The sequence below is a fragment of the Mesorhizobium sp. Mes31 genome (assembly GCF_024519675.1).
In the GTDB taxonomy this organism is placed as follows: Bacteria; Pseudomonadota; Alphaproteobacteria; order Rhizobiales; family Rhizobiaceae; genus Mesorhizobium.
The window spans coordinates 1-55,087 of sequence record NZ_JALJRL010000007.1 but is presented as its reverse complement, the minus strand read 5'-3'; the positions used below and the strand labels follow the sequence as shown (position 1 = coordinate 55,087).

At 63.2% G+C, this 55,087-nt stretch carries 57 protein-coding genes; 27 read left to right on the top strand and 30 right to left on the bottom strand.

Annotation, left to right across the window (positions count from 1 at the left end):
* The first annotated feature begins 162 nt into the window (after positions 1-162).
* Positions 163-2,655: an EAL domain-containing protein gene (locus NR193_RS13815; RefSeq protein ID WP_256751367.1), complete on the top strand. Its 2,493-nt coding sequence runs from the start codon at positions 163-165 to the stop codon at positions 2,653-2,655.
* On the opposite strand, the gene NR193_RS13810 is transcribed toward NR193_RS13815, so the two are convergent.
* Complete coding sequence (locus NR193_RS13810) at positions 2,652-3,224, bottom strand: GNAT family N-acetyltransferase (protein WP_256751366.1); 573 nt, start codon at positions 3,222-3,224, stop codon at positions 2,652-2,654. The two genes, NR193_RS13815 and NR193_RS13810, sit on opposite strands and share 4 nt — an antisense overlap.
* A gap of 98 nt (positions 3,225-3,322) precedes the next feature.
* Positions 3,323-3,523 (bottom strand): YdeI/OmpD-associated family protein, encoded by a 201-nt coding sequence (locus NR193_RS13805; protein ID WP_256751365.1) that lies wholly within the window; start codon positions 3,521-3,523, stop codon positions 3,323-3,325.
* A gap of 226 nt (positions 3,524-3,749) precedes the next feature.
* Between NR193_RS13805 and NR193_RS13800 the strand changes: the two genes are divergently transcribed.
* Positions 3,750-4,205, top strand: coding sequence for a DUF2214 family protein (locus NR193_RS13800; RefSeq protein WP_256751364.1), 456 nt, complete (start codon positions 3,750-3,752; stop codon positions 4,203-4,205).
* On the opposite strand, the gene nth is transcribed toward NR193_RS13800, so the two are convergent.
* Positions 4,193-5,005, bottom strand: a complete 813-nt coding sequence (gene nth, locus NR193_RS13795) for an endonuclease III (protein WP_256751363.1) — start codon at positions 5,003-5,005, stop codon at positions 4,193-4,195. The two genes, NR193_RS13800 and nth, sit on opposite strands and share 13 nt — an antisense overlap.
* Positions 5,006-5,027: 22 nt before the next feature.
* Here nth and NR193_RS13790 point away from each other — a divergent pair, with 22 nt between their 5' ends.
* The gene (locus NR193_RS13790) at positions 5,028-5,522 is read left to right on the top strand and encodes a DUF2244 domain-containing protein (protein WP_256751362.1); all 495 of its coding nucleotides are present in this window, start codon (positions 5,028-5,030) and stop codon (positions 5,520-5,522) included.
* Positions 5,523-5,561: 39 nt separating this feature from the next.
* Here NR193_RS13790 and NR193_RS13785 read toward each other — a convergent pair whose 3' ends face one another.
* The 3 genes from NR193_RS13785 to NR193_RS13775 form a co-directional block, all read right to left on the bottom strand.
* Positions 5,562-6,041 (bottom strand): hypothetical protein, encoded by a 480-nt coding sequence (locus NR193_RS13785; RefSeq protein ID WP_256751361.1) that lies wholly within the window; start codon positions 6,039-6,041, stop codon positions 5,562-5,564.
* Complete coding sequence (locus NR193_RS13780; RefSeq protein WP_256751360.1) at positions 6,042-7,109, bottom strand: hypothetical protein; 1,068 nt, start codon at positions 7,107-7,109, stop codon at positions 6,042-6,044.
* Between the two features lie 169 nt (positions 7,110-7,278).
* Positions 7,279-8,094, bottom strand: a complete 816-nt coding sequence (locus tag NR193_RS13775; protein ID WP_256751359.1) for a class I SAM-dependent methyltransferase — start codon at positions 8,092-8,094, stop codon at positions 7,279-7,281.
* A gap of 116 nt (positions 8,095-8,210) precedes the next feature.
* Between NR193_RS13775 and NR193_RS13770 the strand changes: the two genes are divergently transcribed.
* From NR193_RS13770 to NR193_RS13750, 5 genes are all read left to right on the top strand, one after another.
* Positions 8,211-9,089, top strand: a complete 879-nt coding sequence (locus NR193_RS13770) for a bifunctional helix-turn-helix domain-containing protein/methylated-DNA--[protein]-cysteine S-methyltransferase (protein WP_256751358.1) — start codon at positions 8,211-8,213, stop codon at positions 9,087-9,089.
* Positions 9,090-9,272: 183 nt separating this feature from the next.
* Complete coding sequence (locus NR193_RS13765; protein ID WP_256751357.1) at positions 9,273-10,178, top strand: ribokinase; 906 nt, start codon at positions 9,273-9,275, stop codon at positions 10,176-10,178.
* A 1-nt stretch (position 10,179) separates the two neighbouring features.
* On the top strand, positions 10,180-11,631 hold the full coding sequence (locus tag NR193_RS13760) for an amidase (protein ID WP_256751356.1): 1,452 nt from the start codon (positions 10,180-10,182) through the stop codon (positions 11,629-11,631).
* 112 nt (positions 11,632-11,743) lie between these two features.
* Positions 11,744-12,358, top strand: a complete 615-nt coding sequence (locus NR193_RS13755) for a LysE family translocator (RefSeq protein WP_256751355.1) — start codon at positions 11,744-11,746, stop codon at positions 12,356-12,358.
* Positions 12,359-12,462: 104 nt separating this feature from the next.
* On the top strand, positions 12,463-12,786 hold the full coding sequence (locus NR193_RS13750) for a hypothetical protein (RefSeq protein WP_256751354.1): 324 nt from the start codon (positions 12,463-12,465) through the stop codon (positions 12,784-12,786).
* Between the two features lie 432 nt (positions 12,787-13,218).
* Here NR193_RS13750 and NR193_RS13745 read toward each other — a convergent pair whose 3' ends face one another.
* On the bottom strand, positions 13,219-14,160 hold the full coding sequence (locus NR193_RS13745; RefSeq protein WP_256751353.1) for a nucleoside hydrolase: 942 nt from the start codon (positions 14,158-14,160) through the stop codon (positions 13,219-13,221).
* Positions 14,161-14,475: 315 nt separating this feature from the next.
* Here NR193_RS13745 and NR193_RS13740 point away from each other — a divergent pair, with 315 nt between their 5' ends.
* A complete protein-coding gene (locus tag NR193_RS13740) occupies positions 14,476-14,901 on the top strand; it encodes an Hsp20 family protein (RefSeq protein ID WP_023760739.1) in 426 nt (141 codons plus the stop codon).
* Positions 14,902-14,964: 63 nt separating this feature from the next.
* Positions 14,965-15,219, top strand: a complete 255-nt coding sequence (locus NR193_RS13735) for a DUF1150 family protein (RefSeq protein WP_013529590.1) — start codon at positions 14,965-14,967, stop codon at positions 15,217-15,219.
* Between the two features lie 65 nt (positions 15,220-15,284).
* Here NR193_RS13735 and ptsN read toward each other — a convergent pair whose 3' ends face one another.
* The 6 genes from ptsN to lptC all read right to left on the bottom strand — a co-directional run bounded on the left by ptsN (position 15,285) and on the right by lptC (position 20,586).
* A complete protein-coding gene (ptsN, locus tag NR193_RS13730) occupies positions 15,285-15,749 on the bottom strand; it encodes a PTS IIA-like nitrogen regulatory protein PtsN (RefSeq protein ID WP_091583220.1) in 465 nt (154 codons plus the stop codon).
* A 60-nt stretch (positions 15,750-15,809) separates the two neighbouring features.
* Positions 15,810-16,394, bottom strand: a complete 585-nt coding sequence (hpf, locus tag NR193_RS13725) for a ribosome hibernation-promoting factor, HPF/YfiA family (RefSeq protein ID WP_256751352.1) — start codon at positions 16,392-16,394, stop codon at positions 15,810-15,812.
* Positions 16,395-16,662: 268 nt separating this feature from the next.
* Complete coding sequence (gene rpoN, locus NR193_RS13720; RefSeq protein WP_256751351.1) at positions 16,663-18,186, bottom strand: RNA polymerase factor sigma-54; 1,524 nt, start codon at positions 18,184-18,186, stop codon at positions 16,663-16,665.
* 300 nt (positions 18,187-18,486) lie between these two features.
* Positions 18,487-19,305 (bottom strand): LPS export ABC transporter ATP-binding protein, encoded by an 819-nt coding sequence (lptB, locus tag NR193_RS13715; protein WP_091583228.1) that lies wholly within the window; start codon positions 19,303-19,305, stop codon positions 18,487-18,489.
* Positions 19,305-19,886 carry an LptA/OstA family protein gene (locus tag NR193_RS13710; protein WP_091583230.1) on the bottom strand — a complete coding sequence of 194 codons (582 nt, stop codon included), beginning with the start codon at positions 19,884-19,886 and terminating at the stop codon, positions 19,305-19,307. Before NR193_RS13710 ends, lptB begins: the two co-directional genes overlap by 1 nt.
* A complete protein-coding gene (gene lptC, locus NR193_RS13705) occupies positions 19,873-20,586 on the bottom strand; it encodes an LPS export ABC transporter periplasmic protein LptC (RefSeq protein WP_256751350.1) in 714 nt (237 codons plus the stop codon). The genes NR193_RS13710 and lptC overlap by 14 nt, the downstream gene beginning before the upstream one ends.
* 401 nt (positions 20,587-20,987) lie before the next feature.
* Between lptC and sppA the strand changes: the two genes are divergently transcribed.
* The 4 genes from sppA (at position 20,988) to NR193_RS13685 (ending at position 23,735) form a co-directional block, all read left to right on the top strand.
* Positions 20,988-21,944: a signal peptide peptidase SppA gene (gene sppA, locus NR193_RS13700; RefSeq protein ID WP_256751349.1), complete on the top strand. Its 957-nt coding sequence runs from the start codon at positions 20,988-20,990 to the stop codon at positions 21,942-21,944.
* Between the two features lie 82 nt (positions 21,945-22,026).
* Positions 22,027-22,311, top strand: coding sequence for an integration host factor subunit beta (locus tag NR193_RS13695; RefSeq protein ID WP_006200394.1), 285 nt, complete (start codon positions 22,027-22,029; stop codon positions 22,309-22,311).
* 58 nt (positions 22,312-22,369) lie between these two features.
* Positions 22,370-22,732: a LapA family protein gene (locus NR193_RS13690; protein ID WP_256751348.1), complete on the top strand. Its 363-nt coding sequence runs from the start codon at positions 22,370-22,372 to the stop codon at positions 22,730-22,732.
* Positions 22,733-22,769: 37 nt separating this feature from the next.
* Positions 22,770-23,735 carry an ornithine cyclodeaminase family protein gene (locus NR193_RS13685; RefSeq protein ID WP_256751347.1) on the top strand — a complete coding sequence of 322 codons (966 nt, stop codon included), beginning with the start codon at positions 22,770-22,772 and terminating at the stop codon, positions 23,733-23,735.
* Here the strand turns inward: NR193_RS13685 and NR193_RS13680 are convergent.
* The 3 genes from NR193_RS13680 to NR193_RS13670 all read right to left on the bottom strand — a co-directional run bounded on the left by NR193_RS13680 (position 23,732) and on the right by NR193_RS13670 (position 25,326).
* Positions 23,732-24,169, bottom strand: coding sequence for an EVE domain-containing protein (locus NR193_RS13680; protein ID WP_256751346.1), 438 nt, complete (start codon positions 24,167-24,169; stop codon positions 23,732-23,734). The genes NR193_RS13685 and NR193_RS13680 overlap by 4 nt on opposite strands.
* Positions 24,166-24,561 (bottom strand): VOC family protein, encoded by a 396-nt coding sequence (locus NR193_RS13675; protein ID WP_256751345.1) that lies wholly within the window; start codon positions 24,559-24,561, stop codon positions 24,166-24,168. The genes NR193_RS13680 and NR193_RS13675 overlap by 4 nt, the downstream gene beginning before the upstream one ends.
* 75 nt (positions 24,562-24,636) lie before the next feature.
* Positions 24,637-25,326, bottom strand: a complete 690-nt coding sequence (locus NR193_RS13670) for a YafY family protein (RefSeq protein WP_256751344.1) — start codon at positions 25,324-25,326, stop codon at positions 24,637-24,639.
* Between the two features lie 136 nt (positions 25,327-25,462).
* Between NR193_RS13670 and NR193_RS13665 the strand changes: the two genes are divergently transcribed.
* The 6 genes from NR193_RS13665 to NR193_RS13640 all read left to right on the top strand — a co-directional run bounded on the left by NR193_RS13665 (position 25,463) and on the right by NR193_RS13640 (position 32,438).
* Positions 25,463-26,545: a class I SAM-dependent rRNA methyltransferase gene (locus tag NR193_RS13665; RefSeq protein WP_256751343.1), complete on the top strand. Its 1,083-nt coding sequence runs from the start codon at positions 25,463-25,465 to the stop codon at positions 26,543-26,545.
* Positions 26,546-27,403: an RNA methyltransferase gene (locus NR193_RS13660; protein ID WP_091583252.1), complete on the top strand. Its 858-nt coding sequence runs from the start codon at positions 26,546-26,548 to the stop codon at positions 27,401-27,403.
* Between the two features lie 13 nt (positions 27,404-27,416).
* On the top strand, positions 27,417-27,899 hold the full coding sequence (gene lspA, locus NR193_RS13655; RefSeq protein ID WP_256751342.1) for a signal peptidase II: 483 nt from the start codon (positions 27,417-27,419) through the stop codon (positions 27,897-27,899).
* A gap of 56 nt (positions 27,900-27,955) precedes the next feature.
* A complete protein-coding gene (locus tag NR193_RS13650) occupies positions 27,956-28,945 on the top strand; it encodes an MDR family oxidoreductase (protein ID WP_309145398.1) in 990 nt (329 codons plus the stop codon).
* 143 nt (positions 28,946-29,088) lie between these two features.
* A complete protein-coding gene (locus tag NR193_RS13645) occupies positions 29,089-31,377 on the top strand; it encodes a PAS domain-containing hybrid sensor histidine kinase/response regulator (RefSeq protein ID WP_256751340.1) in 2,289 nt (762 codons plus the stop codon).
* Positions 31,378-31,562: 185 nt separating this feature from the next.
* Positions 31,563-32,438 carry a GNAT family N-acetyltransferase gene (locus NR193_RS13640; protein ID WP_256751606.1) on the top strand — a complete coding sequence of 292 codons (876 nt, stop codon included), beginning with the start codon at positions 31,563-31,565 and terminating at the stop codon, positions 32,436-32,438.
* A 78-nt stretch (positions 32,439-32,516) separates the two neighbouring features.
* Here the strand turns inward: NR193_RS13640 and NR193_RS13635 are convergent, their stop codons facing one another.
* Together NR193_RS13635 and grpE are read right to left on the bottom strand one after the other, a co-directional pair.
* Positions 32,517-33,149, bottom strand: a complete 633-nt coding sequence (locus tag NR193_RS13635; protein WP_256751339.1) for a trimeric intracellular cation channel family protein — start codon at positions 33,147-33,149, stop codon at positions 32,517-32,519.
* Positions 33,150-33,267: 118 nt separating this feature from the next.
* A complete protein-coding gene (gene grpE / locus NR193_RS13630; RefSeq protein WP_256751338.1) occupies positions 33,268-33,903 on the bottom strand; it encodes a nucleotide exchange factor GrpE in 636 nt (211 codons plus the stop codon).
* Positions 33,904-34,132: 229 nt separating this feature from the next.
* On the opposite strand from grpE, the gene NR193_RS13625 reads away from it, so the two are divergent.
* The 3 genes from NR193_RS13625 (at position 34,133) to NR193_RS13615 (ending at position 36,511) form a co-directional block, all read left to right on the top strand.
* Positions 34,133-34,330, top strand: a complete 198-nt coding sequence (locus tag NR193_RS13625) for a hypothetical protein (protein ID WP_256751337.1) — start codon at positions 34,133-34,135, stop codon at positions 34,328-34,330.
* A gap of 132 nt (positions 34,331-34,462) precedes the next feature.
* Positions 34,463-35,485 carry a fatty acid desaturase gene (locus NR193_RS13620; protein WP_256751336.1) on the top strand — a complete coding sequence of 341 codons (1,023 nt, stop codon included), beginning with the start codon at positions 34,463-34,465 and terminating at the stop codon, positions 35,483-35,485.
* A 75-nt stretch (positions 35,486-35,560) separates the two neighbouring features.
* Positions 35,561-36,511, top strand: coding sequence for a phosphoribosylaminoimidazolesuccinocarboxamide synthase (locus NR193_RS13615; protein ID WP_256751335.1), 951 nt, complete (start codon positions 35,561-35,563; stop codon positions 36,509-36,511).
* 104 nt (positions 36,512-36,615) lie between these two features.
* Here the strand turns inward: NR193_RS13615 and NR193_RS13610 are convergent, their stop codons facing one another.
* The 7 genes from NR193_RS13610 to cysG all read right to left on the bottom strand — a co-directional run bounded on the left by NR193_RS13610 (position 36,616) and on the right by cysG (position 44,056).
* A complete protein-coding gene (locus NR193_RS13610) occupies positions 36,616-37,236 on the bottom strand; it encodes a DJ-1/PfpI family protein (RefSeq protein ID WP_091583276.1) in 621 nt (206 codons plus the stop codon).
* Positions 37,237-37,430: 194 nt separating this feature from the next.
* Entirely contained in the window at positions 37,431-39,038 is a 1,608-nt protein-coding gene (locus NR193_RS13605) for a GMC family oxidoreductase (RefSeq protein WP_256751334.1), read from the bottom strand.
* A 117-nt stretch (positions 39,039-39,155) separates the two neighbouring features.
* On the bottom strand, positions 39,156-39,689 hold the full coding sequence (locus tag NR193_RS13600) for a DUF934 domain-containing protein (RefSeq protein ID WP_256751333.1): 534 nt from the start codon (positions 39,687-39,689) through the stop codon (positions 39,156-39,158).
* A 173-nt stretch (positions 39,690-39,862) separates the two neighbouring features.
* Complete coding sequence (locus NR193_RS13595) at positions 39,863-40,627, bottom strand: phosphoadenylyl-sulfate reductase (protein ID WP_256751332.1); 765 nt, start codon at positions 40,625-40,627, stop codon at positions 39,863-39,865.
* Complete coding sequence (locus tag NR193_RS13590; protein WP_256751331.1) at positions 40,602-42,272, bottom strand: nitrite/sulfite reductase; 1,671 nt, start codon at positions 42,270-42,272, stop codon at positions 40,602-40,604. The genes NR193_RS13595 and NR193_RS13590 overlap by 26 nt, the downstream gene beginning before the upstream one ends.
* A gap of 51 nt (positions 42,273-42,323) precedes the next feature.
* On the bottom strand, positions 42,324-42,608 hold the full coding sequence (locus NR193_RS13585; RefSeq protein ID WP_256751330.1) for a DUF2849 domain-containing protein: 285 nt from the start codon (positions 42,606-42,608) through the stop codon (positions 42,324-42,326).
* A complete protein-coding gene (cysG, locus tag NR193_RS13580; protein WP_256751329.1) occupies positions 42,605-44,056 on the bottom strand; it encodes a siroheme synthase CysG in 1,452 nt (483 codons plus the stop codon). The genes NR193_RS13585 and cysG overlap by 4 nt, the downstream gene beginning before the upstream one ends.
* A gap of 428 nt (positions 44,057-44,484) precedes the next feature.
* On the opposite strand from cysG, the gene NR193_RS13575 reads away from it, so the two are divergent.
* Together NR193_RS13575 and NR193_RS13570 are read left to right on the top strand one after the other, a co-directional pair.
* Positions 44,485-44,934 (top strand): host attachment protein, encoded by a 450-nt coding sequence (locus NR193_RS13575; protein ID WP_256751328.1) that lies wholly within the window; start codon positions 44,485-44,487, stop codon positions 44,932-44,934.
* 191 nt (positions 44,935-45,125) lie between these two features.
* A complete protein-coding gene (locus NR193_RS13570; RefSeq protein ID WP_256751327.1) occupies positions 45,126-46,901 on the top strand; it encodes a cation:proton antiporter in 1,776 nt (591 codons plus the stop codon).
* A gap of 77 nt (positions 46,902-46,978) precedes the next feature.
* On the opposite strand, the gene NR193_RS13565 is transcribed toward NR193_RS13570, so the two are convergent.
* Complete coding sequence (locus NR193_RS13565; RefSeq protein ID WP_256751326.1) at positions 46,979-47,788, bottom strand: helix-turn-helix domain-containing protein; 810 nt, start codon at positions 47,786-47,788, stop codon at positions 46,979-46,981.
* Positions 47,789-47,888: 100 nt separating this feature from the next.
* Between NR193_RS13565 and NR193_RS13560 the strand changes: the two genes are divergently transcribed.
* Positions 47,889-48,809 carry a zinc-binding dehydrogenase gene (locus tag NR193_RS13560; RefSeq protein ID WP_256751325.1) on the top strand — a complete coding sequence of 307 codons (921 nt, stop codon included), beginning with the start codon at positions 47,889-47,891 and terminating at the stop codon, positions 48,807-48,809.
* An 88-nt stretch (positions 48,810-48,897) separates the two neighbouring features.
* Positions 48,898-50,082, top strand: a complete 1,185-nt coding sequence (locus tag NR193_RS13555) for an MFS transporter (protein WP_256751324.1) — start codon at positions 48,898-48,900, stop codon at positions 50,080-50,082.
* 3 nt (positions 50,083-50,085) lie between these two features.
* On the opposite strand, the gene NR193_RS13550 is transcribed toward NR193_RS13555, so the two are convergent.
* The 4 genes from NR193_RS13550 to NR193_RS13535 all read right to left on the bottom strand — a co-directional run bounded on the left by NR193_RS13550 (position 50,086) and on the right by NR193_RS13535 (position 55,031).
* A complete protein-coding gene (locus NR193_RS13550; RefSeq protein ID WP_091583310.1) occupies positions 50,086-50,838 on the bottom strand; it encodes an SDR family NAD(P)-dependent oxidoreductase in 753 nt (250 codons plus the stop codon).
* A 57-nt stretch (positions 50,839-50,895) separates the two neighbouring features.
* The gene (locus NR193_RS13545) at positions 50,896-53,163 is read right to left on the bottom strand and encodes a transglycosylase domain-containing protein (protein WP_256751323.1); all 2,268 of its coding nucleotides are present in this window, start codon (positions 53,161-53,163) and stop codon (positions 50,896-50,898) included.
* Between the two features lie 357 nt (positions 53,164-53,520).
* Positions 53,521-53,901 carry a hypothetical protein gene (locus tag NR193_RS13540; protein WP_256751322.1) on the bottom strand — a complete coding sequence of 127 codons (381 nt, stop codon included), beginning with the start codon at positions 53,899-53,901 and terminating at the stop codon, positions 53,521-53,523.
* A gap of 110 nt (positions 53,902-54,011) precedes the next feature.
* Positions 54,012-55,031: a lactonase family protein gene (locus NR193_RS13535; RefSeq protein WP_256751321.1), complete on the bottom strand. Its 1,020-nt coding sequence runs from the start codon at positions 55,029-55,031 to the stop codon at positions 54,012-54,014.
* Positions 55,032-55,087: the final 56 nt, after the last annotated feature.

Here is a 55,087-nt window from a genome sequence, read left to right as displayed (position 1 = left end):
CGCGCAAATAGTTGAACAATTTATTTGCTGTTAAGCCCGCTTGTGATAACCGGACAGTTGTCGCCAACTGAGCGACATGAGGGAAGAACAGCGTCTTGAACCGACGGATGAAACGGTCGGACAGACGCACTGACAGGATCGTGGCAAGTCCATGGAAATTCGATGAAGTTGTCATCGATGGACGCGAGCCCCCGCCTTCTCGGGCTCGTATGGCCTTTCGTCGCGGTCGTCCTCGTCCAGGCGCTGGTGGCCAGCCTCAGCCTCCACACATTGTCGGCGGTTCGCGCCTATGTCGGCGGCGAAAGCCAGTGGTCCAAGGGGCAAAAACACGCCATCTATTTCCTCAGCCTCTATGCCGACACCGGTAACGAGGAATTCTTCAGCGAGTACCGCGAAGCAATCGCCGTTCCGCTGGCCGATCGTTCAGCTCGCCTTGCGCTTGAGCAGTCCGAGCCCGACACCAAAGCGGCGCGCGCCGGCTTCCTGCAAGGCGGAAATCACACCGACGATGTGACCGGGATGATCTGGCTGCTCCAGAATTTCCGTGGCTTCAGCTATCTCGATACCGCCATTCGGCACTGGACCGCCGCCGACACCATGATCCTCGCCATCCAGCGGCTTGGCGAGGCGATACATGAGAAGCTGAGCGAGGGACCAGCATCGGCAGCCCAGGTCAGCGTCTGGAAGGCGGAGATCCATCAGCTTGATCGTCAGATCGGTCCGCTCTCCAAGGCCTTCTCGGACAGCCTCGGCGAGGGATCGCGCTTCATCAACACGTTACTCACCTTTGCCAATCTCGTCACCGCTGCCTTGCTGATCCTGCTTGCCGTGTGGCGCACGCGCAAGCTCCTGGCGCAGCGCCAGGCGTTCCAGATGGCACTCAATGCAGAGCGTGAGCGCGCCCAGATCACCCTGGCTTCCATCGGCCAGGCGGTCATCAGTACCGGCGCCGGTGGCCGGCTGGACTATATGAACGCCGTCGCGGAAAGATTGCTGGCATGTCCGCTCAGTGCCGCCAGAGGCAAGCCGATCGCATCGCTGTTTCGCCTTGAGGACAAGGACACCGGCGTTGAGGACACGGAGCTGATCGACCGACTGCTAGCCGGCGAACCGCGCCGTTCCAGCGTTCGTCCGCAATTGCTGCGGCGAACGGACGGCTCCGTTGTTCCCGTCGCGCTGACCGGTGCGCCGCTGCTTGTCGCCGGCCACGTCGTCGGCGCGGTGCTCGCCTTCCACGACATGACGCGCGAAGAGGACTATATCGAACGGCTCTCATGGCAGGCGTCGCATGACGCGTTGACGGGGCTGGCCAACCGGCGCGATTTCGAAAGCCGGCTGGAAAGAACGATCTCGGATCTGCAGGACCGGCCTCGCCAGCACGCGCTGATGTATCTCGACCTCGACCAGTTCAAGCTGGTCAACGATACCTGCGGCCATGCCGCGGGCGACCAGTTGCTGCGCCAGATTTCCGCGCTGCTGATCCACGAATTGCGATTGGGTGATGTCCTCGCCCGTCTGGGCGGCGACGAATTCGGCGTGCTGCTCGTGGATAGCGATTGCGAAACCGCCGCCGAGACCGCCGAACGGCTGCGCGCGGCCGTTCAGGACCTGCATTTCGCCTGGGATGGCAGGCCCTTCAACACCAGTGTCAGCATCGGCATGGTGCAGATTGCCAATGCCGAGGTGACGATCGAGGAGGCGCTGCGTGCCGCCGACGTTGCCTGCTACATGGCCAAGGAAAGAGGCCGCAACCGCGTCCAGATCCACAACGATGGCGACATGGCCTTGCGGGAGCGCTTCGGCGAGATGGCCTGGGTCCAGCGCCTGCACACCGCGCTCGAAGAAAACCGCTTCAGGCTTCATGCCCAGGAAATCTCGCCGCTCGGCGACGACGTTGCCGAGGCAGGCGCGCATATCGAGATCCTGTTGCGGCTGACCGATGAAGACGGCGGCGTCGTCAGCCCGCAAAGCTTCATTCCCGCGGCCGAGCGCTACGGCCTGATGCCGTCGATCGATCGCTGGGTGGTGCGCAACACATTCGGCATCCTGGCGGCGCGGCAGGCCGATCCGCGCATGGCGCCGATTGCCACATGCGCCATCAATCTTTCCGGGGCGACTTTCGGCGACGAGGCATTTCTCGGCTTCCTGCGCGAGCAGTTCCTCGTCCATGGCATTTCGCCCGCCATGATCTGCCTGGAAATCACCGAGACCAGCGCCATCGCCAATCTCGCCAATGCCATGCGCTTCATTGCCGATCTGCGCGGGCTGGGTTGCCGTTTCGCGCTCGACGATTTCGGCTCGGGCATGTCGTCCTTTGCCTATCTGAAGCACCTGCCGGTCGATTACCTCAAGATCGACGGCAGCTTCGTCAAGGACATGCTGGAAGACCGCATCGACCGTGCCATGGTCGAGATGATCCATCACATCGGCAAGGTGATGGGCAAGCGCACCATCGCCGAGTTCGTCGAAAGCGATGGCATCGTCGCCGCCCTGAAAACGATCGGCGTCGACTATGCGCAGGGCTTTGCGATCGCCAGGCCGCGGCCTTTCGATGCCACGACGGTGCTGCGCGGCCGGGACGTCACGCCTGTCGCGGGCGACACCGCCGATCCGTGGGCCGATCTGGCGCGGAAGCTGCGCCGCAACGTCGGCTAGGCGCCTTGGGCTCCGGCTGAGAGGCCGCCTTGTGCCTGCCGTTCCAGCAGGATGGTCGGGGCATCGTGATAAAGGGTCCGTGTCAGTTCCCGGTAACCGCATTTGGCCGCGACATTCAGCGAAGCCGTGTTTTCCGGATCGATGATGCAGACGGTTCTCGCACGTCCGAACGTCTCGTCGCCCCAGGCATGCACCCGGCTGACGATCTCGGTGGCAAGACCGGCGCCGTGCACGGCCGGAACCAGCGCCCACCCGGCCTCGGGAATGCCTTCGATCGACGGCTCCATATCGCGCTTCAGATCGTGAAACCCCGCCTCGCCGATGAAGCGGCCTGTCGCCTTTTCCTCGATCGCCCAGAAACCGTAGCCGAGCAGCGACCACAAACCGGCATGACGCAGGAAGCGCATCCAGCTTTCCTCGCGCGTGCGCGGCTTGCCGCCGATGAAACGGGTGACGACGGGATCGACCCACATGGCGGCATAGGCTTCGAAATCCTGCATTCGGTGTGACCGCAGGAGGGTTCGCTCCGTCTCGATGACAGGAACGCCGGGTGCTTTTGGACTGCTCATGGACTCTGCCTCGCTTGTCTGCCCGGCGCATAGCAAATGGCCAAGGCCAAGCAAGGGCCAAGGCAGGATATGTCATCTTCCAGGCAGGACAATCGTTCTCAGCCGCGCCAGGCCATGTTCATGTAGACGCCGCCGCGCTGCAACTCGTCCAGCATCTGATCGAGCCGCTTCTTCCTTGTATCCGGTCGCTTGGCGCGAACGATCCAGCCGAGATAATCGTTCTGCTGGTAATCCGGCCGGGCCCCATACGTCGCCATCAGGCCGCGCTCCGTCAGGGCGGCGCGGACATCGTCAGGCATCGGGTTCAGGGAGCGTTTTCAATCCAGTCATGCGACCAAACCCACCGTGCCGGAACCCAGCGTCAACGCTGCCGATGGCGAGGTGCGAACGACATCCGGCGATCATGGCAGGCCCTGTTCTGCTCGAGCTTCGGGATGGGATTTTCCGTCAGTGGTGCTACTTTCACCAAAGCGTGATTCAGCCGCCGCGATCCGCGTGCCGGCCTGTTTGTTCGAGGGAAAAGACATGGACACCACCGATCTCGTCCTCGCCATCGTCCATCATTTGCTGGTGTTTTCCCTGGCGGGGATCATCGGCGCCGAATTCGTGCTGATCCGCGGCGACCTGCCCGCCACCACGCTCAAGCGGCTCGTCGGCATCGACCGTCACTATGGCATCATCGCCGCGCTGATCATCGTCGTCGGCATCGGCCGCGTCTTTTATGGCCTGAAGGGCTGGGAATTCTATGTCTATAACTGGGTGTTCTGGGCCAAGATGGCGGCGTTTGCGGTCGTGGGACTGCTGTCGATCGTCCCGACCGTCCGCTTCATTTCCTGGAACCGGCAGGCAAGCGCCGATCCCTCGTTCCTGGTGCCGGCAGCCGAGCTTGCTTCGGTGAAGACCTACATCCGCGCCGAGGCGTTCATCTTCCTGCTGGTTCCGGTCTTCGCCGCGGCGATGGCGCGCGGCTACGGCAGCTGATCTTCAGCGGCAACCGTTTCAAGAGGAGCGATCGGCACCAAGGGTGCCGGAATGCTGGTTGTCTTCTCGGCAGCCTTGCAGATGTCGGCGATGACGCAGGCCGGACAATCCGGCTTGCGCGCCTTGCAGACATAGCGGCCGTGCAGGATCAGCCAGTGATGAGCGTGGCGCATATACTCGTCCGGAATGATCTTCAACAGCCCCTGTTCGACCTGTTCCGGCGTCTTGCCGGGCGCCAGCCCGAGCCGGTTGCCGATGCGGAAAATGTGCGTGTCGACCGCCATCGTGTGCTGGCCGAAAGCCATGTTGAGCACGACATTGGCGGTCTTGCGCCCGACCCCTGGCAGCTTGACCAGCTGGTCGCGGTCGTCGGGCACCTCGCCGCCATGGTCGCGGATCAGCGCCTCCGACAGCGCGATGACGTTCTTGGCCTTGTTGCGCCAGAGCCCGATGGTGCGGATATACTCGCCGACCTTGGCTTCGCCGAGCGCCAGCATCTCTTGCGGCGTGTCGGCGGCCTTGAACAGCGCCCGCGTCGCCTTGTTGACGCCGGCGTCGGTCGCTTGCGCCGAAAGCACCACCGCCACCAGCAGCGTGAAGGCGTTGACATGCTCGAGCTCGCCCTTTGGCTCCGGCCGCTGGACGGAGAAGCGCCGGAAGATCTCGTGCACTTCAGCCGAGCTGTAGCGCGACGAGCGCCGCACCGGCCGGGGTCGCGGCTTGGCGTTCGAACCGTCGCGCAGTCCGGCCGGCAGCTCTTTTTTGGGCATCGAAGACTCTTTGGACTTGGGGCTCGCCATTCTCTTCCTATAATGTCCAGTCATGAGCGACACAAACGCCTCATTTCAGGCCGACGAACCGTTCTTTCAGGCACTGCTGACCCCGCACCGGTCGCTGGGCAGGACAGGCTTCTTCGTCCTCATGGGCGCGCTGCTGTTTGGCTGGCTGGTGACCGGCGCGTTTTTCCTGTCGCGGGGCGCCTGGCCGGTGTTCGGCTTCTTCGGCCTCGACGTGGTCGCCGTCTACATCGCCTTTCGTGCCAACTATCGGGCCGCCCGCGCCCGCGAGGAAGTGTCGGTTTCCCGCACCAGCCTCGACATCCGCAAGACCGCGCCCTCGGGAAAATCGGAAGCACACCGCTTCAACCCGTTCTGGGCACGGTTTTCAGTCGCTCGTCATGCCGAGATCGGCATCACCAGGATGACGGTGGAAGCGCAAGGCCAGAACGTGGCGATCGGGTCTTTCCTGGATCCCGACTCTCGCGAAAGTTTTGCCACCGCCTTTTCGCGGGCTCTGGCGACCGCCAGGGCGCGCTGACAAGTAGCATGTTCTGGTTCGCTTACCTTCGATGCACGATCAAGCCCTAGGCTTCTCCTTCCTGAAGCTCGAGAGCAGCACACCAAGCGCCAGTAAAATCGCCGTCATAGAAACCCAACCCATCGCCTTTGAAAAAAACAGATCAGTTCCGTCCCACACATATACCGGTGCCTTGAAATTTTTAACTAGCTCCGCACTGACGTAGTCTCTGCTCATTTGTAAAAGTGCAGGGTTTTGCAGAATATATTCCTCGGCCGGAGGATTCAGGCGCCATCCGGAGATCATGTGCCGCGACTGACCGGGAGCGTACTCATAAGAGAATACGAACACCAAAGACCATCCAAAGTACATAGTGAGAGCAACAGCCATGGTAATACCCTTGGCCTTGCCACTCATCATGCCTCCCAAATAAACGCCTGCTGCGGTCGCGACCAGTATGACTGGAATAAATACGATCCCGCCCATTTCTGAAAAAAGGGCGTATATTGGCCCAGCCGCCTTGTCGACGAATTTGTCCATCTATTTTTTCTTAATCAGTAGCTTATTTATAAATGTAAAATCCTGAACTGTAGTAAGATCTATCTCTTTGTAGTCGGTGACAGTATCCGAATTTTTGTCCTCAGCCCACACATACCACTTCGTTCTCTTTAAAACTTGTGTCGCATTGTAGCTCGGCGTCGCAAAATTATGAGCATCCCTTGCCCTGTCGCATCCTATTTCGAATGCACCGGCAGACATATATCTTAGATTTAGACCATCTATTTTATTTCCAGAATCATCTTCGGTATTGACCGTTACAGAAACGACATCGTCCCGCTGCTCACCAGCATCGGGTGTCGATTGCTGTAATGATTCCAGCATTACTAAGGTAGCACCTGGCAAATTGACGCCTTCACTCTTGGCATCGACAATCGCCTTCGCAATATCATTGTTCTGCTGAGAAAAGGTGATATAGGAATCACTGATTGATACCGCGTTTGTATAGTCGGTCCAGCTCGGCGTTTCGATCTTCTTGGCTTTCACAAGATAGTTGTCCAATATGCGTTTTTCGTCGGCATTTGCTCCGCCACCGGCATAGATCGCCTCAATACTCTTTTTAATATCTTTTGAATCTTCTTGAAGGGTATTTTTTAGTTTCGGAGCCAGCCGGTAATCGAGCACAAATCCGTCAACTGGATTATTTGGTTTGTAGTCTATCCAGTTTCCGTCCTTAAATATCTCCAGAGATGGAACAAATAACACCTGATTTTTCTTGATATTGTCAATGTCTTTGATAGAAGGATTTAGATACGAGACAATTTTTAAGTTACTCTTGTCAGGCAAGAAATCATTGTTTGCGATTGCATCTGAAACAGTCTGCCCGCTTAAAATCACCACTGATTTCGGTTTTACTCTCAACAGGTCGTCATTCGGGAGCCCGGCAACTTTTGCGAACGAATGCGCAGCTCCCAATGGCCCGTCAAGAGTGGCGACCTGCTTGCACCACGAATCCTTGTCGCGAAAATTGCCGGCGCAAGCAGTCTCTTGAAGTTGAAAAGTACCAATTGCTGTTCCGACGAACAGAACTGCATATCTTATTTTAGCCAAGCTTACCTCCCCGCTAGGCGAGCGATATGCACAATAGTGGGATATTACGTGCGGAGCAAGTTGAGTTCGCTGGTCAGAACGTGATCGGCATCGTTTGAATGGCCACAGGCGCGCGAGGATAAAGATATTCTAGCAGCGGCAACCACCCCAATATGTTGAACTTCCGTTGTCAGAACCGGTAGCGCAAAAGCCTGCCGACCTTGCGCAATGCTGGAATGTGTCTCCAAAGCCGAACGAACAGCTTGGCGGACCAGCCCATGCGGGCGGCGTGTTCGGGCTTGTAGGCCGAGACGTCCTCGATGAATCGCAGCTTCGGAACGGCCCGCTCCAGTTCATGCGGATCGTCGATCGCCCAATGAACTTCTGCGCCCGTCGCCTTGATGGTCGGATTGAGACGAAGCAGCGTCAGGCCGAAATGGCTGTAGGCGTCGAACATCAGCTCGCCGCTGGCAAGATGCGAGACAAGCCGCGCTAGCAGGCGCGGCCCCTCATCGGCGGGGAGATAGGGCGTCAGCCCTTCCGCCACCACGACGGCCGGCCGGCTGCGCGGCACTTCAGCCAGCCAATCCGGTTCGGTCAGCGACGAACCGATCAGGTGGTAGTGGTCCCGGGACGGGTAGAGCTTGCGCCTGAGCTGGATCACTTCCGGGTAGTCGACATCGAACCATTCGATACCGGCCGGCGGATCGACACGGAATATGCGCGTATCGAGCCCACACCCCAGATGCAGCACGATGGCGTCGGGATTTCTGGCGAGAAAGTCCTCGACGCGGATATCCAGTGTCTTTGCCCTGATCGCCAGGCCAACGCCGAGATTGGCGTCGACCCTGAGCCTGGAGAAATCATAGTCGATCTTGCGCACCGCTTCGTCGGCGAAATGATCCCCGAGCAGTGAATCCGGCAACCTGCTCTCCAGCGCCTTGCCGTAGAGCGTCATCAGCAAGGTTTCCTTTTCGCCCGTCAGATGCACTTTCTCGCCAGCCATCGGCGCCTCCTGGGCTCGAAATTCCGTGTCTATCTGGGTATGCGCGGCAAGAAGGCAAGTTTCGGGTGGCGACCGACGCCCCAAGGGGCGATATTCCTGACCGAGGAGACAGTTCGATGAGCACACAGACAGCAGTCCTCAAAAAGGACATCACGCCCGAAGGCAGCGACTACGAAATCGTGCGCCGCGCCATCGAGAAGATCAGCCTCGACTATCGCGACCAGCCGTCGCTGGAAGAACTGGCCGAGGAGGTCGGCGAGACGCCGACCGGCCTGCAGAAGCTTTTCACCCGCTGGGCCGGCCTGTCGCCCAAGGCCTTCCTGCAGGCGGTGACGCTCGACCATGCGCGCAGACTGCTCGATTCCGGCATGCCGCTGCTCGAAACATCGTTCGAATTGGGCATGTCCGGCCCCGGCCGGCTGCATGACCTCTTCGTCACCCATGAGGCGATGTCGCCGGGCGACTACAAGACGCGCGGCGCCGGCCTCACCATCCGCTACGGCTACCATCCCTCGCCGTTCGGCACTGCCCTGATCATGGCCACCGACCGCGGGCTTGCCGGCCTCGCCTTCAGTGATCCGGGCGAGGAGCGCGCCACTTTCGCCGACATGTCCAGCCGTTGGCCGAACGCCATCTATGTCGAGGACATGGCCGCCACCGGACCCTATGCCGCGCGCATCTTCGACCCGACACTGTGGCGCCCCGACCAGCCGCTGCATGTCGTCATGATCGGCACCGACTTCCAGGTTCGTGTCTGGGAGGCTCTGCTCAATATCCCGATGGGCAGGGCCCGCACCTATTCCTCGATTGCCGCCAGCATCGGCGCGCCGAGCGCCAGCCGTGCCGTGGGTGCCGCCAACGGCGCCAACCCGCTCTCCTTCGTGGTGCCCTGCCATCGCGCCATCGGCAAATCCGGCGACCTCACCGGCTATCACTGGGGCCTGACCCGCAAGCGTGCCATCCTGGGCTGGGAAGCAGGGCAAGTCACGTCTTGAGATGGCTCGGATGCTGCAACGCCGGCGAAATCCTTTCGCCGGCGTTGTACGTCATACGGAAAATGACATCACCTTGCTGACCTGCGCGAATGGCCCAACACCGTGGCGCCTGCGATATCAGCAACCTCTGGAAACCAGCGGTCTTACAGGGTAGCTTCCCGCGCATTCAGCAGGAGGCATTCCTTGATTATCGTTGTCGGCTCGATCAACCTCGACCTAATCGCCAAAGTCGACCGCCTGCCGAGCCCCGGCGAGACGGTGGGCGGCTCGAGCTTCACCACTGCGCCCGGCGGCAAGGGCGCCAACCAGGCGCTGGCTGCCGCCCGCGCCGGCGCCCCCGTTCGGATGGTGGGCGCCGTGGGCAAGGACAGCTTCGCCGCAGAGGCGCTGGCGTTGCTGCGCGAAGGCAAGGTCGACCTGTCCGGTGTCGCCGAGACCTTTGCCTCGACGGGTACGGCGCTGATCATGGTCGGCGATGACGGCGAGAACATCATCGCCGTGGTGCCGGGCGCCAACGCATCCGTCCTGCCGGGCGACCTCTCCAAAGCCTTCCTGAAAAAAGGCGATGTCGTGCTGCTGCAGCACGAAATCCCGCTTGCGACCGTCGGCGCAGCTCTCGACCAGGCAAGAGCGGCCGGCGCCATCACCGTGCTCAACACAGCCCCCTTCCAGGGCGAGGCAGCCGCCTTCCTCGACAAGGCCGACTATGTCGTGGCCAACGAGACCGAGTTCGACCTCTACGGCGAGACGCTTAAGTTGAGCGGCCGCGACCGGGCGGCGCGCATGCGCGACTTTGCCGGGAAAACCGGCCGCACCATCGTCGTCACGCTCGGCGGCGACGGCGTGATGGCGGCGACACCGACCGATTTCCTGACCATTCCGGCCATGAAGATCACCCCTGTCGACACGGTCGGCGCCGGCGACACCTTCTGCGGTTATTTCGCCGCCAGCCTCTCGTCCGGCCTCACATTCGAACAGGCGCTTGCGCGCGCCGGCGCGGCTGGTTCGCTGGCCTGCCTCAAGCCGGGCGCCCAGCCGGCGATCCCGCTGGCCAAGGATGTCGACCAGGCGCTTCAGGAAACCCGTTGAGATGACGCGCCCTCGGACGAAGCATGCCGTGCAGCCGGCCGGCGACATCTGCCGTATGTCCGCTGTCGCGCTTGCCGCTGCGATCCGACACAAGAAGCTTTCCGTGCGCGAGGTGGTGACTGCCTTCCTCGACCGGATCGAGGCGGTCAACCCGCTGGTCAACGCCATCGTCTCGTTGCGCGACCGTGGCGATATCCTGCGCGAGGCCGATGCGGCCGATGCCCGGCGGCAGGCAGGTGTCGAAACCGGTCCGCTCTTCGGCCTGCCGATCGCCATCAAGGACCTCGCCTCGACCACCGGCCTCACGACCTCGTTCGGCTCGCCGATCTTCGCCGATTTCGTGCCGCAGGAAGACGATTTCTTCGTCGAGCGTATCCGTGACGCCGGCGCCATCATCATCGGCAAGACCAATGTCCCCGAATTCGGCCTTGGCTCCAACACCTACAACAGCGTGTTCGGGCCGACGCTGAACGCCTTCGATCCGGCCCTGACCGCCGGCGGCTCGAGCGGCGGCGCGGCGGTGGCGCTGGCGCTCGACATGGTGCCTGTCGCCGATGGCAGCGACTTCGGCGGTTCGCTGCGCAATCCGGCAGGCTGGAACAATGTCTATGGCTTCCGACCGTCGCAAGGGCTTGTCCCTGGCGGGCCGGACCCTGAGGTCTTCCACGCGCAGATGGGCGTCGACGGGCCGATGGGCCGCAATATCAGCGACATGGCGCTGCTGCTCGACGTGCAGGCGGGCTATCATCCGCGAGCGCCCTTGTCCTACGAGAAACCAGGGGCGTTCCTCGAAGGGCTTGCAACGGCAGCGACTGGCGGCCGTATCGCCTGGCTCCGTGATCTCGGCGGTTACCTGCCTATCGAACCGGGCATCCTCGATCTGTGCGAGGCCGCGCTGAACCGGTTCGCTGATGCATCCTTCCCTAGCGAACCCTTGCTGCCGGATGTCGATTTCGAAGCGCTGTGGCAGGCCTTCGTGACGCTGCGCCAGGCCAGCAGCGGCTGTGCGCTCAAGACCCACTATGACGATCCCGCGAAGCGCCACCTGCTGAAGCCGGAAGCCATCTGGGAAGTGGAGAACGCGATGCGGCTGACGGCGCCGCAGATCCGCGCCTCTTCGGTCATCCGCACGTCCTGGCATCGAACGCTGCTGTCGATCTTCGACCGCTTCGATCTCATCGCGCTGCCGACCGCGCAGGTCTTCCCCTTCGATGTCGGCACGCACTGGCCGCGCGAAGTCGCCGGCCGGGCGATGGACAGCTACCATCGCTGGATGCAGGTTTCCGCCTTCGCCACCCTGGGCGGCTGCCCGGCGGTCAACGTGCCGGTCGGCTTCGACGACAGGGGCCGGCCAATGGGCATGCAGTTGATCGGGCGGCCGCGCGGCGACCTCGCCGTGCTGAAGGCAGCGGCGGCCTATGAGGCGATGCTGCCCTGGCCCGCCGGCGCCTGACCCGGGTGCGCTGGCGGATCACAGGGCCTCGCGGGCAGGCTTGCGCGAGCATCCTTGTCATGCATTGATTGTCGCCAGCCGCGCCGCATCGGCGGCATTCCGAGGGAAAATCATGTCGCTGGAACTCTACGCCGCCTATGTCCTCGCCTGCATCGTCATCATCCTGGTGCCCGGCCCGACGGTCACGTTGATCATCGCCAACAGCATCCGCCATGGCGCCCGCGCCGGCCTCGCCAATGTTGCCGGCACGCAGGCCGGGCTGGCCGTCATGATCGCTATTGTCGGCATCGGCCTCAACACTCTGATCGCGGGCATGGGCCATTGGTTCGAATGGGTGCGGCTGATCGGAGCCGCCTATCTGATCTGGATGGGCGTGCAGATGTTCCGTTCCAAGGGCACGTTGAACGCCGATGGAACGGCGAGGAAACCGCGCGGCGGCTTCTTCCTGCAGGGCCTGCTGGTGGCGCTCAGCAACCCCAAGACGCTGGTGTTCTTCGGCGCCTTCTTTCCGCAGTTCATCGCGCCGCAGGGCAATTACTCGCTGCAGATCGTCGTCATGGGCCTCACCGCCATGATCTTCGCGGCCGTCTCGGACTCGACCTATGCGCTGGCCGCCAGCCGCGCCGGGCGCCTGCTGTCGGCCAGCCGCATCAAGCTCATGTCCAGGATCAGCGGCAGCTTCCTGGTTGGCGGCGGCTTGTGGCTGGCGTTTTCAAGGTCGAAGTAAAGGCTGCCGCCAGGCCGGCGCCGCAAAGAGTTGCAGCGTCCTGGAATGGCAACCGATTGAAAGTGTTCTCTCCCACCACCACATGAATCTGTGTTGAGGGATTCATGTCTGTCTTTTGGACTTGGGATGTTTTGAAGAGGAACGCGCCTGGCGTGATCCTCTTCATTGGTGCGTTCGCGATTATGCTCATGTTGGCGGCAAACAAATGGGCCAACAACGAAAGCCCAATCCGGTCTGTCGGTGCCATCGATGCAACGATCAAAAGTGCCCAATGGAGAGACGGTAGGTACATTCTCTATGTGCTTGTTCTCAATGATGGCTCGTCTGTGCTCATCGACGACGACCGCCCGCATCTAATTGGGTCAGATGCCAGCATTGAACGCGTGACACGCGACAACGGCTTCGTCTTCTACCGGTTTCCAGAATGAGTCTTATGGCAAAAGCGCCGCTGGCAGTGGCTCTGATGATCACGCCAGAGGATCTCAAGGGCGTTCTCCAGACAGGTCCCATAGTCGGTGTCTGCGGTCTGGCGTCAGCCTCGACCGCGACATAGGCACAGTGGTTAACTTCGTCGGCACGACTTCAACCAGATACGGCCTGGATGGCGGCGGAAATCGCAGTCTCTACGGAATCTCCGCCTGCGCCAGAGTGGCTCGCTGGTGTTCGTATACGGCAATCCTGGCCAGCTGTTGGCCGTCGGCTCGCAGGTTCCAGTCAAACGCCAGCATTGCGAGAACGGCGTCGAAACCTATCGGCTGCTGGGCAGCTGAACGGATCTAAAAAGGTTCACCGAACCGCTCTATTTCTCTTTTTGATGCATTTCCGGCCGAAAACCGTTTCGCGCGTTTCCTCGAATTGCCCTAAAGCCGCCCCAGCCTCTCCACCAGCAGCGCGAAGAAGCCGTCATGGTCGATGTCGCGCATCACCATGGTGTTCTTCGGCCGCTTGGTAACGCCCCACCAGTCGATCACGGTCATGCCCATGGTGAGTTCCGAGGCGGTTTCCACGCTGACATTGCAGTTGCGGCCCTTGAACAGCTCCGGTTTCAACAGATAGGCGATGACGCAGGGGTCGTGCAGCGGGCCGCCGTCGGTGCCGTATTTCTCCTCGTCGAAGCGCTCGAAGAACTCCAGCATCTCGGCGGTCGCGGTGCCGACCTTGGTGCCAAGTGCGCGGAAGGCCTGCGTGCGCTTGGCGGTGGTCAGCGCCTTGTGGGTGACATCCAGCGGCATCATCACGATGGGAATGCCGGATTTGAACACGATATCGGCCGCATGCGGATCGACATAGATGTTGAATTCGGCCGCCGGCGTCACATTGCCACCCTCGAAGAAGCCGCCGCCCATCAGCACGATTTCCTTGATCCGCGGTGCGATGCGCGGTTCGCGGATCAGCGCCAGCGCTATGTTGGTCAGCGGGCCGAGCGGGCAAAGCGTGATGGTGCCGGCCTCTTCCTTCATCAGCGTCTCGACGATGAAATCGACCGCGTACTGCTCCTGCAGCTTCATCGTCGGTTCGGGCAATTGCGGCCCGTTGAGACCGGTCTTGCCATGCACTTCCTCGGCGGTGACCAGCTCGCGCAGCAACGGCCGGATGGCGCCGGCATAGACCTTGATATCCGGCCGGCCGGCCAGCTCGCAGATCTTGCGGGCATTCTTTTCGGTAAGCTTCAGCGGCACGTTGCCGGCAACGGCGGTGATGCCGACGATCTCCAGCTCGGAGCTGCCGAGCGCCAGCAAAATGGCGACGGCGTCATCCTGGCCGGGATCCGTGTCGATGATGATCTTGCGTGATTGGGGCATTTCAATTCCTTGTTTGGCTAGGCCATGCACTTGAATGAATCCGGTCGAAACATCCGAAGGGCGCCGCAGCGACCGCGAGCTGCCACGTCGAACCGCTCGACCGGGGGAGATAATCCCGACCGTCGCGCTTCTCGTTGCATCTGCTTGCCGTTTCAAGCGCCATGTCGATCATTCTTGTGAGTCCACGACGTGGTCTTTTTGGGCGGGCTTTTTGATGGCTTGAACTTGGCCCCGGGGCGGACCATATCAAGACCATCGGGAAAAATGCCATCCGGGTTTTTCCACTTTATGTCGCTCTTGAGAGGACAGTGTAACATGAGCCGAATGACGCCTTTTTCCAGCCCGCTTCTCCTTGGCTTCGACGCCATGGAAAAGACCCTGGAACGCCTGGCGAAATCCGGTGACAGCTACCCTCCCTACAACATCGAACGCCTCAGCGGCGCCGACGGCAAGACCGAAAGGTTGCGTATCACATTGGCCGTCGCCGGTTTCGCCGAAAGCGATCTCGATGTCACGACGGAGGAAAACCAGTTGGTCGTGCGCGGCCGTCAGACCGACGACACCGAGCGCGAATTCCTTCATCGCGGCATCGCCGCACGCCAGTTCCAGCGCTGTTTCGTGCTGGCCGACGGCATGCGGGTGATCGCGGCGGAGCTGAAGAACGGCCTTTTGTCGATCGATCTCGATCGGCCGGAGTCTGAACGGCTGGTACGGAAAATAAACATATCGGTGAAAGACTGATCTTTACCGATGGCTCTCATGTGGGATGGCCTTGAGCGGCGTCTCGCGCCAAGGAGGCTTGAAATGACCAGAACTGAAACTATCACCATGACCAATGGCGAATTCGCCCATCTCGGCGAGGGCTCGGTCGCTTATCTGCGCAAGGTCTCGAGCGACGAACTGCTCGGCCGCTTCCCGAATCTCGGCGAAATCGCACCCGGCATGGAATTGTGGGCGCTGTTTGCCGCCAATGGCCAGCCGATCCTGCTTTCGGATGCGCGTGACCGTGCACTGGCCGGCGCCATGGAAAACGACCTGACCACGGTCGCCATTCACTGAAAGCAGCCCGCTGAAACGGACAGGGCCGCCCATGGCGGCCCGTGTGGCGGTCTCTTCCGGAAAGTTCAGGCCGCGTGGGAGGCCTGGGTGTCCGACAGCAGCGCGTGGATCGCAACAGCGTCGCGCGTGCCTCTGATCTTGGCCACCGTATCGGCGTCGCGCAGCACTCGCGCGATGCGCGACAGCGCCTTGAGATGGTCGGCGCCCGCGCCTTCAGGCGCCAACAGCAGAAACACCAGATCGACGGGCTGATCGTCCAGCGCCTCGAAATCGACCGGGGTCTCCAGCCGCGCGAAAACCCCGGCGATACGCTTCACGCCGGCCAGCTTGCCGTGCGGAATGGCGATGCCGTTGCCCACTCCGGTCGAGCCCAGCCGTTCACGCTGCAGGATGGTGTCGAACACTTCCCGCTCCGGAATGCCCGAAATCGCCGCTGCGCGCTCGGATAGCAACTGCAGAAGCTGCTTCTTGGAGTTCGCCTTCAACGCCGGCATTATCGCCGGAACGTTGATAAGATCGCTCAGACCCATGCTTGAAAATCCCTTGTTCGCCTGCCGTCACCAGTCCCCACCCCTCGTGCGGCCGGCTTTTTATTCCTGTGCGACCTTGGTCGTGGACGGGTCGATCCAGCCGATGTTTCCATCGGGCCGGCGATAGACGATGTTGAGATGGTCGTTTCCGGCGTTGCGGAAGACGAAGACCGGGCTGTCCTTGGTATCGAGTTCGATGACAGCCGACGCCACCGACATGGTCTTCAGCCTCATGGTCGATTCGGCGACGATGGCCGGCGCGAAATTTTCCGGGATGTCCTCGTCATCATCGGCAAGCGGCGCCATCACCGTGTAGGCAATGTCGGTCGGTTCGCCGTTGGCGGCGCCCGAATTGTGCGATTTCAGCCGGCGCTTGTAGCGCCGCAGACGGGTTTCGAGACGATCCGCCGCCGCCTCGAAGGCGAGCGTCGGGTCCTGGGCATCGCCCGTGGCCTGCAGCGAGGCGCCGGAATCCAGCCGGATCATGCAATCCGCCGAATAGCGCGAGCCCGATTTGATGACTGTGACGTGTCCGGCAAAGCCGCGATCGAAATATTTCCCGATCGCCTCGCCGACGCGATCGTTGATGCGTGTCCGGAACGCATCGCCGATATCCATATGTTTTCCCGATATGCGCAGATTCATCTGAAAACTGACCTTCCTTGCTCAGGCTTCAAACTGGCCCGAGTTTATACTCGTGATCCGTGCGCACAAGCTTTGCGGCGTCACTCGCGCCGATTTTAAATCCGAACTTTCCGATTGATCACGAGCCGCCCTTTTGGGCCGTCCCGAGGCCAACGTCGTGACGGACCATCCGCATGCGGGCATCTAGCCCGTCTCATGCGGGCGGGCTTCTAGCCACTTCGCCGCGGCTTGTCAATGAAGCTCAAAAACTGTGGAAAAGCGGGGGGCCCTAACGCCCGGCGCTGGCGAGTGCGCGTTTTTCACGCCGGCGCTGCACCGACGAAGGAATATTCATACCCTCCCGGTACTTGGCGACCGTGCGCCTGGCAATATCGACACCTTTCTCGCGCAGCATGTCGACGATCGCGTCGTCGGAAAGCACGTCGACGGGTTTTTCCTCATCGATCAGTTGCTTGATGCGGTCACGCACTGCCTCCGAGGAATGTGCGTCGCCGCCGCCCGACGCGGCGATCGAGGCCGTGAAAAAGTACCGCAGCTCGAACACGCCGCGCGGCGTCAGCATGTACTTGTTCGCGGTGACCCGGCTTACCGTCGATTCGTGCATGCCGATGGCGTCGGCCACCGTGCGCAGGTTGAGCGGCCTCAGCTGGCGCACGCCATGGACCAGGAAGGCGTCCTGCTGGCGAACGATCTCCGAGGCGACCTTGAGGATGGTCTTTGCCCGCTGATCGAGGCTTCGCGTCAGCCAGTTGGCGTTTTGCAGGCATTCGGCCAGGAAATCCTTCTCCGCCTGGTTTTTCGCGTGCGGCGAGACCTGGGCGAAATAGACATGGTCGACCAGAACGCGCGGCAGCGTTTCGGCATTGAGCTCGACCGTCCAGCTGCCATCATTGGCCGCGCGCACCTCGACATCGGCAACGATGGCGTCGCTGGCGCCACCTGAAAACACCATGCCCGGTCGAGGATCGAGTGCCCGGATCTCGGCCAGCATGTCGAGCAGGTCCTCATCGTCGACGCCGCAGATCCGCTTCAGCGCATGGAAATCGCGCCGCGCCAGGAGTTCGAGATTGGCAACCAGGGCCTTCATCGCCGGATCGAGCCGGTCGCGCACGGCCAGTTGCAGCGACAGGCATTCGGCAAGGTCGCGTGCAAAAAGGCCGGTCGGCTCGAAGGTCTGGCACACCGCCAGCACCTTGCCTACGGTGGCGGTGTCCGTGCCGAGGCGCGCGGCGATCTCGGCCATGTCGGCGCGCAGGTAGCCGGTTTCGTCGAGGCCATCGGCCAGGTCGCCGGCGATCAGCCGCTCCGCCGGGTCGGCGAAGGCGAGCGCGATCTGCTCGCCGACATGGTCGCGCAGCGTAATCGCCGCGGCGGCCATATCGCCGGCGTCAAAACCCTCGGACGAGGCGCCGCCATTGCCCGAAGCCGACTTCCATTGCGCCGTCAGGTCGGGGCCGAGCCGCTCGCTCGTCCCTGGATCGTCGGGAAACAGGTTTTCCAGCGATGTATCGAGCTTTTCCGAGATCGCCTCGGCGCTCCACTGCGTCTCGTTCTCGAACCAGTCGCCATCGGCGGCCGCTTCGGGCACGGCCTCGGTCTTCTGCGCCTGGTCGCTGGTCGCGTCGTCCTGCGGTTCGGCGCGCTCCAGCAGCGGGTTGCGCTCGATTTCCTCGTCGATGAAGTGCTCGAGCTCGACATGGGTGAACTGCAGCAGCCGAATCGACTGCATCAGCTGCGGCGTCATCACCAGCGACTGCGATTGTCGTAGCTGTAGTTTCGCCGCCAACGCCATGGTTCGGTTTCAAACGCCTCGTCTACGCATCCGGACTTCCGGAAGAAAATTTTGCAGCCGACCATAGAAACTGGCCCAGCTTTTGCTTGTCAAGGCAAAGGCTAGCAAAACTCGCTTACCGGAGCGTTATTCGGCGAAAGAATCGAAGAAAAGGGCCCCCGCGAGGCGCCAAAAATCGTGTCAGGAAACAAATTTCACACCTGAGAGCAATTCCAGGAAAAGTGCGAGACGGTCTTACGTCCGGAATTGCGTGAACAAAAAGATGGAGCGGTTTGGCGTTTCCGTGAAACGGTGAACCGCTCAGAGCGTGAAGCCCTCGCCGAGATAAAGCCGCCGCACATCGGGGTTTGCCACCACTTCGTCGGCCCTGCCATGGGTCAGCACCTGGCCGGCATGGATGATGTAGGCACGATCGATCAGGCCGAGCGTTTCGCGCACATTGTGGTCGGTGATGAGGACGCCGATGCCGCGCGCCGTCAGGTGGCGCACCAGTTGCTGGATGTCGGCGACGGCGATCGGATCGATGCCGGCGAAGGGCTCGTCGAGCAGCATGTAGGCCGGGCGCGTCGCCAGCGCGCGGGCGATCTCCAGTCGTCGCCGCTCGCCGCCGGAAAGCGACATGGACGGCGCCTTGCGCAGATGGCTGATGTGGAATTCCTCGAGCAGTTCGTCGAGAATGCGGTCGCGTTCCTTGCGGCTCTTTTCGACCACTTCCAGCACCGCGCGGATGTTCTGCTCGACGCTCAAGCCGCGAAAGATCGAAGCCTCCTGCGGCAGATAGCCGATGCCGAGGCGCGCACGACGATACATCGGCATCGAGGTGACGTCGAAGCCGTCGATTTCGATCGTGCCTTCGTCCACCGGCACCAGGCCGGTGACCATGTAGAAGCAGGTCGTCTTGCCGGCGCCGTTGGGGCCGAGCAATCCGACCGCCTCGCCGGCGCGCACACCAATGGTGACGCCGCTGACGACCTTGCGGCCCTTGTAGCTCTTGGTCAGACCCTTGGCGATCAGGGTTCCCTTGAACTTTCCCGCATCGACGGTCACCGTGGACGGCGCCGAAATCTTGCCAGCGGCCCGCCCCGGAAGACGCGCCGTCAGCGACGACAGGCTGGCCATCAGGGGTTCGTCGCTCCCGATTTCGGCGGCGGGGTGATCGACATCTGGACGCGCTGGCCGGCGCATGGATCAACCTGGGCCAGCCCGCTTTTCATCTGCACGGTGAGCTTGCAGCCCACCAGCACGTTGTCGTTTTGCGACAGAACGACCTTTTTGCCCGACAGCACCAGCACCTGGCTCTTCATATCGAAACTGCCTTGATCGCCGGTCGCGATCTGCGCATCCGACTTGATGTAGACCTTGTCGGAAATCTCCAGGTGATCGATGTTGGCCGAGCCGGTCATCGCCGCTCCGGTGGCTTCCGTGCCCTTGGCTGCGGCATTGGGATCCTTGACGTAATACACTGTCATCTTGCCGGCCTTGAGCAGGGTCGGCCCCTGGACGACGCTGACATTGCCCGTGAACACGGCGACACTCTCCGCCTGCCGGACCTCGAGCTTGTCGCTCTCGATCTGTATGGGCTTGTCGCCGGACAGTTTGAGACCTGACTGGCTGGTGGACTGCGCCGACGACGGCACCAGCCCGAGCAGCAGCAACGCCGAAGTTGCAGCCGCAAGCCGCGTCGAACTACTGAGCCGCATTGGTTTCTCCGCTGTTTCCCTCTGCCGTCTTCAAGGCGGCGGAATCGATGTTGACGCGCACTTTGTTCTCGAACACCAGAACCCTGCCATTGTCCCGGACCGACATCGAATCCGCCGTGATCCGCGACCCGCCACGGCTGACATCGACAGGATCACCGGTCTTCATAGTGCCTTTGCCCATGTCGAGGAAGACCGATTTGAACTTGGCCTGCATGCCGTCGGTTGTGGTGATGGTCACGTCGCTGGTCAGGTTCATCGTATTGCCGTCGCGATCGTAGGTGCCGTGCGAGGCCTTGACCGCGGCCACATTGTCAGGCGCGATCGGCACCTTGGCGTCGATACCCTCGAGTTCGATGATGCCTTGCGTGCTGACGTCCTGAATGGCGCGGAGCGCCGTCATCGAATAGGGCTGCTTCTGCTTGGTGAAACCGTTGAGCTTGGGGTTGGCCATCACCAGCTTGCCGTTGGAAAAAGCGGTGCCTTCCGCCTGGACCGAGACGGAGACGGGTGCGGCGAGATAGGAATAGATCGGGAAAGCGACGGCGATCAACGCCGCTGCCAGCGGCACGGCGAACTTGAGGACGCGGACGCGGCGCGAATGACGCTGCGCGAGGTCGAACGCGTCGCCCCGCGTCCGGCCGTCCGCCGGGGGAGCCAACTCCGTCTCGGCGCTGGTCGGTTCAATCGGTCGCGCTAACATGACTGCTTTCTTCTAAAACCCTGCCCGCCGGGCAACACCGCCTATAGGTGGGACGCCGGCGCCTTCAAGCAAGCACAAGCCGACGAAAACTGCAAAAATGTGACAGCCGCAGTTGTACAGACGAAAACCAGATCAGCACAACTGCCCGTGCTTCATAGCAGAAACGCATGCACAGCGTAAAATTTATCGGCTGTCGGTGTCGCCACCCGGGTTCGTATCGATCGCACAAATTCGTGAGCGGAGATGGCCGGACCGCGATCGATCGAGGATCTGGATGGCCATGTGATGGCTATATATTGATCCTCGGCGTGGCTTGCCTCGTCGAACAGAAAAGAGAATTGCTTCCAGATGCGAGGATCATGGTCTAAAAGCGTCTCCTCCCGCCGACTGAAAGGCTGACCATGGCACTGAGAGCCGACGACCTCATCGACCGCCGCCGCTTGCGGCGCAAAGTGACATTCTGGCGCATTGTCGCCATCGGCATCGTAGCACTCGGGGTGATTGCGCTTTCATCCTGGTTCTACGGCGATGATTTCAGCGGCTCGGCCGTCGACCATATCGCCAAGGTCAGGATCGAAGGCACCATTACCGAGGACGAGGAACTGATCAAGCGGCTGGAAACCATCCGCCTGTCGTCGAAGGTGAAGGGCGTGATCCTGTCCATCGATTCGCCTGGCGGCACCACGGTCGGCGGTGAATCGATCTATGAAGAGGTGCGCAAGCTCGCCGCCGACAAGCCGGTGGTGGCGGAAGTCGGCACCCTCGCCGCATCGGCGGGCTACATGATCGCCAGTGCCGCCGATCACATCGTTGCCCGCAAGACCTCGATAGTCGGCTCGATCGGCGTGCTGATCCAGTATCCCGACGTCAGCGGCCTGATGGACAAGCTCGGCGTCAAGCTGGAGGAAGTGAAATCCTCGCCGCTGAAAGCCTCGCCCTCGCCTTTCAAGCCGACCAATGACGACGAGCGCGCCATGGTCCGCAAGCTCATCCTCGACAGCTATGACTGGTTTGTCGGCATCGTCGCCGAGCGCCGCAAGATGACCCGCGAACAGGCACTGGCGCTTGCCGACGGTTCGATCTTCACCGGCCGCCAGGGCGTCGCCAACGGGCTGATCGACGCTGTCGGCGGCGAGACCGAGGCGGTCGACTGGCTGGCGACCAAGGGCGTCGATGCCAAGCTCAAGGTGGTCGAATGGAAGAACACGGAACGGCGTGGTGGTTTCCTGTTCTCGAAGGCGATGGCGCAAACGATCGGCAGTGCACTCGGCCTGCCGGCCTTCAGTGGCGACGTCATTCGCGAACTCGGTGCCGACCGCTTGTTTCTTGACGGTCTCGTTTCCGTCTGGCACCCTTGAGATGCCGTTTGGGGCGAGTGAAAAAAGCAAATAAAATCATCCTCATAATTTTGACCGCACTGCTTTCACGGGGACACGTCTCATGATCAAGTCCGAACTTGTGCAGATTATTGCCACCCGCAATCCGCATCTTTTCCTGCGCGACGTCGAAAACATCGTCGGCGCGATCTTCGATGAGATCACCGACGCTCTCGCCGAAGGCAACCGGGTCGAGTTGCGTGGCTTCGGCGCTTTTTCGGTGAAAAACCGCCCTGCCCGCACCGGCCGCAATCCGCGCACCGGCGAATCCGTCGAGGTCGAGGAGAAATGGGTGCCGTTCTTCAAGACCGGCAAGGAGTTGCGTGAAAGGCTGAACGGCGGCAAGTAGGCGCGGCGTCAGCGCCAGACGGCCTTATCGGACAGGCCAGCTTCCGACGGAAAACATCATGTTCAATCGCTTCATGCTCATCGTGGTCTTCGTGCCCCTGGCGATCATCCTGATCGCGCTCGCCGTCGCCAACCGCGACCTGGTCGCCTTCACTCTGGACCCGTTCAATCCCGGCAATCCGAAGCTGACGCTGACCCTGCCGCTGTTCATCTTCCTGTTCCTGGCTCTCGCCATCGGCATGGTCGTCGGCAGCCTGGCGACCTGGGTCAAGCAGGGCCGCTACCGCAAGCTGGCGCGCCAGCGCGGCGTCGAAGCCGAAAACCTGCGTCAGGCAGTCAGCCGCACGCCCTCGGCGCCGCAAGGCCCGGCCGCGGCCCAGGGACCGGCCCACGGACCGGCATTGCCGAAGCCGACCACTTGAACCGCCGGTCGGCGGTTTTCTTTCCACGGAGTTTTCCATGCTGACCATTTCGGCCGCCGAGGTCGATCGTGCGCTGACCTTTCCCGGACTGGTCGAGACGCTGCGCACGGCGTTTCGCGAGGGTGCCGTGCAGCCGGTCAGGCATCATCATACGGTCGAGCGGCCCGACGGCGCCGCCTCGACCTTGCTCCTGATGCCGGCCTGGACCGATTTCCACGCGGCCGGCAGTTCGGCCGGTGGTCACGTCGGCGTCAAGATCGTCACCGTCTCGCCCGACAACAACGCCATCGGCAAGCCAGCGGTGATGGGGCTCTATCTCTTGCTCAATGGCGCCACCGGCGAACCCGAAGCCTTGATCGACGGCCAACGGCTGACACAGTGGCGCACGGCCTGCGCCTCGGCGCTGGCGGCGTCCTATCTCGCCCGCGACGATGCCTCGCGGCTGCTTGTGGTCGGCGCCGGCGCGCTGTCGCCATTCCTCGCCAAGGCGCATTGCGCCGTGCGGCCGATCAAGGCCATCCGTATCTGGAACCGCACCCCGGCCAATGCCGAGAAGGTCGCGGCCGACCTGCGCGCCGAAGGCTTCGCGGCGAGCGCCGCGAATGATCTCGATGCCGAACTTGGGCAGGCCGACATCGTCTCCTCGGCGACGATCACGACGACGCCATTGATCAAGGGCGCGCTGTTGCGCCCGGGAACCCATGTCGACCTGGTCGGCGGGTTTACCCCGACGATGCGCGAAAGCGATGACGACGCGATCAGGCGCGCCCGCGTCTATGTCGACACCCGCGCCGGTGCCACCAAGGAAGCCGGCGACATCGTCCAGCCGCTGGCCTCCGGCGTGCTGAAGCCGGAAGCCATCGTCGCCGACCTGCATGAACTGGCGCGCGGCCAGAAGAAGGGCCGTGAGAGCACAAGTGAGATAACGCTGTTCAAGTCGGTCGGCGCGGCGCTCGAGGATCTTGCCGCCGGCATTGCCGTCTACAAGGCGCTCAAGGCCTAGTTCACCGCCGCAACCTTTTGGGCGCCCATCGCCTCCGCGATCAGGGCGAAATCAGCCGCGCTGATCGAAAACAGGCCAAAGCGAAGCTGATACCCCCAGTTCGACCTGCCGGCGGTGAATTCCAGCCTGTCAAGCAGCGGCTTGATCGGTGTTTCCTCGGCCCTCGCCCATTCGACATCGCGGCGGAACGGCGTGAAGCCGCCGCCCATGTCGCCCTCATAGGGCTCGCCTTCCCGCACGGTGCCGATTGCCGTGAAGGCCTGCAGGCTGTCTTTCTCGCCCATGATGGTGGTTGGCGAATAGTAGACGATGCCATCGCCGGGCCTGACGCGGCGCAGGGGTGCCGCCTTGCCGTGATTGACCTGCATGAAGCCGGCGGCGCGGCCGCGCCGGACATGTTCGGCCGACGCCACCGCGATCCAGTAGGCGCTCATTTCTGCTCCCCATTGGCCTGTTCCCCATCGGACAGCGAGTAGACGCGCAGGCGATGGTTGTCAGGATCGAGCGCGACGAAAGTGCGGCCGAAATCCAGGTTGGTCGGGGTCTGCAGGATCTTCAGCCCGCGCCCGGCCCAATCGGCATGGGCGGCATCGACCGCGTCAGGCGTATCCAGCGCAAACACGATCTCGGCGCCGCCATCCGCCGCCGATGCCGCCGGCTCCACCGTGTGGCGCGACCAGAGGCCAAGCTTGAAGCCGTTGTCGAGCACGAACAGGACGAAGGTGGCTGAGCTTTCGACCGGCTCGCGACCGAGCAGCGCGCCGTAGAAGGCGCCGCTCCGCTGCGGCTGGTCGACATAGAGGATGACGAAATTCGGCGGTGTCATGAATTGCTCTCCAAGGTTCAGCGTTTCGACTTGGCGAACTTAGGACAGACTACTGTCAGATTCTGGCAGTAGCCATCATGAGCCGCGCGGCTTGTCGAGCGTTGCCCGCCATTCCTTGAGCAGCGCCTGGCGACGGCGCGGATAGCGCATGTCGGTGGCTTCGAGTTCCGCGATGCGGTCGGCGCGAAAATGGCGAAAATCCTGCCGCATCTCGCACCATGCCACCACCACCCGCACCTTGTCGAAGAAGGCCAGTGCAAACGGCCAGACCACGCGTTCGGAAGCGGCGCCGCCGGCATCGCGGTAGAGAAAGCCAAGCTTGCGTTCATTGCGGATGGCCTGCCGCACCAGGCTGAGATCGATGCCTTCGACAGCCTTGGCGGGCGGCCCGACCAGCAGCGTCGATGCATCGAGGTCCTCGCGCAGATCGTCCGGCAGCACGGCGGCGATCTTGGCCAGCGCGTTGGTGGCGGCGACCGAAAGACGCTGGTCCGGCTGCTTGGCGACCCAGCGCGAGCCGAGCACGATGGCTTCGATCTCCTCGTCGCTGAACATCAGCGGCGGCAGCATGAAGCCGGGCTTGAGCACATAACCCAGCCCCGCCTCACCCTCGATCGGCGCGCCCTGCCCCTGCAGCGTGGCGATGTCGCGGTAGAGCGTGCGGATCGAAATCCCGAGCTCATCGGCCAGCGCCTGCCCGCTCACCGGCCGGCGGTGCCGGCGCAGGCACTGGATCAGGTCAAGCAGGCGTTCCGAGCGGGACATCTGGTAGATTTGCCCGTTTCTTTGACATTGGTCCATCACCAGACGACATGAACCGGAGAGGCTGGCGCGGTGGACTTGGTTGCGAAGCCGGTTGCCCTATGCCAAAAGCGGCCACGCCGCTCGGAGATGCTCCTGCTTGAAGTCTTTTCGCGACAAACGCCGCGACAACCGCCCGCCCGCCAAGGGCGGAGCCGGAGACGCGCGTCCGCATGAGGCGCGTGCAACGGCACGGCCGGACGCCAGGCCGCGCGAACGGGAGGCCAGAGCCGATGACCGCTCCGAGCCGAAATCCGTGCCGCGCCTCCTTGCCCGCCGCGATGGCGCCCTGCCTGCTGAACACCTTCCGCTGATCCTCGAAGTGGCGCCGAATGCCGACTATGCGCTGCTCGACAGCGGCGCCGGGCAGAAACTCGAGCAGTACGGCCCCTACCGCATCGTGCGGCCCGAAGGCCAGGCGATCTGGCAAAAGGCCTTGCCGGCAAAGGACTGGGAGCGCGCCGACGCGATCTTCACCGGCGACACCGACGAGGAAGGCATCGGCCGCTGGCGCTTCCCCGGGACGCCGCTGGGCGAAACCTGGCCGATGAAGCATGACGGCATCGACTATCTCGGCCGTTTCACCTCGTTTCGCCATGTCGGCGTCTTCCCCGAGCAGGCCTCGCACTGGGACCACATGGCCGGGCTGATCGCGGCCGCGAAGCGGCCGGTCAAGGTGCTGAACCTGTTCGGCTACACCGGTCTTGCCTCGCTGGTGGCGGCCCGCGCCGGCGCCGAGGTCACCCATGTCGATGCCTCGAAGAAGGCGATCGGGTGGGCTCGTGAAAACCAGGAAATGGCCGGGCTCGGCAGCAAGCCGATCCGCTGGATCGTCGACGACGCGGTGAAATTCGCCGAGCGCGAGGAGCGCCGCGGCAGCCGCTACGACATCATCCTGTTCGATCCGCCGGCCTATGGCCGCGGTCCCAAGGGCGAGGTCTGGCAACTGTTCGAGGACTTGCCTGATCTGACCGACCTTTGCCGCTCGATCCTGACGCCGAAGCCGCTTGCGGTGGTGCTGACCGCCTATTCGATCCGCGCCTCGTTCTTCGCCATCCATGCCTTGATGCGCGATACCTTTGCCGGCATGGGCGGCAAGGTCGAATCGGGAGAGTTGATCATTCGCGAGAAATCCGCCGGCCGCGCGCTTTCCACGTCGCTTTTCTCGCGCTGGGTGGCCTGAATGAACGAGCGGCACGCAGGCGCACCCGGCCAGGTGAAGGAAGTCACCAGTCTCGCCAACCCCCTGGTCAAGGACATCAAGGCGCTGGCGCTGAAGAAATTCCGCGACCAGCAGAACGCCTTCATGGCCGAGGGGCTGAAGCTGGTCATCGATGCGCTCGATCTCGGCTGGCAGATCAGGACATTGGTTTTCGCCAAGGCCGGACGCGGCAACGCGGCGGTTGAGAAGGTCGCGGCACGCACCGTTGCCGCCGGCGGCACGGTGCTCGAAGTGTCGGAAAAGGTGCTTGTCGCCATCACGCGCCGCGACAATCCGCAAATGGTGGTCGGCGTCTTTTCGCAAAAGTTCCTGGCCCTGAAGGACATCCGTGCCCAGAGCGACGATGTCTGGGTGGCGCTCGACCGGGTGCGCGATCCCGGCAATCTCGGCACCGTCATCCGCACCGTCGATGCCGTCGGCGCCAGGGGCGTCATCCTGGTCGGCGACACCACCGATCCTTTTTCCGTGGAGACGGTGCGCGCCACCATGGGTTCGATCTTTGCCGTGCCGGTAGTAAAGGCGACGACCGAGGCTTTCCTTGCCTGGCGAGGAGGGTTTTCAGGCCTCGTCGCCGGCACCCACCTGAAAGGTGCCGTCGACTACCGCTCGGTCGATTTTTCCCGCGGCCCGGTGCTGCTGATGATGGGCAACGAACAGCAGGGACTGCCCGAAAGCCTGGCGGCAAGTTGCGACAGGCTGCTGCGGATTCCGCAAGCGGGCCGCGCCGATTCGCTCAATCTTGCGGTCGCCACCGGCATCATGCTGTTCGAGATCCGGCGCGCCGCGCTGAAGCTCGAACCAATCGTGGACCAGCAATGAAGGTGACCCGCCCGTGAGATCATGGTCCCCCTACGCCCTGCTCGTCGTCGCGGCCATAGCGCTCGACCAGTGGGTAAAACACCTGGTCGAGACCGGCCTGCCCTTTCAGGAAAAGCTCGATCTCGTGCCATTCCTGGCGCTGTTTCGCACCTACAACACCGGCATCGCCTTCTCGATGTTCTCCTCCTTCGGCGACGTCGGGCTGATCGTCATTTCGCTTGCGGTCGTTGCCTTCGTGCTGTTCCTGGCGACACGGATTGCGCCGTCCCAGATCCTTGCCCGCACCGGCTTTGCGTTGATCGTCGGCGGCGCGCTCGGCAACCTGATCGACCGCGCCATCTACGGCCACGTCATCGACTACATCCTGTTCCACACGCCGGTCTGGTCCTTCGCCGTCTTCAATCTCGCCGACGCCCTCATCTCCGTGGGTGCGGTGCTGGTCGTCTTCGACGAACTCTTCGGCTGGCGGCGCGAGCCCAGACCTTCGAACGATTGACCCCGCGCGGCCATCGCCGCACAGTCATGTCGTCAGCCAAGATCGCGGAGAAAAAAGTGCCCGAAACCTTCAAAGCCATCCTCGTTTCGCGTGACGCCGAGAAAAAGCAGTCGGTGGCGGTGACGGACCTCACCGAAGCCGACCTGATGGAAGGCGATGTCACCGTCGCGGTCGAGGCGACGACGGTGAACTACAAGGACGGCCTGGCGATCACAGGCAAGGCGCCGGTGATCCGCCGCTGGCCGCTGGTGCCGGGCATCGACTTCTCCGGGACCGTCATCTCGTCTTCCAATCCAGGCTGGAGCAAGGGCGACAAGGTGATCCTGAATGGCTGGGGCGTCGGCGAAACCCATTTCGGCGCCTATGCCGGGCGCGCTCGCGTCAAGGGCGACTGGCTGGTGCCGCTGCCGCAAGGCATGAGCCCGCATGATGCAATGGCGGTCGGCACCGCGGGCTATACCGCCATGCTCTGCGTCATGGCGCTGGAGCGGCACGGCATCCTGCCCGATCGCGGCCCGGTGGTGGTGACGGGGGCGGCCGGCGGCGTCGGCTCGGTCGCGGTCTCGATCCTGTCCAGCCTCGGCTACCATGTCATTGCCGCCACCGGCCGCAATGCCGAAAGCCCCTATTTGATCAACCTTGGCGCCGCCGAAGTGATATCGCGCGACGAGCTTGCCCAGCCGGCCAAGCCGCTGGCCAAGGAGCGCTGGGCCGGCGGCGTCGACGCGGTCGGCAGCCACACGCTGGCCAATGTCCTGTCGATGACCTCCTATGGCGGCGCGGTCGCCGCCTGCGGCCTGGCCGGCGGCATGGACCTGCCGACGAGCGTCGCCCCCTTCATCTTGCGCGGCGTCTCACTGCTTGGCATCGATTCGGTGATGGCGCCGAAGGCGGTCCGTCTCGAAGCCTGGCGGCGCATCGGCACCGACCTCGATCTGCGGAAGCTCGCCAGCCTGTCGACGACCATCGGTTTCGACGGCATCATCGATGCCGCGCGCGACATCGTCGACGGCAATATCCGCGGGCGCGTCGTCGTCGATATGTGAAGCCGTTCGACGGCCCTCGGAGCGCGGACGGAACCGCCACGTCGACGGCAAATCCGCGGCCGCCGCGGCGGAAAACGCTCATCCGCTAAAATTCGAACGATCCGCCACAATCTTCCATAATCTCTGTCTGGCAAGGGTTTCGCATGATCGCGGAATCCGGCAGCCAACAGGCGGACACAGGCGAAGACGTCGACGCGGCGACCCCGCCGGCGCCGACGCGGCGCTTTGTTGCCGCGCCGCCGCTGGTGCCCGAGCCGGAGCCCGCCAGGCGCGAAGGCCTGCCGTTCATGACCTTCGTCGCCATCGTCGTGCTGGCCGGCCTGACGCATCTGACCGGGGCGCCGATCTTCATCAGCGTCGCATTGCTGGCAACCGGCCTTGCCGGCCTCGCCATGCACCTGCGCACCAGACGGAGTGAACACCGCACCGCGGCACTTCTCGACGAAACCACCGCCCGCAGCCGCGCCGAAATCGAGACGCTGGCCGACCGCATGTGGGAAATGCAGGAGAGCGAGGAGCGCTTTCGCGGCCTGATCGACGCACTCGGCGACCTCGTCATTCATCGCGATCGCGACGGCTACATCGTCTATGCCAACAAGGTCTTCGCGGATCTCGTCGAAACCGATCAACGCCACCTCGCCGGCAAGACCCTGGCGGAACTCGGCATCGATGTCGGCATCGTTCCCGATGCCGCCTTTTCCGATCATGAATGCCTGAGTTCCACGGATGTCGTCATCCGCACGCCGAACGGTCCGCGCTGGTTTTCATGGATCGAACTGTCGGTGCGCGACAAGGACAGCGGCGCCGTTTCGCATCGCGCCATCGCCCGCGACATCACCGCCCGCAAACGCGCCGAATCCTCGCTGATCACCGCTCGTGAACGGGCCGAATACGCCAGCCAGGCCAAATCGCGCTTCCTCGCCACCGTCAGCCATGAAATCCGCACGCCGATGAACGGCATCATGGGCATGGCAAGGCTCCTGGCCGACACCAGCCTGTCGCCGGAGCAGCAGACCTATGTCGGCGCCATCTCGACCTCGGCCAGCGCCTTGCTCGCACTGATCGAGGATCTGCTCGACTACTCCAAGATCGAGGCGGGGCGCTTCGACCCGGAGCCGCAGCCGATGTCGGTGCGCGAGATCGCCGACAACATCATCGAGTTGCTGGCCGCGCGAGCCTTCGCCAAGAATATCGGCCTCGGCTGCCATGTCGAACCCGACGTGCCGCAATTGATCACCGCCGATCCGGGCAAAGTCAGGCAGGTGCTGCTCAACCTCATCGGCAACGCCATCAAGTTCACCGACAGCGGCGGCGTATTGGTGAGCATCGCGCGCGCCCGCACCGAGACCACCGATCGCATCTGCTTCACCATCGCGGACACCGGTCCGGGTCTGCGCGACGAGGACATGGAGCGCATTTTCGAGGAGTTCGAGCAGGCCGACGGCACGTCGACGCGCGCGCATGGCGGAGCCGGGCTCGGTCTTGCCATATCCAAACGCCTGGTGATTGCCATGGGCGGTGCGATCTCGGTATCCAGCCGGCTTGGCCAGGGATCCGAATTCGTCTTCGAAATCCCGGCGATATCTGCCACCGAAGCGCCGCAGAACCGGCAGAACGCGCTCTCGGGCAGGCGCGCGGTGATCCTGTCGAAAAACGCCGTCGAGGCCGATGCCATCGCCCGCACCATCCGTGCCAATGGCGGCACGGTCGACGTCGCCACCACCGCGGCACAGGCCGCACCCTTCGCCGCCGGCTGCGACGTGCTTCTGGTCGATGCCGCGATGGAGGAGAGCGATGGAAGGCTGCTCAAGCGCCTGCGCCAGAGCGGCTTCGCCGACTGCGAGGCCATCACGCTGATCGCGCCGACCGACCGCGGCATGCTTGGCGAGTTCCGCGCCAGCGGCTACGCAACCTTTCTTGCCAGGCCAGTGCGTGGCGGAACACTCCTGCGTGTGCTTTTGAGCAGCAATGCAGCTGCCCTCGCCCAGCCACAGCCGGAAACGCACCGCGCGCCGGCGCTTCGTGCCGCCGGCCACCGCCAACAGGGCCTGTCGGTGCTGATCGCCGAGGACAATGACATCAACGCCATGCTGGCCCGCGCCACGCTGCTCAAGGCCGGGCATCGCGTCAAGGTTGTCGGCAACGGCAAGGCCGCCGTGGAGGCTGTCACCGGCGCCGGACGCAAGCACCGCTTCGACGTCGTGCTGATGGATCTGCACATGCCGGTCATGGACGGGCTGGACGCGATTGCCGCCATCCGCCGCCATGAGGAGGAGACCGCCGTGCCGCCTGTGCCGATCATGGTGTTGTCGGCCGACAGTCAGGAAAAGACGCGCCATGCGGTGCTCGCCCATGGCGCCAGCGGCTTCGTCACCAAGCCGCTCGACCCTGATGCGCTGGTCACCGCCGTCGAGGGACAGGTCGCCGCCTGAGCCTCTTTTCCTACCTCCGCGTCGACCCGTATCCTCACATAACGTAGCCGGTTGACGGTCTTCGCCAGCCGACGAAGTATTGCCCGCGACGTCGTATCACGGTACTGTCACAATCCTGTTGCACCTACACCGTATCCCCGTGCCAAGAGGGATGGCTCGAAGGAGAATCACTCGTGCATACAGTTATGCCGGAATGTGACACTCGGCCGAACGCCAGCAGCGCATTGCTTGCCGGCCGTAACGTCGATTCCGTCATAAAAGGCGCGGCACTCGGCCGTATCGGCAATCTCGAAGTGCGGCTCGCCCGCAACGAGGCCGAGATCGCGGCCGCTCAGGAAGTGCGCTACCGCGTGTTCTACGACGAGCTCGGCGCCAGGAGGGATCTGTTCCAGGCCCATGACCGCCGCGACGCCGACCGGTTCGATCCGCTCTGCGACCATCTGCTCGTCTTCGATACCTCGCTTTCGGGCCCCGAACATCGCCGCATCGTCGGCACCTATCGCCTGCTGCGGCAAGAGATCGCGGCCGCGGCCGGCGGGTTCTATTCCGAAGGCGAATTCGAGCTGACCCAGCTCATCGCCCGTCATCCCGGCCAGCGTTTCCTTGAGCTCGGCCGTTCCTGCGTCTTGCCCGAATACCGCTCGAAGCGCACCATCGAGGCGCTGTGGCAAGGCATCTGGGCCTACATCAACCATTACGAAATCGGTGTGATGACCGGCTGCGCTTCTTTCCATGGCACGGTGCCGGCGGCGCATGCCGAGGCGTTCACCTACCTCGCCCACCACTGCCGGACGAACTCGGCCTGGGACGTGCGCGCAGTCTCCGGGCGCTATTGCTCGATGGATTTGATGCCGATCGAGGCGGTCAACGCCAAGGCGGCGATCGCGGCAATGCCGCCATTGGTCAAGGGCTATCTGCGCGTCGGCGCGCGCATCGGCGACGGCTGCGTCATCGACCGCGAGTTCTCGACGGTCGACGTGTTCGTGGTGATGCCGGTCAAGGAAATCGGCGCCCGCTACGTCAACTACTATGGCGGGGAAGCCCAGCGCTTCGCGGCCTGACGTTAGCGAATAGCGACGCCGCAATCCTGCGGACCGCCATTCCTATTCGCTACTCCCTATCGGCTATTCACTTTCTTTTCACGGAATGTCTTCCGGCCGCCGGCCGGGCCGACTCTTGTAGGACGGAAACGCCCAGCCGAAACGGAGTGCGCCACCGCGCACGATGAATGCGGCTGCGAACCCGGCCAGCCCCGAAACGATCTGTGGCAGGCCGGCGACGTCGCCTGCAGTGAAGACGGCAGCCCCCACCAGGGCGGACGTGACATAGATTTCCGGCCTCAACAGCACCGATGGCTCGCCGGCCAGCAGATCGCGCAATATGCCGCCGAAAGTCGCGGTCAGCATGCCGGTGATCACAGACACCGCCGGCGAGCCGGTGATGGCAAGTCCCTTGGCCGCGCCCATCACTGAAAAGGCGGCTAGGCCGATGGCGTCGAGCCACAGCAGCAGCTTGTAACGGGATTCGACGCGATGTGCGGTGAAGAACACCAACACCGCCACCACCGCGCAGATCAGCACGTAGTCGCGGTTTCCCACCCAGAAGACGGGCACATTGAGGATGAGATCGCGGAAGGTGCCGCCACCGATGCCGGTGACGCTGGCCAGGAACAGAAAACCGATAATGTCGAGCTGCTTGCGCGAAGCGGCAAGCGCTCCGGTCGCGGCGAAGACGGCGACACCGGCATAATCGAGAAGCGCGATGGGGTTCATGAGCATGAGGCAATAGGGATTAGGCAGTAGGGATTGGAATAAGGGCATATGAATAGCACGAAGCCGCGCGATTAATACCACTGCCTTATTTGCCTACTGCCTACTGCTACTCACCTAATCAAGCGTCCTTCTCGGCCTCGTCATTGACCGGACCCGGCTCGACCTGCGTTTCGCCGGCGGCAAGCTTGGGACCGCCCTTGGCGACGCCGACCATGGCCGGGCGCAACACCCGCTCGCCGATCGAATAACCCGGCTGCACGACCTGGACCACGGTATTGGCCGGGACATCCGGATTGGGCACTTCGAACATCGCCTGGTGGAAATTGGGATCGAATCTCTCACCTTCCGGCGTGAGCTTCTTGACCCCGTGCCGTTCCAGCGCCGACAGCATGGCGCGCTCGGTAAGGTCTACGCCTTCGATCAGCGCCTTGAAGCCGGCGTCGCCGGATGCCTTGGCCTCGGCCGGAATAGCGTCCAGCGCGCGGCGCAGATTGTCCGACACCGACAGCATGTCGCGAGCGAAATTGGCGACCGCATAGGTGCGCGCGTCGTGCACGTCGCGCGCGGTGCGGCGGCGCAGGTTTTCCATCTCGGCCGCGACGCGCAGCGCGCGGTCCTTCAGCTCTTCATTTTCCTTCAGCAGCCGCACAAGCGCTTCATAGTCGCCGTCGATGCTGCCTTCCGTACGCTCGGCATTGGCCTCGGTCGCCTCGGCTTCGTCGGGCGCGCGTTCGTCTTTTGCCTGGTCGCTCATCGCCGTTTCCCGTCAATCTCGAATGGTGTGGATTTTGTGCCCGATATCGAGGTTTGGCGGCCAAAAATCAAGGGGTAAGGCTGTCGGCAGGGCTGAGCGAGGAATGGCAAGACATTTCGATTTTAATTCAAACTTTACCGTAACCGCCAGCTTTGCTTGCCACAAAGGCGTGATCGGGGAACCATTCCCTTGCTGGAGGAGTTTCGAAGCCGACACAGGATTTTGAGAGATGACCCGCAACAAGGGTGAAAAGACAGAAGGATTGGCTGCCGAAGTCAAACGTCAATTCGGCGCCGAGGCGACGACGCGCTTTCTGCGGACCTTGCCAGCCTTCCGTACCGAAGCCGACATTCCCGATCGCTTCAGGAAATTGCTTGACCGCCTGGACTGCGTGGAAAGCAGCACCGCCGGTGGCGGACGCCAATAGCCGGCACCCCGCGATTCCAGCCTTCCAGCACCAGAAGACCGGCCTCACATCGCCTATCGCGCGACAATTACGCGCAGTAATTTCACGTGAAGATCGCCTTGCGGCGCCATCCTCCGGCGTCTATCATCCCTGATGAACATGATTTCCCCTGAGACGGCGGCCAGCAGCAAGCGCGCGTGGCTGAAGATTCTGGCGCGCTACAAGACGCCTGACAGGCGTCGCAGCGCCATCGAACTCGCCATCACCCTCATTCCTTTCGCCCTGCTCTGGGGCCTCTCCTCGGCCGCCTATGCCTATGGCCATTGGTGGGGGCTGATCCTCATCCTTCCCGCGGCCGGGTTCCTGGTGCGGATCTTCATGATCCAGCACGATTGCGGCCATGGCTCTTTCTTCGCCAATCGCTATGCCGACGACTGGATCGGCCGCGCGCTCGGCGTCCTGACGCTGACCCCGTACGATTGCTGGCGGCGCGCCCACGCGACGCATCATGCCAGCGCCGGTAACCTTGACGAGCGCGGCATGGGCGATATCAGGACGCTGACCGTTGCCGAATACCGGCAAATGTCTTGGCGGGGCCGGCTTGCCTATCGTCTCTATCGCCACCCGCTGGTGATGTTCGGTCTAGGACCGATCTGGCTGTTCATCTTCGAGCAAAGGCTGCCGATCGGCATGATGCGGGGCGGCCTGACGCCCTGGGTGTCGTCAATGACCACCAACCTCGCTATCGCGGTCGCGGCAGCCCTTCTCATCTGGTTTGTCGGCCCCGGCGCGTTCCTGGTGGTCCATCTGCCGATCGTCATCCTCGCCGGCTCGGCCGGCATCTGGCTGTTCTACGTCCAGCACCAGTTCGAGGAGACCGAATGGGCAAAGGATTCCGAATGGGAATTCCAGCATGCCGCCCTGCACGGATCATCTTACTACGACCTGCCGCCGGTGCTGAACTGGTTTACCGGCAATATCGGCGTCCACCATGTCCACCACCTCTCCGCCAGGGTACCGGGTTACCGCTTGCAGGAAGTGCTGCGGGATTATCCGGAACTGCGCGGCATCGGACGCGTCACGCTTCTCGAAAGCCTGCGCTGCGTCAAACTGGCGTTGTGGGACGAAAACCGCCGGAAGCTGGTGTCGTTCCGCGAGGCACGGGCGGCGATCTAAAACCAATCGACATTCATGGGTCAAGCATCGAGCTTCGGGCAATTTGCGGCGACCATCGGCAAACGACATGCACCAATGAGCGATCCGCGCGTACTTTCAGATGCTTTTATCCCCGAGCTTCCGAACCGCTACAGCGGCAAGGTACGGGAAAATTACGACCTGCCGGACGGGCGGCGCATCATTATCGCCACCGACCGTATCAGTGCCTTCGACACCATCCTGACCTCAATCCCGTTCAAGGGAGAGATCCTGACTCAGATCGCCAGGTACTGGTTTGAAGAGACTGCCGATATTTGCCCGAACCATGTTCTTGAATATCCCGACCCGAACGTCGTCGTGGGCACCCGGCTCGAAATCCTGCCGGTCGAAATTGTCGTTCGTGGCTATCTGGCGGGAACCACCAGCACGTCGATCCTGACCAAATACAAGAATGGCGAGCGGGATATGTATGGAACCGTCCTGCCGGACGGGTTGCGTGCAAACGAAAAACTTCGCGAAGCGATCATCACCCCGACGAGCAAGGCTTTTGATGGCGGTCATGACGAGCCTCTGTCCGAAGCCGAAATAATCGAACGAGGTCTCCTCACGCCGGCGCAATGGCATACCGTGTCAAGCTACGCCTTGCAGTTGTTCGCCCGAGGCCAGGCACGCGCCGCCGAACGCGGCCTGATCCTCGCCGACACGAAATACGAGTTCGGCGTCGACAAGGACGGAACCATCGTGCTCGCCGACGAGATCCACACGCCTGACAGCAGCCGGTACTGGATCGCGTCGACGTATGAGCAGGCACTCGAAAACGGCACGCGGCCGGACAGTTTCGACAAGGATTTCATCCGGTCGTGGGTCTCGGCCCGATGCGACCCGTACAAGGAGCCGATCCCGAAGATTCCTGACGAGATCGTCAATCAGGCCTCACGGATTTATGCGCAGGCCTATGAAGCGATCACAGGCAAGGCGTTCTTGCCTGACCTCTCCGGAGACACCGTACTGGATCGCATCCGCGGCAATCTCAAGCGTTACTTCTAGAACAATTCCAGGAAAAGTGTGCGGCGGTTTTCCGTCCGGAATTGCGTAGAAACAAACGGGTGCCGCCGCGCCATGCGGCGCGGCGGCATTGGCAAACTCCTGGATCAAGCCGCCTGGCGCTCATCGCGCATCAGGATCTCGCCGTGGCGGATTTCCGTGCCCAGCACCTTCAGGCATTCACGGATGAAGTTCGACAAGCCCGGCCAGCCCTTGGCTGAAACGAGATTGCCATCGACATGCGCGCCGGTCGGCGCGACGTCGATATAGATGCCACCGGCGAGCGTCACTTCCGGCTCGCAATAATGCAGCGCCGCGACTTCCCTTCCCCGCACCACGCCGTCGACGGCAATCAGGATCTGCACGCCATGGCAGATGGTGAAGATCGGCTTGCCCGCCTCGTGGAAATGCCGCACCAGCGCCTGTACGCGCTTGTCGATGCGGATGTATTCCGGCCCGCGCCCGCCAGCCGCATAGACGGCGTCGTATTTGGCCGGGTCCACTTCGGAAAACGTCTTGTTGAGGATGTAGTCGTGGCCTGGCTTTTCCGTATAGGTCTGGTGGCCTTCGAAATCGTGCAGCGACGTCTTCAATATATCGCCCGCCTTCTTGTCCGGACAGACGACATGCACCGTGTGGCCGACGGCATGCATGGCCTGTTCAAAGACGAAAATCTCGTACTCCTCGCTGAACTCGCCAACGAGCATCAATATCTTCTTGCCAGCCATTCCCGGTTCCTCCCTTTGTGGCGATATTTATTTCGGATCGCGAAATAATAGCCCTATCCTAAGGGCAGCACGGCGAAAGGGAAAGCATAAATCGCACAATTGGTAAGACCAATTCATGTCAATTGCCATCGACGTCGCCACATGGCGTTTCACAGCAGGCAAAAATGACACCACTGGTTCGACCAGAAGTCCGGTCAGGCAGCCGCCTTGATCATGTCAGCCGCTTTTTCGGCGATCATGATCGTCGGTGCATTGGTGTTGCCGCCGATCAGCGTCGGCATCACCGAAGCATCGACGACCCGCAAAGCCTTGATGCCGCGCACGCGCAGCTCCGGATCGACCACCGCCATATCGTCGGTGCCCATCTTGCAGGTGCCCGCCGGGTGATAGATCGTATCGGCACGGGCCCGGATATGCGCCATCAGCTCTGCGTCGCTCGAAACGCCGGCGGTGTAGATCTCCTTGTTGCGGTATTTGGCCAGCGCTGGCGCCTCCAGTATGCCGCGCATCATTCTGACGCCCTTGAGCAACAGCTCGGCGTCGCGTTCGTCGGACAGGAAACGTGGATCGATGCGGGGTGGCGCCAGTGGATTTGGCGTCGACAGCCCGACCTCGCCGCGCGAATGCGGCCGAAGCACGCAAACATGGCAGGAAAAGCCATAACCCATATGCAGCTTGCGGCCATGATCATCGACGATGGCGATGCAGAAGTGCAATTGCAGGTCGGGCCGGTCTATCGCCGGGTCGGATTTGAGAAAGGCGCCACCCTCCGCGTAAGGCGTCGCGATCATGCCGCCGCCGTCCTTGCGCCAGCGCCGCAGATGCCGCAGCAGGCCAGGCAGGCCGCGCAGGCCGATGCCCATCATGTCGGCATTCCTTGACGTCCAGCCCATGATGAAATCGAGATGATCCTGCAGGTTCTTGCCGACGCCGGGCAGTTCATGAACGATCGGAATTCCGTGCGCTGCAAGCTCGACAGCCGGGCCGATCCCCGAAAGCAGCAAGAGCTGCGGTGAGCCGAAGGCACCGCCGCAGACGATGACCTCGCGCCTGGCTTTCACAACGACATCGTCCTTGCCCGCGCGATAGCGCACACCGGTGGCCCGCTTGCCGTCAAGGACGATGCCCGTGGCATGCGCTCCGGTGATGACGGTCAGGTTCGACCGGTCCATGACCGGATGCAGATAGGCGGCGGCCGCCGAGCAGCGCTCGCCATTGCGGCGTTCGCCCCAGAATTGCGTGACCTGATAAAGCCCCGCCCCTTCCTGCTCTGGTCCATTGAAATCATCGTTGCGACGGATCTGGTTTTCACCGCAGGCCTCGACAAAGGCCCGGGACAGGGCGCGCGGCTCCTGCTGCTCCGCGACCCGCAGCGGCCCGTCGCCCCCGTGCAGGGCGTCGCTGCCGCGCTGGTTGCCTTCCGCGCGCCGGAAATAGGGCAACACCTCGTCCCATGACCAGCCGTCGCAGCCGAGGTCGGCCCATTCGTCATAGTCGCCGCGGTGCCCGCGTGTATAGAGCATGGCATTGATGGCGCTGGAGCCACCCAGCGCCTTGCCGCGCGGCTGGTAGCCCTTGCGGCCGCCAAGCCCTTGCTGCGGCACCGTCTCGAATGCCCAGTTGTTGATCTTGGGCCTGCCGGGCAGCAGAGCAATGAGACCCGCCGGGGCGCGGATGACCAGGTTCCTGCCCTCGCCGCCGGCTTCGATCAGGCAGACCGTTTTCGATGGATCCTCGGAGAGCCGCGCGGCAAGCGTGCAGCCGGCGGACCCGCCACCGGCGATGACATAGTCGAAATCCATGGTTTCCTCCTGGCACCCGGCGGATGTTTCCGTCCGGACGACCAAGAGAAGGCCTGATCACCGCTGATGTAAAGACGCTCGGAATTACCGCAGCGTCAACCCAAGGAGCCTTGAGATTCAGCCGGCCCGTACCCGCCGCCAGGAATACTTTGGGCCCTTGGGCTCCGGCACGGCGGCTGGCTGGTAGTAGAGCCCCAACCCGCCGGTGCGTCCCTCTTCCAGGCGCTTCAACAGCACCGGATTCGAAATCTCGAACTCGTCGAAGCCGAGCCGCAGCATATGCGGCAACTGGTCGACGAGAACCTGCCCGGTGGCGCGCACCGCGCCTTTGAAATGATAGCGCCCGCGCAGCAGTTCGCCCTTGGAGAAGGAGCGGCCGTCGCTGAAGGCCGGGAAGGCCAGCGCCACCAGCGACAGCTGGTCGAGCAGGTCGGCTATCTTCTCGAGCTGATCGCCTGGCTGCAGCACGACGCCGAGCCGCTCCTTGGCGGAGCGGCGCACTTGCGGGTCAAGGTCGAGGAACGCCTGTAGCGGCAGGATGAAGCGGCCATTGCCGGCAAGCGCTTCGGCGCTTTCGGCATGAGCCCACTCATCCTCACGGAAACCCGTCGGGGTCCACAGGCGGGTCTCCGGTGTCGTCGGTTCAGTCATCAAAAAAGTTCCTAAATATTCAAACGAGCCAAGGATGTGTTAAGATTCAGGTCAGGCTGCGCCGAAAATGGCGGCTTCCGAGAACCGGAGCGGAGCGTACTTGAAGTACGTGAGCACCGGAAGCGCAGGAAGCTGCCGTTTGCAGGCCAGCCTCACCTGAATATAAGCACATCCTAAAGCGATGCGTCGGTCAGCGACTTCTCCAGCCCCGACAGATGAATGCCGCACTCGGTCTTGGCGTGGCCGGCCCAGCGGCCGCTGCGCGCGTCCTCGCCGGGTTGCACCGGCTGCGTGCACGGGAAGCAGCCGATCGACAGATAGCCATAGGCGACCAGCGGATTTTCGCGCAGCGCATGCGCGCGCATATAGTCGGCCTGGTCCGATGTCGTCCAGTGCGCCAGCGGATTGACGCGGATGCGCGGGCCGACCGCCTCGAACACAGGAAGCGCTGCCCGCGTCGCGGCCTGGAAGCGCTTGCGGCCGGTGAGCCAGGCACGAAACGGCGCGACACCACGCGCCAGCGGCTCGACCTTGCGCACGTCGCAGCAGGCGTCGGTGTCGCTCTGGTGCAGATTGCCCGTCGGATCGATCCGTTCGAGCGCCGCTTCCTCGGGTTTGATCACCCGGATATTGGTCAGCCCGAAATCGGCGACAAGCGCGTCGCGATAGCCGAGCGTCTCCTCGAAATGCTTGCCAGTGTCGAGGAAGATGACCGGCAGCGTGCGGTCGATCTTGGCGATCATGTGCAGCAGCACCGCCGAATCCGCCCCGAAGGACGACACCGCGGCGATCTCGTCGTGGAACAGTTCACGGGCCGACCGTTCGATGATCTCGAGCGGATTCAGATGACCGTAAAGCGCATCGAGTCCCGCCGCCCTGGCGGCGATGCCGTCATCGACGTCGACGATATGGTCAAGCGGCCTTGGCTTCGCCAGCATAGAGCGCCTCCTTGAACGGCGCGGGACCGACACGGCGGTAGGCGTCGATGAATTTCTCTTGGGGGTTGAGCCGAAGGCCGAGATAGGTCTCGACGATCTGCTCGATGGCGTCGGTGATCTCTTCCGACGAGAAGCCGCGGCCGATGATCTCGCCGACCGACGTGTTCTCGTCGGCCGAGCCGCCAAGCGTCACCTGATAGAGTTCGGAGCCCTTCTTCTCGACACCCAGTATGCCGATATGGCCGACATGGTGATGGCCGCAGGCATTGATGCAGCCGGAAATCTTCAGCTTCAGTTCGCCGATCTCGCGCTGCCGCTCCAGCGAGGCGAAGCGGCGCGAGATTTCCTGCGCGATCGGGATCGAGCGCGCCGTCGCCAGCGCGCAATAGTCGAGGCCCGGGCACGCGATGATGTCCGATATCAGGTTGGAATTGGCCGTCGCCAGCCCGATATCGACCAGCGCATCATAGACCGCCTTGAGGTCGGCGCGCGCCACGTGCGGCAGGATCAGGTTCTGCTCATGGCTGACGCGAAGTTCATCGAAGGCATATTTCTCGGCGATGTCGGCGACCGCTTCCATCTGGCTGTCCGAGGCGTCGCCCGGAACCTCGCCGATGCCCTTCAGCGAGATGGTCACCGCCGCGTAGTCGGGATGGCGGTGCGTCACCACGTTCTGGTCGAGCCACTGCGAGAAGCCCTTCGAATCCAGGCGTGCAAGCTTGACCGCCTGGTCGCCTTCCGGCCGGTCGGTCAGCGCCGGCGGCGCGAAATAGGCCTCGATGGCGCGGATGTCGGCCTCCGGCAGCTTCAGCTCGGCGTCCTTCAACTCCTGCCATTCGGCCTCGACCTGGCGGGTGATTTCCTCGACGCCGGTTTCGTGGACCAGGATCTTGATACGTGCCTTGTACTTGTTATCGCGGCGGCCATAGAGGTTGTAAACGCGCAGGATCGCCGTGCAGTAGGACAGAAGGTCGGCTTCCGGCAGGAAGTCGCGGATCTTTCTGGCCACCATCGGCGTGCGGCCCTGGCCGCCGCCGACATAGACGGCAAAGCCAAGCTCGCCGGCAGCGTTCTTCTTCAGGTGCAGGCCGATGTCGTGGGTCTGGATGGCGGCACGGTCGCGCTCGGCACCGGTCACCGCGATCTTGAACTTGCGCGGCAGGAATGAGAATTCCGGATGCACCGACGACCACTGGCGCAGGATCTCCGCATAGGGGCGCGGATCGGCGACCTCGTCGGCGGCCGCGCCGGCGAAATGGTCGGCGGTGACGTTGCGGATGCAATTGCCGCTGGTCTGGATGGCGTGCATCTCGACGCTTGCGAGATCGGCCAGGATCGCCGGAATGTCCGACAGCGCCGGCCAGTTGAACTGGATGTTCTGGCGCGTGGTGAAGTGTCCGTAGCCCTTGTCGTATTTGCGGGCGATGTGACCGAGCATGCGCAACTGCTTGCCGTTCAGCGTGCCGTAGGGCACCGCGATGCGCAGCATGTAGGCGTGCAGCTGAAGATAGACGCCGTTCATCAGCCTGAGCGGCCGGAACTGGTCCTCGGTGATCTCGCCGGCAAGCCGGCGCTGGACCTGGTCGCTGAACTCAGCGACGCGGGCCTGGACAAAATCGTGGTCGAACTCATCGTAACGGTACATGCTTCGTCTTTCCGGGCGCGTCCGCCCGTGTCCGGTGTCTTGTTGGGCCGCTCAGGCAGCCTGCTTGCCGAGATCGTTGCGGATGGTGGGGCCGGCGGCGCGGATCTTCTCGCGCAGCCGCACCGGCTCGACAGCGCCGTTGACAACATCCGCGTCGATCAGATTGACGTCGACCACTTCATTGTCGGCATAGGCCTTGGCGCCGATCGCCTCCAGGCGATCCTCGGCCGCCTTGTCATGGGCGAGGTCGGCATGGTCCACCGTCTCGGCCCAGCCGCCATCGGCATACCAGACGGCAATGCCGTCGGTCAGGCGGTTGGCGGTCAGTATCTTCATTGTTCAACTCCTTCGGCAGCGGCGGCTGCCGCGCTTTCATGCCTGTGTGCCGCGAGCGGCTCGGAACGTTCAAAGTTGGCGCCGGCGACCGCGTCGCCAATGATGGTCATGACCGGGCCGGTCAGATCGGCACGCGCTTCGAGCGACGGCAGGTCGGCAAGCGTGCCGTGGAAGCGGCGACGATTGGCAAGGCTGGCATTCTCGACCACGGCGACCGCCGTATCCGGCGACAGACCGGCCTCGATCAGCCGGCCGGCAACCTCGGCCGCGACCGATCGGCCCATATAGACGGCGACGGTGGCGCCGGAAATGGCGAGCTTGGCCCAGTCGGGCAACGAATTGCCCTTGAGGTCGTGGCCGGTGGTGAACACCATCGACGAGGACACACCGCGAAGCGTCAGCGGCAGTTCGAAATCGGCGGCGGCGGCGAAGGCCGCTGTGACGCCTGGGACCACCTCATAGGCGATGCCGGCATCGCGCAGTGCGGCCATCTCCTCGCCGGCCCGGCCGAACACAAGCGGGTCGCCCGACTTCAGCCGCACGACGCGCTTGCCCTCGCGGCCGAGTTCGACCAGCAGCGCATTGATCTCGGCCTGGCTCTTGCTGTGGCAGCCCTTGCGTTTGCCCACCGGCAGGCGCTCGGCATCGCGGCGGCCCATGGCGACGATCGCCTCCGGCACCAGCGCGTCATGAACGATGACATCGGCCTCCATCAGCAGACGGTGCGCGCGCAGCGTCAGAAGATCCTCGGCGCCGGGGCCGGCGCCGACCAGTGCGATATGGCCCGAGGCGGGCGCGTTCGACAGCAACAGGTCGGTGGCGGCATCATGCGCCTGCGACAGCTCGCCGGCTTCGACAGCCCGCGCCGGAGCACCCTGGAAGAAGCCCCTCCAGAAACGGCGGCGGGCATTGCCCTTCGGCAGCAGCTTCTCGGCGGCACCACGAAACGAAGCGGCCAGCACTGCCAGCGGTCCAAGCGACGGCGACAGCATCTGGTCGATGCGAGTGCGCAGCATCTGGGCAAGCACCGGGCCGGCGCCCTCCGTGCCGATGGCAATCGCGACCGGTGCACGGTTGACCAGCGCCGGGGTGAAGAAATCGCAGAGCTCCGGCCGGTCGACGGCATTGACCGGAATGCCCAGCCGGCGTGCGTCCGCTGCAACGCGGCGGTCGAGTGCCTCGTCGCCGCTGGCCGCAAACACCAGGACCGCGCCTTCGAGATGGCCGGCGTCATAGGACGCGGCGACGCGCGTCAAATTGTTCTGGGCGATGAAGGTCAAAAGGTCCGGCTCGGCGTTTTCGGCGATAATGCGCAAGACCGCGCTCGACTGTCCCATCAGCCGCGCCTTGGCCAGCGCCTCTTCGCCGCCGCCGACAATGGCCACGGCTTCGCCCTCGACCCGCATGAAGACGGGAAAGGCATTGAGCTTGGCATTGGCCTGCGGCATGACGAAAGCAATCCGGGAACAGTTTGGCAGTTCTACGCCTGGGTGCGAAAAACCAGAAGCAAAGCACTCGCGCATCCAGCGATGGCAGGCAATCGCTTTTTCGCAACCGCGAAAGGCAGGAGAAAAATATTCCACATCGGCGCACAGGGCGGAATCAAGTCGCTGGAGCGGCCCTTGATTTGAGCCCTTTTTAGCCGTCAGCGCCCTATCGCGCAAAACAGTTTTTTCTAATTTCTACCAATTCAGTAGATTAAAGTCGCCGGCCGGTGGGCCCTTGCCTCCGGCGTCGGGCGGACGGCGTTCGGCTGGGCCTTCGCGGTGGAACATTACCGGTTCGAAACGCGTTGCCAGAACGTCCATCACCCGAAATCGAAACCTGTCTGGAGCGTGGCAAGGCTTCCCGGCAGCGGAGAAAGGAACCTGTCATCATGAACACGATCAACCTGAAGCACGGCATCTGGGTCATGGTGGCAGATGGCGAGAAGGCACTTTTCCTCAGGAATGCCGGCGACAACAAATATCCGAATCTCGAGGTCGTGCAGGAAATGGAGCAGGACAACCCGCCCACCCGCGAGCAAGGCAGTGACAGCCCGGGCCGATACAATGATGGTCCCTCCGTGCACCGCAGCGCGGTCGAGGATACGGACTGGCATCGGATCGGCAAGGAACGTTTCGCCGATGAGATCGCCGCCCGGCTCTACAAGCTCGCGCACAGCGGTGAGTTCGGCGAGATCGTGCTTGTCGCTCCGCCGGTAGTGCTCGGAGCCATGCGCAAGAAACTGCACAAGGAGGTCGAAGACAAGGTGACTGCCGAAATTCCCAAGACGCTGACCAATCACGCCATATTCGAGATCGAGGCCTTGTTGCAGGCAGCCTGATCGTTGCCATCGCGGAACTCAAGACCGATCGGCGGCTTCCTCGGACACCGGTCGGGTATTTGCGGGTTCACCGTCGATTTCATGCCCTTGCGGGTTGCATCGCCGTCATCCCATCCACCATATTGCAAACAGGCGGCGGCTTTGGGCGGCGCACATCCGACATCTCAGATTTGAAAGGCGCTCCATAGACAATGCCGCATGACACGCCCCTTATCGCCACCATCGTCGCCGGTCTGGGGCTGGCTTTCGTCTTCGGCGCTCTCGCCAACCGCTTCCGCATTCCACCGCTGGTCGGCTATCTCGTAGCCGGCGTGCTGGTCGGACCGAACACGCCGGGCTTCGTCGCCGATGCCGGCCTAGCCAACGAGCTGGCCGAAATCGGCGTCATCCTCCTGATGTTCGGCGTCGGCCTGCATTTCTCGCTGAAGGATCTGCTGTCGGTGCGCGCCATCGCCGTGCCCGGCGCCATCGTCCAGATCGGCTTTGCCACCGCGCTCGGCGCCGGGCTTGCCTGGATGCTCGGCTGGTCGATGGGAGCAGGACTGGTCTTTGGTCTGGCACTCTCGGTCGCCTCGACCGTGGTGCTGCTGCGCGCCTTGCAGGAGCGCCGCCTGATCGAGACGGGGCGCGGCCGCATCGCCGTCGGCTGGCTGATCGTCGAGGATCTGGCCATGGTGCTGGCGCTGGTACTTTTGCCGGCACTTGCCGGCGTGCTCGGCGGCCAGGAACAGGCCGATGCCCACGCCAGCGGCTTGCTGTCGCTGCCGGCCAGCTACGGCATCTGGGGCGTTGTCGGCATCACGCTGGCCAAGGTCGCCGCCTTCGTCGTCGTCATGCTGGTCGTCGGGCGCCGGGTCATTCCGTGGATCCTGCACTATGTCGCCCATACCGGCTCGCGTGAATTGTTCCGGCTGGCCGTGCTGGCCATCGCGCTCGGCGTCGCTTTCGGCGCGGCAAAACTGTTCGGGGTCTCGCTGGCGCTCGGCGCCTTCTTCGCCGGCATGATCATGAGCGAGTCCGAGCTCAGCCATCGCGCGGCGGAAGAATCGCTACCGCTGCGCGATGCCTTTTCGGTGCTGTTCTTCGTCTCGGTCGGCATGCTGTTCGATCCGTTCAGCCTGATCAGCAATGGCTGGCCGATCCTGGCGACGCTCGCCATCATCGTTATCGGCAAGTCGTTGGCGGCGTTCGTCATCGTCCTTGCCTTCGGCTATCCCTTGGCCACCGCGCTGATGATCTCGGCCAGCCTTGCCCAGATCGGTGAGTTTTCCTTCATTTTGGCCGAACTCGGCGTCGGACTGAAGCTTCTACCCGAACAGGGTCGCGACCTCATCCTGGCTGGTGCCATCCTGTCGATCGTCCTCAACCCGCTGATGTTCCTCGCGATCGACTGGATGAAGCCGTGGCTTGAAGCCCGCGCCGCCAGGACGGCGCCGCCGGTCGAGGCAAAGCCGGTCGGTCCGGCGACGGAACCGGGCCAGGTTGCCTCGGTCGTGGCAACAACCAACGGGGAAGACGGGCCGCCGCCAAGGACAAGCCTCACCAACCACGCCATCCTGATCGGCTATGGTCGTGTCGGCAGCCTCGTCGGCGCGGCGCTGAAACAGGCAACCTTGCCCTTCCTCGTCATCGAGGACGCCGACAAGACACTGGCCAGACTGAAGGCCGACGGCATCGAGACCGTCTCCGGCAACGCGGCCAACGCCGACGTGTTCGCCGCCGCCAATCCTGAAGGCGCCAAGCGCCTGATCCTTGCCATTCCCAATGCCTTCGAGGCCGGACAGATCGTAATGCGGGCGCGCGCCGCCAATCCCGGCATCAACGTCATCGCTCGCGCCCATTCCGACGCCGAGGTCGAGCATCTCAAGGGCCTCGGCGCCGACACCGTCATCATGGGCGAGCGCGAGATCGCGCGGGGCATAGTCGAAGAGGTGTTCGGGCACAAGCCGGAGCCGTCAGCAGCCTAAGCGCTCCCTGAACCAATCTCGGCTCGCCCACACGTGCTGGCAATGTGATCGCCTCGGCTGTGCGCAAGCGAGAGCAATCACGCGACGAAGGCAGAGCCGCCATTTTGCGCGACACTGCTGAGATATTTCGCCGGGGGCTTCCCAAGCGCCTTCTTGAACATGGTGATGAAGGCCGTGACGGAGTCGTAACCGAGATCGCCCGAAACTTGCTGCACGCTCGCCCCGGAGGCCAGCTCCCGTATTGCGACGATCAAGTGCAATTGCTGGCGCCAGCGGCCGAAGCTCAAGCCAGTCTCCTTCACGACGAGACGGGCGAGACTGCTCTCGCTGAGCGCGACGCGATTGGCCCACTCCGCCAGCGTGCTGCGGTCGGCAGGATCTTGCGCCAACGCTTCGGCGATCCGCTTCAGGCGCGGCTCGGACGATATCGGCAGATGAAGCCGCTGGACGGGCATGCGAGGCAGTTCGGTGAGCAGGATCCTGGTCAAGAGTTCGCCCCTCGCCTCATCATCCTCCACGCGGTCGGCCAGCTCGATGATCAGTTCGCGCAGCAGCGGCGAGATCGAAAGCGTGCAGCACCGGTCCGGCAGATCGGTGGCTCCCGGCTCAATGTAGACGAAGAAAATCCGGGCATTGGCGGTCGCGATGTTGCTGTGCTCCATGCCGCCGGGAATCCACACCCCGCAATGCGGCGGCACCATCCACAAGCCACTGGGAACGCGACAGGTGACCCCGCCGCCCAGCGCGAAGACGAGTTGCCCCTTGCGATGCCAATGGTCGGGCACCTCGGCCCTGGTGTCGGGGACGTCAACGCGCACGACAATCGCCGGGGTGGAAAACTCATCCACATCGAAATTGAGCCAGGGATAGCGGAGAGGCTGTCTCATGGTAGACGGTTTTTAGCGACCAAATGCCATAATAGCTAAATTAACCGACCGGGAAAGTCGATAGGCTTGGGCTTCCAATGAGTAACTCGGAGGCCGAACCATGCTCGCCTTAGTCATCTCTCCCGAAAGCGCTGCCGGGTTGAGGCTCGCGGAGCTCGCCGAGCCTCAGCCGGCCTCGAACGAAGCGCTGATCTCGGTCCGCGCGACCTCGTTGAACCGCGGTGAATTGCGCCTGCTCGCCATACGTCAGAACGGCTGGATACCTGGCCAGGACATCGTTGGGGTTGTCGAACGCGCAGCAGCCGATGGCTCCGGGCCAGCCGTTGGCGCCCGGGTTGCTGCTTTGGTCGACCAGTCCGGCTGGGCCGAACGTGTCGCCGTTCCAACCGACCGCCTTGCCGTCCTGCCGGATAACGTCGGTTTCGCCTCCGCCGCCACGTTTCCAGTCGCCGGCACGACGGCACTGCGGACCCTGCGCCTCGGCGGCGACCTCGCCGGCCAGCGGGTCCTGATCACCGGTGCAAGCGGCGCGGTCGGTCGTTTCCAGGTCCAGATCGCCCGCGAGCAGGGCGCCTCGGTGACCGCGATCGCCGCCGCCCGACATGCCGAGGACCTCCGCGGCCTTGGGGCTGAGCAGGTTGTCGAATCGATCGGGTTGGCCGAGGGACCGTTTTCCCTGATCACCGAGTCGGTCGGCGGCGAAAGCCTCGCACACGCGATCGAACGCGTCGCGCCTGGCGGCACCATCGTCATGTTCGGCTCAAGCAGCGGCGAACTCACGCCCATCGGGTTCCGCCAGTTCGTTCCGGGTCACGAGGGCGCGAGGCTTCAGACTTTCGCCTACTACACGTCCGGCTCCGGCATAGGCGCGGACATCGCCTCGCTGCTCGCTCTGGTCACCGCTGGCCGTCTGGAAACCCGCGTGGCCTTGACCCTGCCGTGGACAGACATCGCCCTGGCCCTGAACGCACTGCGAGAGCGCAGCTTCAGCGGCAAGGCCGTTCTCACCGTGCCCGAATGAGCTGACCGTTTCGGTCAACGACGCCGCGCTCCCGCGCGAGCTGGAAACAGCTGGCGATATTTTGCGATCATTTTCAGGAGGGCCTCCCATGACGGCAAGAGAAATTGTCAGGACAACCGGCGGCCAGGGACTTCTCCTGGTCGGCATCATGCTGATCGCTTCGACCCTTCGCGCGCCCATCACCGGCGTGGCGCCGATGCTCGGCATGATCCGCGAAACCACCGGCATCAGCGCCGCCGAAGCAGGGGGGCTCACAACCCTCCCCTTGCTGGCGTTCGCGGCGATCTCACCCTTCGCGGCCGGACTGGCGCGCCGATACGGCATCGAAAGGTCGTTATTCGGCGCGCTGCTTGTGGTTGCGACCGGTACTGCCCTGCGCTCGACTGGCCCTCTCTGGGCGCTGTTCGTCGGCACCGGCACGCTTGGGGCCGGGATCGCTGTCGCTAACGTCCTGTTACCGGGCCTGCTGAAACGCGATTTTCCCAACCGGGTCGCCGGCCTGACCGGCTTCTATGCTATCGTGTCCGGACTTTCGCAAGCATTGGCATCGACAGCGGCGATCCCGCTTGCTCAATTGCCGGGATCGAGTTGGCACCTGTCGCTTGCCTGCACACTGATCTTTCCATTCGCGGCCCTGATTGCCTGGGCTCCTCAGCTTCAGATGCCGCCCGCCCCGCAGCGGGAAGCATCATCCATGCATGACCGGGGGCACATCTGGCGCTCGGCCCTTGCCTGGCAGGTGACGGGCTTTCTCGGCCTCACCTCGCTGGTCTTCTACGTGATCGTCGGATGGTTGCCCTCCATCCTGGCGCAGGCAGGTTATTCGGCGGCGACCGCGGGTTCGCTGCATGGGCTGTGTCAACTGGCAATCGCGATCCCCGGTCTGCTGCTCGGCACCGCCGTCAAACGTATGAAGGACCAGCGAGCCATGGCCATCGGCGTGGCGCTGATCACCTGTCTTTCACTGCTGGGCCTGTGGCAGATTCCGGCCCTTGCGGCACTTTGGGTAGCGCTGTTTGGCTTCGGCGCGGGTGCCGCCTTCGTGCTTGGCCTCTCGTTCGTCAGCCTGAGGGCCTCGCACAGCCAGGAGGCGGCAGCACTTTCGGGAATGGCGCAATGCCTTGGCTATTCGCTGGCGGCCGCAGGCCCGCCGCTAGCCGGTCTTGCCCATGACGCGACCGGGAATTGGAGCTTGGCTCTGGGCGCCTGCGCCACCGTCACCTTGCTGATGGCGGTCCTCGGAAGCCTAGCGGGACGCGCCAAGACGATCTGACTTCTAAACGTGCTGGCCGCCATTGATGTGGATTTCCGAGCCCGTCACGTAGGACGCCTGCTGCGAGCACAGGAAGAAGATGATGTCGGCGACCTCCGCCGTGGTGCCAAGTCGCCGCAGCGGGATTGTCTCGACGATCTTGTCCGTGCCCGGCGACAGGATCGCGGTGTCGATCTCGCCCGGCGCGATGGCGTTGACGCGAATGCCATGCGGACCAAAGTCATGCGCCATCTCGCGCGTCAGCGAGCCAAGTGCGGCCTTCGATGTGGCATAGGCGGTACCGGCGAAGGGATGCACGCGGGTGCCGGCGATCGAGGTGACATTGACGATCGAACCCTTGGCCGCCGCCAGTTCCTTGAACAGCCCGCGCGCCAGCATGATCGGCGCGAAGAAATTGACCTGGAAGACATCGCGCCAGACATGCATCGGCGTGTTGATCGAATCCATGCGGCTGTTGCCGTCCTTGAGCTTCGGCGAAATGCCGGCATTGTTGACCAGCGCGTGCAGCTGGCCGCCATGCGCCTCGAGCCGATGGCGGATTTCCGAGACGGCGATGCCGACGTCTTCCTGGTCGGCGAGATCGACCTTGATGTGGTCCTCGGGGCCGGCCGGCCACGGGCAGTCCTCGGCAAAGGCCTGGCGCGAACAGGTGATGACGCGCCAGCCCTCACGCGAAAAGCGCTTGACGGTGGCGTGGCCGATGCCCCGGCTGGCGCCGGTCAGCACGATGGTCTTTCTGGTGTCGAGTTCAGCCATGTCGCGGTCTCCGGGCCGGAGGTGTAGCCGAACCACGCCGCGCTGGCGAGAGGCGGATCAACCGCCGCCGAGGATATCCAGAATCGAGGTCTGTCGCTTCTTGAGCGGACCACCGACGTTGCCCGGTGGCACCGGGTGCTTGATCGACGCGGTGGCGCCGCCGTCCTCCGGCATGCCGAGGCCCTCGGCATCGACGGTCTGTGCCGGGCGCGCGACGCGAACTGGCGCGGGTGGCGGCGCCGCGGAAACCGCGGGCGCCTGCTGGCCGACGGACGCGGATGGCACAGGTGCCGGCTGCGAGTTGTCTGCCGACGGTATCTCGTCTGGCACGACGGTGTCGGCCGGCGTCGATTTCCAGGTGCCGGGCAGCGGCCGCACCGGCACGCCCTCATGCGCGGCGACCATGAACTCGTGCCAGGCCTGCGCCGGCAGCGCGCCGCCGGTGACCTTCTTCATCGGCGTGCCGTCGTCGTTGCCGAACCAGACGCCGGTGGTGAGATTTGCGGTATAGCCGACAAACCAGGCGTCGCGCGAATTCTGGCTGGTGCCGGTCTTGCCGGCCGACGGCCAGGCGAAAGCCGCCTTCTTCGCCGTACCGGTCTCGACCGTGCCCGTCATCATCGAGTTCATCATGCCGACGATCTCGGGCTTGACGACACGCGGCGCGCTGCCGCCACCGCTATCGTAGAGCACCTTGCCGCCGGTGGTGGTCACGCGGCGGATGAAATGGATGTCCGGCTTGTAGCCGCCATTGGCGAACGGCACATAGGCCGAGGTCAGTTCGAGCGGCGTCACCTCCGAGGTGCCAAGTGCGATCGAAGTGTTGGCCAGCAGGTCGGACTGGATGCCCATGCGGTGCGCCGCCTCGACCACGGCGTTAGGCCCGACCTCCATGGTCAGCTGGGCAGCGACCGAGTTCAGCGATTTGGCCAGCGCGGTGGCCAGCGTCACCTTGCCGAAATACTTGCCGCCGTAATTGTCGGGCGTCCAGTTGCCGATCTTGATCGGCGCGTCGTTGCGCACGCTGTCCGGCGTGCGGCCAGCCTCGAGGGCGGCCATATAGACGAACGGCTTGAACGCCGAACCCGGCTGGCGCCGCGCTTCCGAGGCACGGTCGAACTGGCTGGTCGAATAGTCGTAGCCGCCGACCATGGCGCGCACCGCGCCGGAATCGTCGATCGACACCAGGGCGCCCTGGGTGACGTTGAGCTTCTTGCCGCTTTCGTCGATCAGTCTGCGGATCGACTGTTCGGCCAGCTTCTGCAGCGTCAGGTCGACCGTGCTGTCGACGACGATGTCGCCGCGCACGTCGCCGATCAGGTCGGGCAGTTCTTCCATGATGGTGTCGGCGACGTAGTTTTCCGAGCCGGTCCAGTAAGACGGCGAGCGCGTAGCCGGCGCGCTCAGCGCCATCTTCAGTTCTTTATCGCTGATCTTGCCCTCGTCGCGCATGGCGGCGAGCACCAGCTGCGAGCGCTCCTCTGCAGCCTTCGGATCGCGCGCCGGCGACAGTCGCGACGGCGCCTTCAACAGGCCGGCAAGCAATGCGGCTTCCGACAGGCTGACATCGCGCGCGCTCTTGCCGAAATAGCGTCGCGAAGCCGCTTCGACGCCATAGGCGCCGGAACCGAAATAGACCCGGTTGAGGTACATTTCGAGGATCTGGTCCTTGGTGTGCTTGTGCTCCAGCCACAGCGCCAGAAGCACCTCCTGCACCTTGCGCTCCAGCGTGCGGTCGGGCGTCAGGAACAGGTTCTTGGCCAATTGCTGCGTCAGCGTCGAACCGCCCTGCGAGAAATGCCCGCCAACCAGGTTGGTTACCATGGCACGCGACAGGCCGATCGGGTCAATGCCGAAATGCGAGTAGAAGCGGCGGTCCTCGATGGCGATGACAGCCTCGGGAATATAGGGCGACATTTCGTGCAGACCGACGGCCTCGCCGCCGCTCATGCCGCGATTGGCCAGCAACTGGCCGTCGACCGAGACGATCTTGATGTTGGGCGCGCGGTCGGGGATCGACCAGGTCGTCGCCGCGGGCATCTTGGCGCCGTAATAGACGACGATGCCGGCAACCGCGATGCCGCCCCAGATGGCGAGCACGAAGCACCAGTAGAACAGCCGGCCGAGCACGCCGAACAGGCCGCGCCGGCTCCTGCTGCGCCCGCCGCGCGACGGTTTCCCCTTGGCCGGCTTGCGTTTTGCGGGAGCTTTGCGGTTGCTTGGCACGACGCGATCCTCCTCGCTCACCGAAAGACCCGTCGAGGATCCCGCTCGGGGCGGTCCCTCGAAACTGGGTTCTATGCGGCTGTCCCTGCGGTTCGCCATGCGCTGTGCTGTCTGTCCCGGTGACTATGGCGTCGGGTTGAAGAGTAGATGCGGCGATTTAAGGGCGGGTTAAGTCGGAAAAATTCAAAGCGATTGATAATCAAATGCTCGGGGACAGGCCGATATTGCTCTGTTCGAGGTCCCCGATTTTTGGCGCCGGCAAGCGGTCGCACCCTCCGCGATGAACAATCAGAACCGTAGCATTTTGTCCGGGCGCCAAGGCCCTACCACTGCCCGCCGCTGCGCGGACAAACCCTTGGCAGTCCCAAACCTGCTCCTCGTTAGGGCGCGATCAGCTTCGCGTTCGACCGCGCCCTAAATCATCCCGGCACCAGGTGATCACCTGGTGGACATGCGTCAGCCAATCGCGGCGCGAACGGAAAGTGCTGCCCTGGACGATTGCATCACCTCGCCGACATGGCAGTAGCAGACGATCTCGTGCAGTTGGTGGTCAGTCAGTTCGAAGAAGCGCTTGGCTTCGCCATAACTGTCGTCTTTCAGACCCTCGTCGTGCAAAATGGGGTCCGTGAAGGCAACCGCTATCGGCGAACCATCGCCTCGCATGACATCGCGCTCCGGCGGCGCACGGTATTCGGTCCCGGCAAGCGCGGTCAGCAGCCGGCTGGGCTCACGTTCAAGGAGTTCGGCCCAACGTATGAGACGCTGGGTTCGGCTCATTACCGGCCGTGTGTTGACCTCGGCCACTGCATGCAGTTGGTCCAGTGTTTGGTGCTTCATGGCAACCTCCTAATGGTCAGGTTGGCCCCAAACGCCCTATGTCCGTATCATAGCGCCGAAGCGTCGATCCGTCATTCTAATTCCATGCCGGGTTGACCTCTCTTGCGTCGCTACGCCGATGCATGGGCCTTGCCTTGCCGGCAATTTTCAACGCCACCGAGTACAGACGGCAGCGCGAAGAAAGCCAGCGCCTGCTCTTCGCAGGTCACCGCCACGACGCTGTTCGAGCGGTCGATATCGAGGCCTTTCGGCCCACCTTCCTCGGGACTGGCCCTGCCGCGCAGGAAGGTTTCCTCGTCGAGGATCGCAACCGAGCGCGCCGGCGCGCGACAGCCTCTCCAGTCACCATTGCTGGCATAGACATGAACCAGCTGGCTGCCAGCGTCGGCGACGAGGATGTGCCGATCGTCATCGGTAAAACGCACGCCATGCGGATAGCCGGCATCCTGCAGGACGCCTGCCGGTTCGGTGTCAGGCCCAAGCGATGGGGACATGAGGTAAAGCTTCACGTCCCTGGTGCCGTGGCTGCTGACGGCGATCCATTGGCCATCATGGCTGATCGCGATGCCGTCGGGAATGTCCAGACCATTCCCGAGCAAAGGCCGGTTCCTGCTCGTCCGGTAACCCAGCCAGCGGATAGCCACGTGCCGGGTGACCACATGCGTGTAGTTGTTGCAGACCAGCAGGCTGATGCTGCCGCGCGGTTCGTGCAGGACGACCACCGAGCCGGGTGCGTTGAGTTTGCAAAAAGGCCTGCCGTTGATCCGGCGAAGGGCAGTGATCTCCTGGGCCTGCCCTGCCATGCTTTCCACGGGCAGTGCAAATATCGCAAGCTGCCCGTCGCGGTTGGCGACCACCAAGGTCCGGTCATCGATGAAATCGAGGCCATGAACCTCCCCGATGCTGTCAGACCTCAACTCCATGAAATCATGGATCGTGATAGCCGGACCGCCCGATCCCGTCTCGACATCGACACGCAGGATCAGGCAGCGTTTGCGCGCAAACGCCGCAATCGCCAACAGCCGGTTGTCCGGTGAAAAGCGCAGGTCCTCGGTCCGTCCGATCGCCGAAAGGGCCGCTCGCACCGCTTCGCTGGCCTTGACGTCGATCGAGGGTATCGTCGTGCGCACGCTAGAGCGTTTCCTGTTTTGAGAGAATCGTAGGATTCCCAAATCAGGTTGTTTGT

What these genes read in the sequence shown, in the direction of transcription:
- NR193_RS13815 (WP_256751367.1), top strand. Translation starts at nt 163, where the DNA reads ATGAAGTTGTCATCGATGGACGCGAGCCCCCGCCTTCTCGGGCTCGTA.
- NR193_RS13810 (WP_256751366.1), bottom strand. Translation starts at nt 3,224, where the DNA reads ATGAGCAGTCCAAAAGCACCCGGCGTTCCTGTCATCGAGACGGAGCGA.
- NR193_RS13805 (WP_256751365.1), bottom strand. Translation starts at nt 3,523, where the DNA reads ATGCCTGACGATGTCCGCGCCGCCCTGACGGAGCGCGGCCTGATGGCG.
- NR193_RS13800 (WP_256751364.1), top strand. Translation starts at nt 3,750, where the DNA reads ATGGACACCACCGATCTCGTCCTCGCCATCGTCCATCATTTGCTGGTG.
- nth (WP_256751363.1), bottom strand. Translation starts at nt 5,005, where the DNA reads ATGGCGAGCCCCAAGTCCAAAGAGTCTTCGATGCCCAAAAAAGAGCTG.
- NR193_RS13790 (WP_256751362.1), top strand. Translation starts at nt 5,028, where the DNA reads ATGAGCGACACAAACGCCTCATTTCAGGCCGACGAACCGTTCTTTCAG.
- NR193_RS13785 (WP_256751361.1), bottom strand. Translation starts at nt 6,041, where the DNA reads ATGGACAAATTCGTCGACAAGGCGGCTGGGCCAATATACGCCCTTTTT.
- NR193_RS13775 (WP_256751359.1), bottom strand. Translation starts at nt 8,094, where the DNA reads ATGGCTGGCGAGAAAGTGCATCTGACGGGCGAAAAGGAAACCTTGCTG.
- NR193_RS13770 (WP_256751358.1), top strand. Translation starts at nt 8,211, where the DNA reads ATGAGCACACAGACAGCAGTCCTCAAAAAGGACATCACGCCCGAAGGC.
- NR193_RS13760 (WP_256751356.1), top strand. Translation starts at nt 10,180, where the DNA reads ATGACGCGCCCTCGGACGAAGCATGCCGTGCAGCCGGCCGGCGACATC.
- NR193_RS13755 (WP_256751355.1), top strand. Translation starts at nt 11,744, where the DNA reads ATGTCGCTGGAACTCTACGCCGCCTATGTCCTCGCCTGCATCGTCATC.
- NR193_RS13750 (WP_256751354.1), top strand. Translation starts at nt 12,463, where the DNA reads ATGTCTGTCTTTTGGACTTGGGATGTTTTGAAGAGGAACGCGCCTGGC.
- NR193_RS13745 (WP_256751353.1), bottom strand. Translation starts at nt 14,160, where the DNA reads ATGCCCCAATCACGCAAGATCATCATCGACACGGATCCCGGCCAGGAT.
- NR193_RS13740 (WP_023760739.1), top strand. Translation starts at nt 14,476, where the DNA reads ATGAGCCGAATGACGCCTTTTTCCAGCCCGCTTCTCCTTGGCTTCGAC.
- NR193_RS13735 (WP_013529590.1), top strand. Translation starts at nt 14,965, where the DNA reads ATGACCAGAACTGAAACTATCACCATGACCAATGGCGAATTCGCCCAT.
- ptsN (WP_091583220.1), bottom strand. Translation starts at nt 15,749, where the DNA reads ATGGGTCTGAGCGATCTTATCAACGTTCCGGCGATAATGCCGGCGTTG.
- hpf (WP_256751352.1), bottom strand. Translation starts at nt 16,394, where the DNA reads ATGAATCTGCGCATATCGGGAAAACATATGGATATCGGCGATGCGTTC.
- rpoN (WP_256751351.1), bottom strand. Translation starts at nt 18,186, where the DNA reads ATGGCGTTGGCGGCGAAACTACAGCTACGACAATCGCAGTCGCTGGTG.
- lptB (WP_091583228.1), bottom strand. Translation starts at nt 19,305, where the DNA reads ATGGCCAGCCTGTCGTCGCTGACGGCGCGTCTTCCGGGGCGGGCCGCT.
- NR193_RS13710 (WP_091583230.1), bottom strand. Translation starts at nt 19,886, where the DNA reads ATGCGGCTCAGTAGTTCGACGCGGCTTGCGGCTGCAACTTCGGCGTTG.
- lptC (WP_256751350.1), bottom strand. Translation starts at nt 20,586, where the DNA reads ATGTTAGCGCGACCGATTGAACCGACCAGCGCCGAGACGGAGTTGGCT.
- sppA (WP_256751349.1), top strand. Translation starts at nt 20,988, where the DNA reads ATGGCACTGAGAGCCGACGACCTCATCGACCGCCGCCGCTTGCGGCGC.
- NR193_RS13695 (WP_006200394.1), top strand. Translation starts at nt 22,027, where the DNA reads ATGATCAAGTCCGAACTTGTGCAGATTATTGCCACCCGCAATCCGCAT.
- NR193_RS13690 (WP_256751348.1), top strand. Translation starts at nt 22,370, where the DNA reads ATGTTCAATCGCTTCATGCTCATCGTGGTCTTCGTGCCCCTGGCGATC.
- NR193_RS13685 (WP_256751347.1), top strand. Translation starts at nt 22,770, where the DNA reads ATGCTGACCATTTCGGCCGCCGAGGTCGATCGTGCGCTGACCTTTCCC.
- NR193_RS13680 (WP_256751346.1), bottom strand. Translation starts at nt 24,169, where the DNA reads ATGAGCGCCTACTGGATCGCGGTGGCGTCGGCCGAACATGTCCGGCGC.
- NR193_RS13675 (WP_256751345.1), bottom strand. Translation starts at nt 24,561, where the DNA reads ATGACACCGCCGAATTTCGTCATCCTCTATGTCGACCAGCCGCAGCGG.
- NR193_RS13670 (WP_256751344.1), bottom strand. Translation starts at nt 25,326, where the DNA reads ATGTCCCGCTCGGAACGCCTGCTTGACCTGATCCAGTGCCTGCGCCGG.
- NR193_RS13660 (WP_091583252.1), top strand. Translation starts at nt 26,546, where the DNA reads ATGAACGAGCGGCACGCAGGCGCACCCGGCCAGGTGAAGGAAGTCACC.
- NR193_RS13645 (WP_256751340.1), top strand. Translation starts at nt 29,089, where the DNA reads ATGATCGCGGAATCCGGCAGCCAACAGGCGGACACAGGCGAAGACGTC.
- NR193_RS13640 (WP_256751606.1), top strand. Translation starts at nt 31,563, where the DNA reads ATGCCGGAATGTGACACTCGGCCGAACGCCAGCAGCGCATTGCTTGCC.
- NR193_RS13635 (WP_256751339.1), bottom strand. Translation starts at nt 33,149, where the DNA reads ATGAACCCCATCGCGCTTCTCGATTATGCCGGTGTCGCCGTCTTCGCC.
- grpE (WP_256751338.1), bottom strand. Translation starts at nt 33,903, where the DNA reads ATGAGCGACCAGGCAAAAGACGAACGCGCGCCCGACGAAGCCGAGGCG.
- NR193_RS13625 (WP_256751337.1), top strand. Translation starts at nt 34,133, where the DNA reads ATGACCCGCAACAAGGGTGAAAAGACAGAAGGATTGGCTGCCGAAGTC.
- NR193_RS13620 (WP_256751336.1), top strand. Translation starts at nt 34,463, where the DNA reads ATGAACATGATTTCCCCTGAGACGGCGGCCAGCAGCAAGCGCGCGTGG.
- NR193_RS13615 (WP_256751335.1), top strand. Translation starts at nt 35,561, where the DNA reads ATGAGCGATCCGCGCGTACTTTCAGATGCTTTTATCCCCGAGCTTCCG.
- NR193_RS13610 (WP_091583276.1), bottom strand. Translation starts at nt 37,236, where the DNA reads ATGGCTGGCAAGAAGATATTGATGCTCGTTGGCGAGTTCAGCGAGGAG.
- NR193_RS13605 (WP_256751334.1), bottom strand. Translation starts at nt 39,038, where the DNA reads ATGGATTTCGACTATGTCATCGCCGGTGGCGGGTCCGCCGGCTGCACG.
- NR193_RS13600 (WP_256751333.1), bottom strand. Translation starts at nt 39,689, where the DNA reads ATGACTGAACCGACGACACCGGAGACCCGCCTGTGGACCCCGACGGGT.
- NR193_RS13595 (WP_256751332.1), bottom strand. Translation starts at nt 40,627, where the DNA reads ATGCTGGCGAAGCCAAGGCCGCTTGACCATATCGTCGACGTCGATGAC.
- NR193_RS13590 (WP_256751331.1), bottom strand. Translation starts at nt 42,272, where the DNA reads ATGTACCGTTACGATGAGTTCGACCACGATTTTGTCCAGGCCCGCGTC.
- NR193_RS13585 (WP_256751330.1), bottom strand. Translation starts at nt 42,608, where the DNA reads ATGAAGATACTGACCGCCAACCGCCTGACCGACGGCATTGCCGTCTGG.
- cysG (WP_256751329.1), bottom strand. Translation starts at nt 44,056, where the DNA reads ATGCCGCAGGCCAATGCCAAGCTCAATGCCTTTCCCGTCTTCATGCGG.
- NR193_RS13575 (WP_256751328.1), top strand. Translation starts at nt 44,485, where the DNA reads ATGAACACGATCAACCTGAAGCACGGCATCTGGGTCATGGTGGCAGAT.
- NR193_RS13570 (WP_256751327.1), top strand. Translation starts at nt 45,126, where the DNA reads ATGCCGCATGACACGCCCCTTATCGCCACCATCGTCGCCGGTCTGGGG.
- NR193_RS13565 (WP_256751326.1), bottom strand. Translation starts at nt 47,788, where the DNA reads ATGAGACAGCCTCTCCGCTATCCCTGGCTCAATTTCGATGTGGATGAG.
- NR193_RS13560 (WP_256751325.1), top strand. Translation starts at nt 47,889, where the DNA reads ATGCTCGCCTTAGTCATCTCTCCCGAAAGCGCTGCCGGGTTGAGGCTC.
- NR193_RS13555 (WP_256751324.1), top strand. Translation starts at nt 48,898, where the DNA reads ATGACGGCAAGAGAAATTGTCAGGACAACCGGCGGCCAGGGACTTCTC.
- NR193_RS13550 (WP_091583310.1), bottom strand. Translation starts at nt 50,838, where the DNA reads ATGGCTGAACTCGACACCAGAAAGACCATCGTGCTGACCGGCGCCAGC.
- NR193_RS13545 (WP_256751323.1), bottom strand. Translation starts at nt 53,163, where the DNA reads ATGGCGAACCGCAGGGACAGCCGCATAGAACCCAGTTTCGAGGGACCG.
- NR193_RS13540 (WP_256751322.1), bottom strand. Translation starts at nt 53,901, where the DNA reads ATGAAGCACCAAACACTGGACCAACTGCATGCAGTGGCCGAGGTCAAC.